Origin of the sequence: Gluconobacter sp. P5E10, from assembly GCF_018812145.1 — a bacterium.
GTDB classification, from domain to species: domain Bacteria; phylum Pseudomonadota; class Alphaproteobacteria; order Acetobacterales; family Acetobacteraceae; genus Gluconobacter; species Gluconobacter cerinus.
Genome location: NZ_JACRVZ010000009.1, coordinates 1 through 56,435 on the forward strand (window position 1 = coordinate 1; position 56,435 = coordinate 56,435).

54 protein-coding genes, 2 tRNA genes and 1 other RNA gene (1 of these 57 running past the window's edge) are annotated in these 56,435 nt (G+C 57.2%); 33 read left to right on the forward strand and 24 right to left on the reverse strand.

All coding sequences use genetic code 11. The features are described from left to right. Positions 1-100 precede the first annotated feature (100 nt). The 11 genes from KP707_RS14645 (at position 101) to KP707_RS14695 (ending at position 9,265) form a co-directional block, all read left to right on the forward strand. The gene (locus KP707_RS14645) at positions 101-379 is read left to right on the forward strand and encodes a hypothetical protein (protein WP_046900788.1); all 279 of its coding nucleotides are present in this window, start codon (positions 101-103) and stop codon (positions 377-379) included. A gap of 82 nt (positions 380-461) precedes the next feature. After that, a complete protein-coding gene (locus tag KP707_RS14650; protein ID WP_046900789.1) occupies positions 462-896 on the forward strand; it encodes a hypothetical protein in 435 nt (144 codons plus the stop codon). A gap of 171 nt (positions 897-1,067) precedes the next feature. Then, on the forward strand, positions 1,068-1,262 hold the full coding sequence (locus KP707_RS14655) for a DUF1656 domain-containing protein (protein WP_007284708.1): 195 nt from the start codon (positions 1,068-1,070) through the stop codon (positions 1,260-1,262). Between the two features lie 12 nt (positions 1,263-1,274). Continuing rightward, entirely contained in the window at positions 1,275-2,186 is a 912-nt protein-coding gene (locus KP707_RS14660) for an HlyD family secretion protein (protein ID WP_046900790.1), read from the forward strand. Position 2,187: 1 nt separating this feature from the next. Further along, positions 2,188-3,693: an efflux transporter outer membrane subunit gene (locus KP707_RS14665; protein ID WP_211498695.1), complete on the forward strand. Its 1,506-nt coding sequence runs from the start codon at positions 2,188-2,190 to the stop codon at positions 3,691-3,693. A 50-nt stretch (positions 3,694-3,743) separates the two neighbouring features. Continuing rightward, complete coding sequence (locus KP707_RS14670) at positions 3,744-4,712, forward strand: alpha/beta hydrolase (RefSeq protein WP_249210193.1); 969 nt, start codon at positions 3,744-3,746, stop codon at positions 4,710-4,712. Positions 4,713-4,761: 49 nt separating this feature from the next. Next, positions 4,762-4,920 (forward strand): hypothetical protein, encoded by a 159-nt coding sequence (locus KP707_RS14675; protein WP_167386127.1) that lies wholly within the window; start codon positions 4,762-4,764, stop codon positions 4,918-4,920. Continuing rightward, entirely contained in the window at positions 4,917-5,828 is a 912-nt protein-coding gene (locus KP707_RS14680) for a DnaJ C-terminal domain-containing protein (RefSeq protein ID WP_099211842.1), read from the forward strand. Before KP707_RS14675 ends, KP707_RS14680 begins: the two co-directional genes overlap by 4 nt. A 2-nt stretch (positions 5,829-5,830) precedes the next feature. Further along, positions 5,831-5,980 (forward strand): hypothetical protein, encoded by a 150-nt coding sequence (locus KP707_RS14685; RefSeq protein ID WP_167386128.1) that lies wholly within the window; start codon positions 5,831-5,833, stop codon positions 5,978-5,980. Between the two features lie 34 nt (positions 5,981-6,014). Beyond that, a complete protein-coding gene (locus tag KP707_RS14690; RefSeq protein ID WP_211503580.1) occupies positions 6,015-7,523 on the forward strand; it encodes a peptide MFS transporter in 1,509 nt (502 codons plus the stop codon). A gap of 194 nt (positions 7,524-7,717) precedes the next feature. Then, positions 7,718-9,265: a carbohydrate porin gene (locus KP707_RS14695; protein ID WP_211503579.1), complete on the forward strand. Its 1,548-nt coding sequence runs from the start codon at positions 7,718-7,720 to the stop codon at positions 9,263-9,265. Positions 9,266-9,349: 84 nt separating this feature from the next. Here the strand turns inward: KP707_RS14695 and KP707_RS14700 are convergent, their stop codons facing one another. Both KP707_RS14700 and KP707_RS14705 read right to left on the reverse strand, forming a co-directional pair. Beyond that, entirely contained in the window at positions 9,350-11,599 is a 2,250-nt protein-coding gene (locus KP707_RS14700; protein WP_211503578.1) for a TonB-dependent siderophore receptor, read from the reverse strand. Positions 11,600-11,769: 170 nt separating this feature from the next. Further along, positions 11,770-13,338 carry a carbohydrate porin gene (locus KP707_RS14705; RefSeq protein WP_086633364.1) on the reverse strand — a complete coding sequence of 523 codons (1,569 nt, stop codon included), beginning with the start codon at positions 13,336-13,338 and terminating at the stop codon, positions 11,770-11,772. Positions 13,339-13,638: 300 nt separating this feature from the next. Between KP707_RS14705 and KP707_RS14710 the strand changes: the two genes are divergently transcribed. Then, positions 13,639-14,295: a POTRA domain-containing protein gene (locus KP707_RS14710; RefSeq protein WP_211503577.1), complete on the forward strand. Its 657-nt coding sequence runs from the start codon at positions 13,639-13,641 to the stop codon at positions 14,293-14,295. A gap of 13 nt (positions 14,296-14,308) precedes the next feature. Here KP707_RS14710 and KP707_RS14715 read toward each other — a convergent pair whose 3' ends face one another. From KP707_RS14715 to KP707_RS14725, 3 genes are read right to left on the reverse strand one after another with little or no spacing between them, the layout of a single operon-like run. Then, the gene (locus KP707_RS14715; protein WP_215751641.1) at positions 14,309-14,917 is read right to left on the reverse strand and encodes a DUF1643 domain-containing protein; all 609 of its coding nucleotides are present in this window, start codon (positions 14,915-14,917) and stop codon (positions 14,309-14,311) included. Positions 14,918-14,943: 26 nt separating this feature from the next. Beyond that, a complete protein-coding gene (locus KP707_RS14720) occupies positions 14,944-15,489 on the reverse strand; it encodes a peroxiredoxin (protein ID WP_099211852.1) in 546 nt (181 codons plus the stop codon). 31 nt (positions 15,490-15,520) lie between these two features. Next, positions 15,521-16,906, reverse strand: a complete 1,386-nt coding sequence (locus KP707_RS14725) for a lytic transglycosylase domain-containing protein (protein ID WP_215751642.1) — start codon at positions 16,904-16,906, stop codon at positions 15,521-15,523. A gap of 209 nt (positions 16,907-17,115) precedes the next feature. Between KP707_RS14725 and KP707_RS14730 the strand changes: the two genes are divergently transcribed. The 3 genes from KP707_RS14730 to KP707_RS14740 all read left to right on the forward strand — a co-directional run bounded on the left by KP707_RS14730 (position 17,116) and on the right by KP707_RS14740 (position 19,078). Beyond that, on the forward strand, positions 17,116-17,997 hold the full coding sequence (locus KP707_RS14730) for an ABC transporter permease (RefSeq protein WP_046900800.1): 882 nt from the start codon (positions 17,116-17,118) through the stop codon (positions 17,995-17,997). Position 17,998: 1 nt separating this feature from the next. Then, positions 17,999-18,781 (forward strand): ABC transporter ATP-binding protein, encoded by a 783-nt coding sequence (locus tag KP707_RS14735; protein WP_046900801.1) that lies wholly within the window; start codon positions 17,999-18,001, stop codon positions 18,779-18,781. A 78-nt stretch (positions 18,782-18,859) separates the two neighbouring features. Continuing rightward, the gene (locus KP707_RS14740) at positions 18,860-19,078 is read left to right on the forward strand and encodes a hypothetical protein (RefSeq protein WP_046900802.1); all 219 of its coding nucleotides are present in this window, start codon (positions 18,860-18,862) and stop codon (positions 19,076-19,078) included. A gap of 34 nt (positions 19,079-19,112) precedes the next feature. Here KP707_RS14740 and KP707_RS14745 read toward each other — a convergent pair whose 3' ends face one another. The 3 genes from KP707_RS14745 to ssrA form a co-directional block, all read right to left on the reverse strand. Next, complete coding sequence (locus tag KP707_RS14745) at positions 19,113-19,505, reverse strand: VOC family protein (protein ID WP_046900803.1); 393 nt, start codon at positions 19,503-19,505, stop codon at positions 19,113-19,115. A 100-nt stretch (positions 19,506-19,605) separates the two neighbouring features. Then, positions 19,606-20,178: an SspB family protein gene (locus KP707_RS14750; protein ID WP_046900804.1), complete on the reverse strand. Its 573-nt coding sequence runs from the start codon at positions 20,176-20,178 to the stop codon at positions 19,606-19,608. An 89-nt stretch (positions 20,179-20,267) separates the two neighbouring features. Beyond that, positions 20,268-20,594: a transfer-messenger RNA gene (gene ssrA, locus KP707_RS14755) on the reverse strand. Positions 20,595-20,677: 83 nt separating this feature from the next. Between ssrA and thyX the strand changes: the two genes are divergently transcribed. Continuing rightward, positions 20,678-21,589 (forward strand): FAD-dependent thymidylate synthase, encoded by a 912-nt coding sequence (gene thyX / locus KP707_RS14760; RefSeq protein WP_046900805.1) that lies wholly within the window; start codon positions 20,678-20,680, stop codon positions 21,587-21,589. A gap of 479 nt (positions 21,590-22,068) precedes the next feature. On the opposite strand, the gene KP707_RS14765 is transcribed toward thyX, so the two are convergent. The 3 genes from KP707_RS14765 to KP707_RS14775 form a co-directional block, all read right to left on the reverse strand. Continuing rightward, positions 22,069-22,143, reverse strand: a tRNA-Thr gene (locus tag KP707_RS14765). 68 nt (positions 22,144-22,211) lie between these two features. Further along, the gene (locus KP707_RS14770) at positions 22,212-22,370 is read right to left on the reverse strand and encodes a hypothetical protein (RefSeq protein WP_167386129.1); all 159 of its coding nucleotides are present in this window, start codon (positions 22,368-22,370) and stop codon (positions 22,212-22,214) included. Continuing rightward, positions 22,367-23,557: an Mrp/NBP35 family ATP-binding protein gene (locus KP707_RS14775; protein ID WP_211503574.1), complete on the reverse strand. Its 1,191-nt coding sequence runs from the start codon at positions 23,555-23,557 to the stop codon at positions 22,367-22,369. The genes KP707_RS14770 and KP707_RS14775 overlap by 4 nt, the downstream gene beginning before the upstream one ends. Before the next feature lie 117 nt (positions 23,558-23,674). Here KP707_RS14775 and KP707_RS14780 point away from each other — a divergent pair, with 117 nt between their 5' ends. The 4 genes from KP707_RS14780 to KP707_RS14795 all read left to right on the forward strand — a co-directional run bounded on the left by KP707_RS14780 (position 23,675) and on the right by KP707_RS14795 (position 28,690). Continuing rightward, positions 23,675-25,210, forward strand: coding sequence for a Do family serine endopeptidase (locus KP707_RS14780; protein ID WP_211503573.1), 1,536 nt, complete (start codon positions 23,675-23,677; stop codon positions 25,208-25,210). A gap of 30 nt (positions 25,211-25,240) precedes the next feature. Further along, a complete protein-coding gene (locus KP707_RS14785) occupies positions 25,241-25,993 on the forward strand; it encodes a glycosyltransferase family 25 protein (RefSeq protein WP_211503572.1) in 753 nt (250 codons plus the stop codon). Between the two features lie 45 nt (positions 25,994-26,038). Further along, the gene (locus KP707_RS14790; protein ID WP_249203053.1) at positions 26,039-27,109 is read left to right on the forward strand and encodes an FUSC family protein; all 1,071 of its coding nucleotides are present in this window, start codon (positions 26,039-26,041) and stop codon (positions 27,107-27,109) included. Between the two features lie 123 nt (positions 27,110-27,232). After that, positions 27,233-28,690: a mannitol dehydrogenase family protein gene (locus KP707_RS14795; protein ID WP_211503571.1), complete on the forward strand. Its 1,458-nt coding sequence runs from the start codon at positions 27,233-27,235 to the stop codon at positions 28,688-28,690. Positions 28,691-28,770: 80 nt separating this feature from the next. Here KP707_RS14795 and KP707_RS14800 read toward each other — a convergent pair whose 3' ends face one another. Further along, positions 28,771-29,655, reverse strand: a complete 885-nt coding sequence (locus KP707_RS14800; protein ID WP_211503570.1) for a LysR substrate-binding domain-containing protein — start codon at positions 29,653-29,655, stop codon at positions 28,771-28,773. A 107-nt stretch (positions 29,656-29,762) separates the two neighbouring features. Between KP707_RS14800 and KP707_RS14805 the strand changes: the two genes are divergently transcribed. Continuing rightward, positions 29,763-30,833 carry a YeiH family protein gene (locus tag KP707_RS14805; RefSeq protein WP_211503569.1) on the forward strand — a complete coding sequence of 357 codons (1,071 nt, stop codon included), beginning with the start codon at positions 29,763-29,765 and terminating at the stop codon, positions 30,831-30,833. Here KP707_RS14805 and KP707_RS14810 read toward each other — a convergent pair. Continuing rightward, on the reverse strand, positions 30,830-31,660 hold the full coding sequence (locus KP707_RS14810; protein WP_211503568.1) for a TerB family tellurite resistance protein: 831 nt from the start codon (positions 31,658-31,660) through the stop codon (positions 30,830-30,832). The two genes, KP707_RS14805 and KP707_RS14810, sit on opposite strands and share 4 nt — an antisense overlap. A gap of 107 nt (positions 31,661-31,767) precedes the next feature. On the opposite strand from KP707_RS14810, the gene KP707_RS14815 reads away from it, so the two are divergent. Further along, on the forward strand, positions 31,768-32,136 hold the full coding sequence (locus tag KP707_RS14815; protein WP_373687809.1) for a hypothetical protein: 369 nt from the start codon (positions 31,768-31,770) through the stop codon (positions 32,134-32,136). A 5-nt stretch (positions 32,137-32,141) separates the two neighbouring features. On the opposite strand, the gene KP707_RS14820 is transcribed toward KP707_RS14815, so the two are convergent. Both KP707_RS14820 and queG read right to left on the reverse strand, forming a co-directional pair. Next, positions 32,142-32,366, reverse strand: coding sequence for a ribbon-helix-helix domain-containing protein (locus KP707_RS14820; protein WP_086633354.1), 225 nt, complete (start codon positions 32,364-32,366; stop codon positions 32,142-32,144). Further along, positions 32,363-33,427: a tRNA epoxyqueuosine(34) reductase QueG gene (gene queG / locus KP707_RS14825; protein WP_211503567.1), complete on the reverse strand. Its 1,065-nt coding sequence runs from the start codon at positions 33,425-33,427 to the stop codon at positions 32,363-32,365. Before queG ends, KP707_RS14820 begins: the two co-directional genes overlap by 4 nt. Positions 33,428-33,536: 109 nt before the next feature. Here queG and KP707_RS14830 point away from each other — a divergent pair, with 109 nt between their 5' ends. The 4 genes from KP707_RS14830 to KP707_RS14845 all read left to right on the forward strand — a co-directional run bounded on the left by KP707_RS14830 (position 33,537) and on the right by KP707_RS14845 (position 37,888). Continuing rightward, positions 33,537-34,445: a PhzF family phenazine biosynthesis protein gene (locus KP707_RS14830; RefSeq protein WP_046901009.1), complete on the forward strand. Its 909-nt coding sequence runs from the start codon at positions 33,537-33,539 to the stop codon at positions 34,443-34,445. Positions 34,446-34,520: 75 nt separating this feature from the next. Then, positions 34,521-36,065 (forward strand): adenosine deaminase, encoded by a 1,545-nt coding sequence (locus tag KP707_RS14835; protein ID WP_211503566.1) that lies wholly within the window; start codon positions 34,521-34,523, stop codon positions 36,063-36,065. Further along, the gene (locus KP707_RS14840) at positions 36,062-37,153 is read left to right on the forward strand and encodes a purine nucleoside permease (protein WP_046900816.1); all 1,092 of its coding nucleotides are present in this window, start codon (positions 36,062-36,064) and stop codon (positions 37,151-37,153) included. Before KP707_RS14835 ends, KP707_RS14840 begins: the two co-directional genes overlap by 4 nt. A 126-nt stretch (positions 37,154-37,279) precedes the next feature. Continuing rightward, the gene (locus tag KP707_RS14845) at positions 37,280-37,888 is read left to right on the forward strand and encodes a nitroreductase family protein (protein WP_211503565.1); all 609 of its coding nucleotides are present in this window, start codon (positions 37,280-37,282) and stop codon (positions 37,886-37,888) included. A gap of 50 nt (positions 37,889-37,938) precedes the next feature. On the opposite strand, the gene KP707_RS14850 is transcribed toward KP707_RS14845, so the two are convergent. The 7 genes from KP707_RS14850 to mazG form a co-directional block, all read right to left on the reverse strand. Then, positions 37,939-38,997 carry a purine nucleoside permease gene (locus tag KP707_RS14850; RefSeq protein WP_211503564.1) on the reverse strand — a complete coding sequence of 353 codons (1,059 nt, stop codon included), beginning with the start codon at positions 38,995-38,997 and terminating at the stop codon, positions 37,939-37,941. A gap of 67 nt (positions 38,998-39,064) precedes the next feature. Continuing rightward, a complete protein-coding gene (tgt, locus tag KP707_RS14855; protein WP_211503563.1) occupies positions 39,065-40,231 on the reverse strand; it encodes a tRNA guanosine(34) transglycosylase Tgt in 1,167 nt (388 codons plus the stop codon). Beyond that, entirely contained in the window at positions 40,228-41,271 is a 1,044-nt protein-coding gene (gene queA, locus KP707_RS14860; RefSeq protein ID WP_211503562.1) for a tRNA preQ1(34) S-adenosylmethionine ribosyltransferase-isomerase QueA, read from the reverse strand. Before queA ends, tgt begins: the two co-directional genes overlap by 4 nt. A 114-nt stretch (positions 41,272-41,385) precedes the next feature. Further along, positions 41,386-41,874 (reverse strand): OsmC family protein, encoded by a 489-nt coding sequence (locus KP707_RS14865; RefSeq protein WP_211503561.1) that lies wholly within the window; start codon positions 41,872-41,874, stop codon positions 41,386-41,388. 54 nt (positions 41,875-41,928) lie between these two features. Then, positions 41,929-44,358 (reverse strand): membrane-bound PQQ-dependent dehydrogenase, glucose/quinate/shikimate family, encoded by a 2,430-nt coding sequence (locus tag KP707_RS14870; RefSeq protein WP_211503560.1) that lies wholly within the window; start codon positions 44,356-44,358, stop codon positions 41,929-41,931. A 97-nt stretch (positions 44,359-44,455) separates the two neighbouring features. Then, positions 44,456-45,244, reverse strand: coding sequence for an SDR family oxidoreductase (locus KP707_RS14875; protein ID WP_211503559.1), 789 nt, complete (start codon positions 45,242-45,244; stop codon positions 44,456-44,458). A gap of 53 nt (positions 45,245-45,297) precedes the next feature. Next, the gene (gene mazG, locus KP707_RS14880; RefSeq protein WP_046900823.1) at positions 45,298-46,083 is read right to left on the reverse strand and encodes a nucleoside triphosphate pyrophosphohydrolase; all 786 of its coding nucleotides are present in this window, start codon (positions 46,081-46,083) and stop codon (positions 45,298-45,300) included. A 186-nt stretch (positions 46,084-46,269) separates the two neighbouring features. Between mazG and argC the strand changes: the two genes are divergently transcribed. From argC to KP707_RS14915, 7 genes are all read left to right on the forward strand, one after another. After that, entirely contained in the window at positions 46,270-47,175 is a 906-nt protein-coding gene (gene argC, locus KP707_RS14885; protein WP_211503558.1) for an N-acetyl-gamma-glutamyl-phosphate reductase, read from the forward strand. Between the two features lie 75 nt (positions 47,176-47,250). Further along, a tRNA-Leu gene (locus KP707_RS14890) sits at positions 47,251-47,334 on the forward strand. Between the two features lie 55 nt (positions 47,335-47,389). Next, positions 47,390-48,547, forward strand: a complete 1,158-nt coding sequence (locus KP707_RS14895; RefSeq protein WP_211503557.1) for a phosphoserine transaminase — start codon at positions 47,390-47,392, stop codon at positions 48,545-48,547. Then, entirely contained in the window at positions 48,544-49,683 is a 1,140-nt protein-coding gene (locus tag KP707_RS14900) for an ATP phosphoribosyltransferase regulatory subunit (RefSeq protein WP_211503556.1), read from the forward strand. The genes KP707_RS14895 and KP707_RS14900 overlap by 4 nt, the downstream gene beginning before the upstream one ends. 53 nt (positions 49,684-49,736) lie before the next feature. Beyond that, positions 49,737-51,026 (forward strand): adenylosuccinate synthase, encoded by a 1,290-nt coding sequence (locus KP707_RS14905; protein ID WP_211503555.1) that lies wholly within the window; start codon positions 49,737-49,739, stop codon positions 51,024-51,026. A 90-nt stretch (positions 51,027-51,116) separates the two neighbouring features. Further along, a complete protein-coding gene (locus tag KP707_RS14910) occupies positions 51,117-53,087 on the forward strand; it encodes a protein kinase domain-containing protein (RefSeq protein ID WP_211503554.1) in 1,971 nt (656 codons plus the stop codon). Continuing rightward, complete coding sequence (locus KP707_RS14915) at positions 53,084-53,545, forward strand: hypothetical protein (RefSeq protein ID WP_211503553.1); 462 nt, start codon at positions 53,084-53,086, stop codon at positions 53,543-53,545. The genes KP707_RS14910 and KP707_RS14915 overlap by 4 nt, the downstream gene beginning before the upstream one ends. Before the next feature lie 14 nt (positions 53,546-53,559). Here KP707_RS14915 and ftsY read toward each other — a convergent pair whose 3' ends face one another. After that, positions 53,560-54,525 carry a signal recognition particle-docking protein FtsY gene (gene ftsY, locus KP707_RS14920; RefSeq protein ID WP_211503552.1) on the reverse strand — a complete coding sequence of 322 codons (966 nt, stop codon included), beginning with the start codon at positions 54,523-54,525 and terminating at the stop codon, positions 53,560-53,562. A gap of 819 nt (positions 54,526-55,344) precedes the next feature. Beyond that, positions 55,345-56,435, reverse strand: partial view of a MiaB/RimO family radical SAM methylthiotransferase gene (locus KP707_RS14925; RefSeq protein ID WP_211506657.1) — the 3' portion only. 115 nt of this gene lie beyond the right edge of the window; the window shows 1,091 of its 1,206 coding nt (coding positions 116-1,206); its start codon lies beyond the right edge, outside the window; the stop codon is at positions 55,345-55,347.

The following is a 56,435-nucleotide window of genomic DNA, read 5'->3' on the forward strand; positions in this document are numbered from 1 at the left end:
GGTGGGCGGGACATGCAACCTCTGATAATGCTTTTGCGTTTGAAGCCAGATACCGGGCCTGATTCCCAGGTCCCTATTTGATTGCAATGAGGGTTTGAACATGAGCCGCGATACCGTCAAGAAGAACATCGAAGCTGCAGCCGAGACAACGCAGGACCAGATCGAGACGCTGCGCAAGCAGGTTGAGCAGATCCTGAACGACTATGTTAACCCGGCTCTGCTTCAGGCAGCGGACCGTACAGAGCATGCCGTTGCAAATGCCCGCAAAATCACAGATCATGAAATTGAAAATGTATCGACGCGTGTGCAGTCGCGGCCCATCGCCGCTATTCTGATTTCCGCTGTGGTCGGTTTCCTGGCGGGCCGTTTCTCCAAGTAATCGGCACGTGACCTTTCAGGCGGGAGGCAGGCCATTCACAGACCTGCGCCCGTCCTGTTAGAAATAAAGGCAACGATCCTCCATGAAGCCCATCGAACTCGGTCAGGAAGTCCTTTCCGCCCAAGGCCAGATTCTCTCCCGCTCCGCCATGCGAATCGGTCGGAGAGTTGCGTGCGCGCTTGTTGCCGTTGTCTTCCTGCTGTTCGCAGCCATTTCTTTTCACGGCTTTCTGTGGGCGTTCTTCATCAGCGTTGCAGGTCTGAGCTACGTCAAAGCCAGTCTGTGCGTTATCGGCGTTGATCTGTTCTTCGTGCTGATTTTTGCAGTTCTTGCTGCATGGTCGATCCCGGACGTTGTTGAGATCGAGGCGCGTATTCGTCGCGACCGCAAGTTGGTCGAACTGAAGCAGTCTGTTGCCATTACAGCCGTTACTGGTCTTCTGCTGGGGCCAATTGGCCGTTTTACGGGCAAAAGCTTCCTGTCCATTCTGAAGAGTTTCTTCAGTCATTCCAAATAAGACATTTTATGACTGATTTTTGTCAAAGCCATCTGGCCAGTTGTAGGTTAATGGCGTAAGCACTTCGCCTGTGCCGTGATTACGCCCTTGGGGGAGTCGTCACGGCCTTGCGAGGAGTCCCGTGGAAAGTTCGTCGAACAGTCCGTTAGTTGGCACCAAGGTCACAGCCTGATGCTTACGGAAGTCAATCTCTTCGGCGTCTTTGTCGCACCCCTCTCAATTTACGCCGTTGCAGCAGTGTTCGTAACACTTCTGTTGAGAAGCATTCTGTGGCGAACCGGTGCTCTGAGCTGGTTCTGGCACGTCGCCCTCTTTGAAATAGCGCTCTATGTCTGTGTTCTCTGTCTACTCATCCTTTACGTCTAGGAGGGGTCGGCTATGAACTGGACCCGCAGTGTGATCCGCGTTCTGCTGACTCTGATTGTCCTGGCGATGGCCATTGGCCTCGGTCGGACCATGTGGGACATTTACGTTCTGGCACCATGGACGCGCGATGGTCGTGTTCGTGTTTACGTCGTAGATGCAGCCCCTGAAGTTTCCGGAACAGTTGTTTCTGTTCCCGTCGTGGACAACCAGTTTGTCCATCGCGGCGATCCGCTTTTCGTTCTCGATCCCGTTCGCTTCCGCCTTGATATTGACGCCGCCCGTGCCCGCCTTGCCGGTGCGGACGAAGACCTCAAGCTGAGATCTTCTGATGCCAAGCGTCGTATGGGCCTCGGTGGCATTGTGTCTGCCGAAGAGCAGGAAGACTTCAACTCGAACGTTGAAACCCAACGCGCCAAAGTAAATGCTGCAAAAGCCGAACTGAATACGGCGCTGCTGAATCTTCAGCGTTCCACGGTCTATTCGCCTGTTGACGGGTACATCACCAACCTGAACCTTCGCGTCGGTGATTATGCCCATGCTGGTCAGCCTGGTCTCGCCGTGATTGATGCCCACAGTTACTGGATCAACGGATACTTCGAAGAAACCAAGATGCATGGTGTGCATGTTGGTGACGCCGCCCGTGTCAAACTCATGGGTTACAAGCAGATCCTGCCTGCCCACGTAGTCAGCATTGGTCGTGGTATTAATGACCGTAACGGCGTGTCAGACCGTCTTGGTCTGCCAGACGTGAACCCGATTTTCACATGGGTCCGTCTTGCACAGCGTATTCCGGTTCGTCTGGAACTGGATAACGTTCCGCCGGAAATCACTCTCGCGGCCGGTATGACCGCAACCGTCACGATTGGGCGCGAAACGCCGGGCGCCCGTGGCAAGTTGACCACCTGGCTGCAGAACCATCTCTGACATGTCACGCAAGCTTCTGACCCTCGCTCTCAGCACCTGTCTGTCACTTACGGCCTGCACCGTCGGGCCGAATTTCAAGCCAGACAAGATCAAGGTGCCCGACACTTTTGTCGAGCAGCCACAATCGGTAACGGCAGCCGAGATCGCGCGGACCGAAGCAGACATGAAGGACTGGTGGGCCCAGTTCCATGACCCGATGCTGAACGAGCTGATCGAGGCCGCAGTTAAGGGTAACTATGATCTGCAGATTGCATCGCAGCATATCATTTCGGAACGGGCTGTCCGGCGGCAGGCTCAGGCAGCGTGGTATCCGCAGCTTGATGCAGCTATGGGCGGTGGCGATGACCGGTATTCCATCAATGTCGATAACTGGCCGCTCCGCCCTGGGAATCCGGCAAACCGGCCCCAAGCTTCGGTTCTGACCTATGGTGCTCGCGCCAGTTGGGAAATCGATCTGTTCGGGCATATTTCCCGGCAGGTCGAGGAGCGTAAGCGGCTGGTTGAGGAATCTCTGGAAAACCGTCGCGCCATTCTGTTGTCGCTGCTGTCCGAAGTCGCATCAGACTACGTGACGTTGCGCGGTATTCAGGAACGGCTTGCAGTCACGGAACACAGCATCGATGTGGCGCAGCGTTCCCGCGAACTGACTGAAAAGCTTTATACGCACGGCCTGGGTAATACGCTGGCTGTAGCGCAGGCACAGACGGAAGAGCATCTCGAGCGCTCACGTCTTGCTCCACTGCACTCGCAGGAAGAGCGCCTGATTCACGCCATTTCAATTCTGCTGGGTGAGATGCCCGGCAAGCTGGAGGAAGAGCTGGACGTACGGCGCCCTCTGCCGTCTGTTCCCGCGTTCCCAGCGTCCTTGCCGTCCATCGTCTTGGCAAATCGCCCGGATATTCGGGCGACGGAAGCGCATTATGCAGCTGACATGGCTCAGGTCGGTGTGGCGGTTGCCAACCTCTATCCGAAGTTCATGATCCCGCTGACGTTTAATCCGAACGCTTCTGCCGCCTATCAGGCGTTTCAGATGGGCGGCATGGCCTGGAGCTTTATGATGATGGCTTCGCTGCCCATCATTCATGGCGGCCGCTATACAGCTGAAATTGCTCAGGCTCGTGCAGAAGCCGAGGCGAGCCGTCTGGTGTATCGTAAAACCGTGCTGAAGGCCTTCGCTGAAGTTGAAGATTCAATGGGTGACTGGCGCCATGACAATGAGCTTGTCACGCAGCTTGAAGAGGCCGCGACGGATTCCGGTCTTGCCCGTGACCGAGCGCAGAAGCTGTTTAGCGCTGGTCTGACCGGGTATCTGAATGTTCTGACAACCGAGCAGACCGCACTTTCTGCTCAAGATCAGGCGGTTGTGGGACGGATGGCTCGTCTGCGTGATGCCATCTCGCTTTATACGGCGATGGGTGCTGGTTGGCAGGGCCGTCAGCTCACCGATACGCGTCTGCCGATTGAAGTTGGAAAGCAAAACGCGCTGGTACGGGCCTTTACGCGCTAGGACAGGATTGGCTCGCAACAGGGCAAGAACAGTTTGAACGGAGTCCTGCCATGATGCCTGTCTTTCTGCGATCATTTGCTCTGCTGGCTGCTGTTATGTTGGGAACTGGTCTTTCCGAGGCAGCAACCGAGCGTGATCTTGAAGCGCCCGGCCCCCTGGGACCGTTATCTGGCACTTATCTTGACGCGGGGAAAACATCGCCCGTTCTTCTGCTCGTCCCTGGCTCTGGCCCCACAGACAGAAACGGGGATTCAGCGTCTGGCCTCAAGCCCGGAACTTTGAAGCTGTTGGCTGAGGGCCTGGCTGGGCGGGGTATTTCAACGGTTCGCGTTGATAAGCGTGGTATGTTTGGAAGTGCACGAGCGGTCGCGAACGGGAACCACGTTACCATTCAGGACTACGTGACGGACGTTCAGAACTGGATCTCTGTCATTCGCAAAGAAACGGGGACACGTTGCGTCTGGCTTGGTGGACATAGCGAAGGCGCACTGGTCGTACTTGCTGCATCTCAGCATAGCCAGGGTGTCTGTGGTTTGATCCTGTTGTCAGGGCAGGGGCGACCAATGGGTGAACTCATCCGAGCGCAGCTTCACGCCAATCCGCGCGCGCAGACGGTTCTTCCACAAATTGATAGCACCATTGATGCTCTTGAAGCAGGCCACCGTGTTAACCCGCTAACATTACATCCCGGTTTACAGGCTTTGTTCAACGCGGACGTGCAGGGATACCTGATTGATGTCATGCGTTATGATCCCGCTGCGCTTCTGAGGGCGTATCATGGCTCCGTTCTGCTGGTGCAGGGTGGAAAGGATCATCAGATCAGCCCGACAGAAGATCTGCCTTTGCTGCAGGCTGCTGACCCTCGCGCGACGACTGTTTATCTGCCCTCTGCAAGTCACTTTCTGACGGACATGCCGGGTGTTGTTTCCAAAACCATGACCGGAGCTGGCCTTCCTTCTTTCGGCCCTCTTGATCCAGATCTGGTGCCGCATGTCGCGGAGTTTGTCCTCGGTCATTGACCCGAAGCGATCAACGTCACACATCTGAAAGTAATGGAGGAATAAACCAATGGCACAGGATGGTCACCCGGCTGAGGATTACCTCAGACCAAAGCTGGACAGTCTGATTGAAGAAGGTGTGAGCGCGGGATTTTCGCGTGATGTCGTACTTGCCGTACTGATTGATCTTCTGGATGACGGCGCAGCAGATGATGCGGAGTTGAGATGAAAGACCCTTATTCAGTTCTTGGGGTTTCCAAGACGGCCACGGACAAGGAAATCCGCAGCGCATACAGGAAGCTGGCCAAGCAATACCATCCGGACCACAACCCCGACAGCAAGGACGCGGAAGAGCGGTTCAAGGCTGTAGGTCAGGCGTATAACATCGTCGGAGACAAGGAAAAGCGTGCGCGCTTTGACCGTGGCGAGATTGATGCTGAAGGGCAGGAGCGTGGCCCGTTTGGCGGCGGTGGCTTCGGCGGTGGCGGTCCGGGAGCCGGGGCACATGGCTTCCAGGGAAATTTCAATCAGGAAGATCTGGGAGCTTTCTTTTCCGACATGTTTGGTGGCGGTGGGTTCAGTGGGGACTTTCAGCCCGGTGGTGCGGCAGGACGTCGGGCCACGAAGGGCTCTGACCGCCGCTTTTCCGTGACCATCACCTTTGAACAGTCCGTTCTTGGGACGTCTCTGGATCTGGCTTTGGGCGAAGGCGGTCATACGGAAGTTCGTATTCCGCCGGGCGTGGAAGAAGGGCAAACCCTGCGTGTACGGGGTAAGGGCGCGCCAGGTCGTCCGGGTATGGATGGTCAGCCCGGTGTTCCAGGTGATGCGCTGCTGACGATCTCTGTCACGCCAGACAAGCGTTACGTCCGTGATGGTCGTAATCTGCGCATGACCCAGAATGTCGATCTCAAGACAGCTGTTCTGGGCGGGAAAGTGACCGTGGCGACACCGAAGGGCGACGTCGCGGTGAAGGTGCCCAAACATTCCGACAGCGGGAAAGTTCTCCGTCTTGCCGGTCGTGGTATTGGCGCTGACAAAAAGAACCCCGCAGGTGACCTGTTCGTGACGTTGCAGGTGCATATCGGGACGGTTTCTCCTGAACTGGAAGCCTTCTTCGCTGAGCAGGAGGCCTGATCATGGGAATGATCCGTCGCGCAAAAGCACGTATTCCAGACTGGCCATGGCGTCAGATTATTGGTGGCATTTTCGCCATCATCTTTGTGGTTGTGCTGAGCGTGATCGGATCCCATGCCCTCATCCTCGCCGGGGAGTGGCATTTGCCCTAAGATAAAGCCCGTCTTTGTTTCTGACGGGTTTTTCATGACCTCTTATTCTACACCTGCCTCCGGGCAACCGCTGGCGACGACACGTCGTCGCGCCTTTACCGTTGTGCTGGCAATCGAGCTGTGGGAACGGTTCGGTTATTACGGCATGCAGGCAGTTCTGACGCTGTTCATGGTCCAGCAGCTTCGAATGGCCGATACCACGGCCAATCTGATGCTGGGGGCCTTCTCCGCCCTGACCTACATCACCCCTGTTCTGGGTGGCGTGCTGGGAGATCGTTTTCTCGGCACGCGGCGCACTATGGTTATGGGAGCTATTTCCCTTGCCATCGGCTACGCCTGCCTTGCCGCTTCTCTGACATCACCGACATTGCTCCTGCTGGCCATGGCGCTGATTTCTACAGGAAATGGCCTCTTTAAGCCGAATGCGGGTAATCTGGTTCGCCGGATTTATGAGGGGGATAATGCCGCCCTCGATGCGGCGTTCACCCTCTATTACATGTCCGTCAACGTTGGCTCCACGGTGTCGATGCTGCTGACACCATGGCTACAGGTTCACTATGGCGCACCTGTTGCTTTCGCGACCTGTTCGGTCGGGTTGGTGATTGGATTGCTCTATTATGTGTGGCGTTCGGGATGGCTTGCCCAGACAGCCAGCCCTCTGGAAAAAGAGCGCGTGCCTGCCAGCCGTTTTGCTCTTGTGGGGCTCGGCCTTCTTGCGCTGACCGTTTTCAACGCCTGGATCATGAGCAGCGACGGCCTTGCCCGGATCTGTATTTTTGCTGCCGCTGTGTTGCTGTTTCTGTCCTGGGTTGTCCTGTACGTCCGTGCACCGAGAGAAGAGCGACCGGGTTTGCGGCTCACATACATGCTGTGCTTGCAGGGAACGATTTATCTCGTCTTTTATCAGCAGATGATCACGTCCTTGACGTTGTTCGCACTGCGAGATGTCTCGGGCGACTTCAGCATCGGCGGCGTAACGCTTTTCCATATGTCGGCCGGCCAGTTTCAGGCGCTCAATCCGATCTGGATCATGGCGATCAGCCCACTATTGGCGATTTTGTACAATCGGCTGGGCGCACAGGGACGAGACCTATCGCTGGCTCGAAAAATGCTGATTGGCTACGTGATGGTGGCTATGGCTTTCGCGGTTTGGTGGCTCTCTGCCGTCGGAACGACAGGTTTGGTTTCCCCTTGGATTATGGTCGCGGGCTACGGACTTCTGTCTTTCGCCGAGTTGCTGACAAATGGTTTGGGTCTGGCGATTGTGGCCCGCTATACGCCTGCGCGTCTGAGCGGCTTCATGATGGGCGCACTTTATCTGCTCTGGGGCATTGCGATGTATGTGGGCAGTGTCATCGCCAATCGGGCGGCCATGCCCGCTGATATGGCAGCTTCCGCAGGGAATGCCTTGTATGCCAGTTTGTTCCGGACCTTGTGTGAAGTGGCGATTGTTGTTGTGGTGATTCTGGTCTGCCTGGAGCCTTTGACACGCCGCTGGGACCGAGAACACATAACTGTGAACAGGAAACTTTCGCCGAATTGAACCATGTGAAGGTTTTGTAATTCGGGAGAAAACCTAGGAAAAAGATTAGACATGATCTGAAGTGATGCGGCGGAAGTGTCGCATTACGAAAACAACCGTCTTCCTCTCTCTATTCCGGACCGGCATCGGCCTGTATGGGAAAGTCATTCATGATTTCCGGTTGCAGGCGACGTGAGAAGGAGACGCGGGAAAAGATGCAGAGGTTTAAAAGCGGTTTGACGAAGGCTCTGGGGGCGGCCTGTCTTTTGAGCACGACGCTCTCCACACCCCAGATTGCATACGCCGAGACGGTTTCTGCATCTGATCAGGGAAAACCTGGTCAGCCTCGCGCCCATAACAGTGCAGGGCACCCGGTTCTTCGCACCCGGTCCATCCAGCCGACCCCTCTGCTGGTCAAACCCGCTCCGACCCCGTCGCACCTTGCGGACGTGCAGCCTTCAGACACAACAGAAAACCGCTTCTTCCCGGCCAGTTTCCATGACTGGCTGACGCAGAGCACCATGACCGGTGACTGGGGCGGATATCGCACCTGGCTTACGGAAAAAGGGATCAACATCGGTGGCCACTTCCTGCAGGACAGCGCAGGAAATCCGATGGGTGGTAAGGCCAAGACCGTTCGTTATGCGGATGAATTCGGTCTTAACATCGATCTCGATCTGAAGCGTCTGACCGGCTGGAACCTTGGCCTGTTCCATTTCCTTAGTACTGCGCGTCAGGGGCTGGGTATTGGTGCCAAGCTTCCGGCGCTGGATAGCCCGCAGCAGATCTTTGGCTCTGGTGAGACCGTGCGTCTGACCCGCCTTTCGTGGGAGATGCCGTGGAACCGTTATGTCTCGACCGAAGTCGGCGAAATCAACACTGAGAACGATTTCGAGCAGTCGTCCATGTACTGGGGCATGAGCCAGTACTGCCAGTTCGAGTCCAACGCGATCTGCGGTATGCCGCAGTCTGTCGCAATGAACTCGGGCTACGGATATTACCCGACGGCGCATCCGGGTGCCTGGGTGAAGTTCTACCCTGCCGGAAACAATCATTACCTGATCCAGTTCGGTGCGTACTCGGTCGATCCGACGATTGCCAACACGCATAATGGCTGGAAAATGAACCTTCATGGTGCAACGGGGACGTATGTTCCGTTCCAGCTTGGATGGCATCAGGGCGGTAAGGACGATTACAGCGGCCCGCTTCAGACCAATATCAAGATTGGTGGCTACTGGGATTCTTCTCAGGTCAAGAACGTCTATGGCCAGCTTGGCACATTCGGTGTTCCGACAGAGTATCTGATTTCAGCGCCGACCCAGCAGGTTCGTGGCCGTTTTGGTGGCTGGTTCCAGTTCGACCGTATGTTGGAACGTGACAAGGCTGATCCGAACCGTGGAACATCGTTCTTCGGATCTTTCACCTGGGGTGATCCCCGCACCGCGATTGCACCTTACTTTATTACGTGGGGCATCACGCGTAAGGGGACCTTCCCGAGCCGACCCAATGATACGATCAGCCTTGGCATGAAGATGCTGTGGGTGAACCCGAAGCTGACGATCTGGGCGCGACAGATGCAGGCTGCCGGGGCAACAAACCTGTTCAAGCCCTCTGAAGAGCATGCCATTGAATTGAACTATGGCTGGCGCCCGACCCCGTGGCTCGTGATTCGTCCGGGTGCGCAGTATCTTATGCATCCCGGGGGTACCAATCGCTACAAGAATGCTCTGCTGCTTGATTTTGAGACGGGCATTACCTTCTGATTTCTCTGGCAAAAGCCAGACATGAAAAACGCGCCACCCGATCAAGGTGGCGCGTTTTTTTTGTGCCAGTCGTCTGACGTGAAATCAGAGGTCAGTCGTGAAGGAAAACTTGAATGTCCGGGGCAGGCCTTCAAGCAGATAGCCGTTGAAGGACGAAGACCAGTAGCGCGTGTTGGCAATGTTATCGACGCCAAAGCGCAGAGTGACAGGCTTGTGGTATGTCGTGAACGTATAGCGTGCTGCCAGATCAAAGCGCGTCCAGACTGGCAGATGCAGGGTATTGGCTGTGTTAACCCACTGCTTGCCTGTATTGACGACGCGCCCGACGACCGTGGCCCCCTTCAGGAACGGGAGATCGTATTCCAGATTGCCGTTGATCGTATAATTTGGAATGCCGATCGCTGAGTTACCATTCTGCAGGCCGCCAGCCGTGTGGCGCAGGTCCGCATCAATCAGCGTGCCGCCGCCATTGAATCTCAATCCCGGCAGGATTTCTCCATTCACGGTGAGTTCGATGCCACGGTTCCGTTGCAGGCCGTCCTGTTTATAAACGGAATATCCCGTGCCTTCGATCGGCACATTATAAGAATTGGGGCGTGAAATCTGATAAAAAGCCAGAGCAGCGCTAAAGCGACCAATGTCGTACTTGGCGCCGATTTCATACTGGGCAGACTTATAGGGTGGGAAAATCTGCCCGACGTTCTGGGCACTGGCAGGGGCTGTATCACCCTGAGACATGCCCTCAATCCGGTTGAAGTAAATGGACGTCTGACGCGTCGGGTGAATGACAAGCCCGACAACAGGCGTAATGGCATCCTGATTATACGGAGTGCTTAACGAGCCTCGGCCGGTTGTGCTGTAGTTATATCCGTTGATCATCATGTTCTGGTAGCGGAAGCCCCCGGTGAGAGCGACGCGACCATTCAGGAAAGACATCGTGTCAGAGAAAAACAGGCTATACAGGCGTGTCCAGTTTGTCGTCTGCGGGTCGTTTAAAACACCCCCAACGAAAGTCTGAGCCGGGGAGGCAAAATGCGGTGTCTTGTAAATGTTTGTGGTCGGAGAGGTCAGGGCCATCGCGTAGGCCGCAGCTGAATCTTCCCAGAGCGCGGAGCCACCGGCATTGACTTCGTGTTTGATGAAGCCCGTTCGGAAGTGCGCACGAACGCCGGCGCGGGTGCTCTCATTCGTCTGATTGTAAGGCACATACATGCTGCCCACAGTTGCAGCGCCGGTGGCTGCATCCGTTAGGGTCGGGCTGGAATAGTTGCCCTTCTCATTCGCGTTCAGGGCACCAAAGGCCCCATACAGGGTCACATTTTTGGAGAGATCATGCTCAATGTTCAGCATGCCAAAAATGTAGTTCAGGTCATTATACGCCCATTTCTGACCGAAATTGTGAGACGGGGCGACTGGGCGCGGAACGCTGGTGACAGATGAACTCAGCATTAGACCTGGGCGGCCACCATTAACGCCCTGATTCTGATAGTTCATGTCCATCGAAATGCGTGTGCTGTTATCGCGACTGTGCCAGTCAAAATCAGCCCCCAGAGCGGTGGAGTGCCGGTATTCATTATTGATGGAATCTTCGCCTGACTGACCGGCCACGTTCAGGCGAACACCAAACTGCTTCTCCGTTCCAAAACGGCGGCCCACGTCAATGCTGCCGCCTCCCATGGCGCTGCTCGTGTAGTCTCCCGTCAGGCGGGTGATTGGGGCATCCGTCGCATGTTTGAACATCAGGTTGATGTTGCCGCCAATAGCAGACCCACTCGGTGCAGCGCCGTTCAGGAACGCGCTGGCGCCGTTGAGAACCTGAACACTGTCGTAGAGCTGGGGTGAAACAAGCTGTCGGGGCGTGATGCCGTAAAGACCATTGATGGCCACGTCATCACCGTTGACGGCGAAACCGCGGATGACAAACATTTCCGAGAAGTTGCCGTATCCATACGTCGTGCGAACGGATGGATCATTTTCCAGAACCTGTCCCAGTGTCTGGGACTGCTGGTTCAGGATCATGCTGGAAGAATAACTGCGAATGTTGAAGGGTACGTCCAGGCCCTTCTTGTTTCCCAGTGCACCCAGCTGTCCGCCACTCGTGACTTCCATCTGGTTCCGGCGCTTGGCCTTTACGATGATTTCTTCATCGTTCGGTGCGGACGATTTGGCTGCGCTGGGAACTGCCGCAGCCTTGGTGGACGCGACCTGGGTCTGATTCGGCAAGGGGCTTGCTGCGTAGGCGAAAGCGGGAAGGGTTGTTCCGGCCAGAAGCAGGCAGGCCAGGTGCCTGCGATGGCGAGCAGGTCTGGGGCGGGAAAGCAGATATGCGCGCACGGAAAGAAGCCTCGATTGGAGGGGAAGATGTGCGCTACATACGGTAATGAGAATTAATCTCAAATAAATCAATGTAACTTAATATGACTGCGTCTGTGTGCGGGATGCGGGTACAAAAAAAGCGAAGCCTGTTTCGGGCTTCGCTTTGTCGTGGTTGGTTCGTCGCTAATTCAGAGCACGACGGTGAACTGAACACCCAGCACAGCGGCATCACGAAATGTCGTCGTCGCGCTGGGGCGTTGGATGTACTGGAAGTCGGGCTGGATCGCCATCGCACGGGCCACATGCGCGCTATAAAACAGTTCGTACACGTTCTCATGGCTCTGCGGGCCATAGACTGTGCCCCACTGGTTATCCTGATAGGGCAGGTTGAGCTGCTTGGAGGATTCCTGCTGCAAGGCTGCCGTGGTGCTCATGTCGAAGTGCTGCCACATGGCGCCGACAGTATCGAGCGGACGGCCCCACGCTTTGCCTGTATCAATCATGCCGACCCATGTGTGGTCTCGCATGGCGACGGTCTTGCCGTCACTGTACATGGCGCCCGCCATAAGGATCAGACCGTTGGTATCACCCGGACCGTTGCGCATCAGCATCTGATCCATGATCAGCCACGCACTGTTTCGCCCGGCTTCATAGCGGCGAGGTAGGCCGGTCTGCTGCCACGAGTTCCCGTGAATGTCTTCGTACAGGTTCAGATAGCGTGAATTGTCGTAGGAATATCCAAGCTCGTAATGACCAACGAGATGGTTTTTCCCAAACCGGGGAATCCAGCCGATTTCGACAGGCGTAGAAAACTTCCCCAGCCCCGATTGCGCCCAGGACCAACCGGAAATGCCGCCGTTGTAAGCGTGTGGGCTTACCGCGAAGAGGCCACCCATAATATACGTGTTGGCCGTTGGCATGACGCGGGCGATGGCGGCAAGGTTACCGGACGGCCAGTCGCGGTTGCCTTCCGTGTACTTATTTGGCGCTGGATTTCCGCAGACGGCGACGTTCATGAAGTCGCAGAAAAGTGGCGAGGCAGCAAAGAAAGAACCGACCGGGATCCAGCCAGCGCTGATGTCGATACGGTTATGGTAGAAGGATGCCTCTCCATACATCGACACGAGATGCGCTACGACGTTGCCGCGTGCACCATAGATTTCCTGCACAGGCGCAATGGAATCTCCGAACATCCGGGACACGTTCTGGCCATGTCCGTTGACGATCAGCGTATGCGTCCAGAAGTTTTTGATACCGGCCATCTTGTCCCAGTCGATATCCACTTCGACGCCGACCTGCCCCGTATCCGAATAGGCTCGGTCTTTACCGCCCGTCACGTTGCCGGCGAATTCTTCGTTAACTGCGGCTAGGAGATGAATGCCGTGATTGACAAGCCACGGCTGGATGCCGCCCCAGTCTCCGAAGAAATGCTGGGATCCCATTGGGGCTGCGAAAAACGCCCCCGGATCTTCAACTTCGTCAGGAGTGCCAGCGCTGCGTACGCCGCGCATGTTGTTTTGCAGGATGGGAACGCGTCGCCCTGTATCCATAGGGTGTGACGTCAGTTCGGATTTGCTGTTGCCTGCCGAGGGTTCCGCCGACGGGCCTGCCGTCGGGGTTGAACCTGAAGGCGAGGCTGACTGACCCCAGGCTTGGCCTGGCGCAAAAGCCAGTGTCGAGGCGGACAGGAGTCCCAGAAAAACGGTCCGCAGATGTCCGGAACGAAAAAGGCGAGCGTGATCAGTCAGCACGACCATAAGGCAGCGAATCTCTCTTCTGTCTGATGATGGCGAACAGGAAGACGGTCTTCTTCGAAGACTTTCCCACAGGGTGGGGCGAAGAAAATGAATTCCAATTTATGGAGTGAGAGGTGGTGTGTCGCAGACCGTCCGACCCGCTGTCAATGCGTGCAAGGGAACTAAAGTGGTTTGGTCTTTGACCATGAGAAGTGTGACATTGTGTGGATGGAGACCATCATGGTCCAGATAAAGGGCAACTCCCGGAGCATTATGGCGTAAGACAATCTCTTGATTTTTTGTTTTTTTACAGGAGGCAGCATGAGGTTCTCTCGTTCCATGCTGACACGTGCAGGAGTGGGTCTTGCCGTGGGAGCGATTTTAACGACCGGTTCGGTTCTGGCGGAGCCCGTTACAGGTCCAGTCGCTCCCCCACCTGTTCCCGCTCTCGATTCCCCTCTTCAACTGGGCTCGGTGTCTGTGGAGGGAAACAAGCGTGTTCCATCTGCGGATATTCTCGCAGCATTCGGTTATCACGACGGCCAAAACGTCACACGCGCGAAGCTGGCAGACGCACAGAAACAGGTCGCGACGTTGTATCAGTCACGCGGTGTTGGGGCGGACCTTGGTGAGCAGTTGCATATCTCCGCCAACAAGGTGGATGTGAAGCTGCTGATGAGGGAGCACGATCAACGGACTGCCGAGGCTGGCACTGCTGGACTGATCGTGGACAAGGTTGCTTTCGAGGGTAACCGAAAAGTACCAACGCCTGCTCTGGCAGCAGCAACTACCCTTCAGGATGGCGCAGCGATCTCGGATCAGGCTTTGGCTGCGGACGAAGTGGCGATCGAGAAAGTCTATCGGGAAAACAAGCTCGGCGCTCAGATCCAGCCACAGGTGGTTTATCCGAACCATGACAATCATCTGGTTCTGGTCTGGCAGATCCGTGAGCAGAGCCCGCGCTCAGACGGGGAATAACCCGCCTGAAAAATTAGGTCAGGGTCTCCGGATCCAATGACTGGGGGGTCAGGACACCCGGAAGATAAAGTGGGTGTTCTGGCCGTCCTGTCTTGCTCAATCTTAATGCCGTCACCTTCACGCCATGGTGCGCCAGCATTCGGGCTACAGCAGTGCCGCGAGGTCTAAGTGCCTTGGCCTGAGGGGCGCCGTAAGCCAGCACGACAAGATCAGCTGCCTTCGCCATTTCAAGAAGATGCCTGTCGTTGTCGGGGCCAATGGGATCATCGACTTCCAAAAGGCGTTTCTGATCCGTGCAGCGGTAGGCAAAACTGTTGCCGACGAAAATTCCACCGTAACCCCATGCACGCGCATAGCGCTGGCATTTGGCGACCGTTCGGTCGTCCCCGAGTTCTGTGGCCACTGACGGGTTCATCATCAGCCACATGACCATGGGTTTCGTCTCGTCCCATACGCGCTTCAAGGTGTAACGGTAACAGTCGCCCGGGCCGTCGTAGAGGGCTGTACTGATGACGTCTTCCGACAGCCGAAGCGGGCGTGAATCACCAACATGATGCTGCCCAAAAAGGTCAGCAGGCTCCCCTCCGCTCTGAAACGGTGTGGAGCGGGAAGGGCGCGGCATAGAAGACATTCCGGTGTGTGGTAAACTTAGTGGGCAGCCTGAAGCGCCTTGACGGCAGCCAGTGTGCGCTCGACATGGCCATCCGGGGACATGGACGCATAGGAGAGGGCAACATGCCCATCCGGCGCAATCACGTAAGAGGTGCGGCTGGCCATATGCAGAAGAGGCATCTTGGCCTTGTAGGAATTGGTGATGGTCCCGTCAGGATCTGCGGCAACAGGAAATGCGCTCCGGCATTCACTGACAGAGAAACGGGTCAACTTGTCGATCGGGTCCATGGAGATCCCGATAACCGTTGCGCCCATCGCCTTGAATTCGGGAACAGCCTCGGCGAATTCATGCGCCTCGATGGTGCAGCCTTTGGTGAAGGCGGCAGGGTAAAAATAAAGGACGACCGGACCCGTTTTTAAGGCCTCGGCCAGATGGTAGCTGAACTCATGTCCTGCCATGCTCGCCTTGGCAGTGAAGTCTGGAGCATGGGCTCCTGTTTCCAGAGCAGCGTGAGCTGGAGAAGGGAGGGTGCCAATCATGGCAAGGGCACAGAAAGCAGAAATTGGCAGAAAGCGACGCATAGGATGTGCTCTGTTCCCTGAAGGTAACGGTTTAGAATGCGCCGGGCGGAACCACGACACATGGTGAACCGTGCGGCAGACGGTGACAGGCCGCAAGAGCATTTTCATGTGTCAGGCCGGTCAGGCGGGCACGATAGAGGTGTCCTTTGCCTGTTTTGACGCTGGCAACCTGTGTTCTCGCAGACGCGACAACTGCTCCGCCCTGACTATGAGCCTGAGACGCGGCTGAAGTGGCCTGTCCGGAATTGGCAAATGCGCCGACCTGAATGGCCCATGTTTTGGGGCCACTCGTTTCTTGTGGTGCGGCGATGGTGGCGTGATGCATTGTCGGTGCAGGGGAAGACAGTCGGTACTGCTGTCGTGAAGCAGGCATGACGGCCATGATCGGCTGGGGCTGCAAATGGTGCCCCATCGGAATTTCCTGCGCCGTGACCTGGCTGTCGGCCAGTTCGGTATCCATGCTGTTTGCGACTGGTGGGTGATAGGCCACTTTCTGCACAGTGGGAGCTGGTGATGTGATACCCCGCGCTGCCCACGCCGCGCTGACACTGTTTGGTTCTACCGGTGCGGCAGAGGCTACAACCACAGGCGCTGCGGGAGCGGCTGGTGTTTCGGCCACGGCCTCATCCGAAGACGGACTGTCGTCAGACGAACTGTCTGCTGATGAATCCTTGTGAGACCAGGCTGCCCGGATCGACTGACTGGCAGGCGTGGTGGGGGCAGTGTTTTCTGCGACCTGAATCTGGGCGTTGGGATCATGCTGGGAGACCAGAAGGTCTGCGGCCGACCGGTTATGAGGCGTTACGCCTGCGATGCGTGGGCCGATTGCTGCCACATAGCGGCGTGTCTCGCGCGGCAACGGACGTCCGCGGCGCAGGTAGCTGTCTAGACTTCCAGGCCCATCGTTGTAGGCAGCGAGAAATCCTGGAGAACCATAGATTTCGTACATCTGTCGTAGATACGCCGTGCCTGCGAGAATGTTATCATGCGGATCAAACGGGTCGTCGCCGAGGCCGTATTGTTGGCGCATATCATCATAAGTTGGCGGCATAAGCTGTAACAGGCCCATGGCACCCGGCGTCGAAGTGATGAAATTGCCATTATGGTCGTAAAGGTGGCCGCCGGATTCCTGCTGTATGACCGCCCGGATCCACGCTTCTGGAATATCAAACCGAGCAGAAGCTTCCTGAATGTATGGCCCCCACGGATCGCTGGGTGGGCCCGGCGGAGCGTAATAGGATTTCGCATGAGCGCGATATTTTGCGGCTTCCTGAGAGACCGGAACCTGAGAGGTAGAACTCATGTCGGGTGTACCGGCGCAGGCCGCGAGAAGGCCGATCAGACCAAGTGCCAGACCGGAACGGAGAGCGGTCAACGGGCGAAGAGTGGTCTGGAACGGCACGGCGGGTCTGGGCATCGGGGCAGGGTACCTGACAAGGGAAGAACTGTCGCAACCCCCAGACAATACACAGGGATTACGGCAAAACTAGGAAAAATGACGAAAGGTTTACGTTTGTCGCCTACTTTTTCGCTTCGAAGCTGTTCGATGACAGATGGTGAAAGGGTGCTTCTTCATCAAGGGGAAGACTGCTTGCGGGAACAGAGTCTATCGGCTAGGCGAACCAGATGAACTCATCTTCCCCGGCCCCCAAAGAGCCAGAGATGCAACGGCTACCGAAGCATGATCTGAGCCCGCTGAAGTTCGACCAGCGTCGTGGGAGCCCCGCTGCCCGGGCCTGGGATGATTTTCGCGGAGCCTGCAAGCTCTGGCGTCTGGGCGTTATGCTGGGATGGTTGGACATCAAGCTTCGCTATCGCGGATCAGCGTTGGGTCCATTCTGGCTGACCATTACATCCGCCATCATGGTTGCATCCATGGGCGTTCTGTACAGTCGCCTCTTTCATCAGGATATGAAGGTTTACCTGCCGTTTTTGGCTCTCTCCCTGACGCTTTGGCAAACGGGGTTATCGAGCCTTCTTCAGGAATCCTGCACCAGTTTTCTGGATGCAGAAAGCATCATACGCTCCAGTCGTCTTCCTTTGCTGCTTCAGGCCATTCGGGTTGTGGTCCGTAATGCGATCGTCTTTGCTCACAACATCATAGTGCCTGTGGGTGTTTTCGCGATCTACCATGTCTGGCCGGGGTCTACGGCGTTGTTGGCGCTTCCCTCACTCCTGCTATGGGGACTGGACGGATTTGCGGCTTGTATGCTGCTGGGCTCGCTCTGTGCGAGGTTTCGGGATGTGCCACCGATTATCGGGGCGCTCCTTCAGATCGTGTTCTACGTGACGCCTGTCATCTGGCAGCCGCAGCAGCTGGCGGGGAAAGCGCGGTATCTTCTGTACAATCCGTTTTATGCTCTGCTGGAAGTCGTTCGTGCTCCGCTGTTAGGGCACATTCCTTCGATCGGCGTCTGGCTTGTGGCTCTGCTGACGAGTGCTGTCTTCTGGGTTATCGCGATATGGGCTTTCGTCCGTGTGCGCTCACGGCTGGTATTCTGGATCTGACATGACGCATATCCGCCTTGAGAATCTCTCCCTGTCATTCCCGGTTCTGCACGGGGCTTCTCGCTCTCTGAAGAAAACCCTGCTGGCGCGCGCCAAGGCCACCGTCACGAAGCCCGCATCTGTTGGCGGAAGAATGCGTCTCGGTGCAGTCGCCTCGGACGCCGTGCTCGTGCAGGCGCTGTCAGGGCTGACATTTCAGATCAATGGAGGTGAGCGCATTGGCCTGATCGGCCATAACGGCGCTGGCAAAACAACGCTCCTGCGTGTGCTGGCCGGGATCTATGAAACAGATGATGGCTATCTGGATATCGAGGGCGACAGTCATGCGCTCATTGATCCGCAGTCTGGCATGAACCCGGAGTTAAGTGGGCGCGAAAACCTCAATCTCTTTGCATGTCGCATTGGTTTGCCCAAAGGGCAGCTTCCAGCTTTGGAAGCCGACGTCGAAGCCTTTGCGGAGTTGGGGCCGTTTTTTGACCTGCCCGTTCGACTCTACTCGTCCGGGATGAGCATTCGGCTTGGATTTGCTCTGGCTACGGTTCCCCGTCCGCGCATTCTGCTGATGGACGAATGGTTCATGGCAGGGGACCAGCGCTTTCAGGAAAAGGCGAAAGAACGGATGGCAGGCATGGTTGATGCCGCTGAAATTCTTGTCGTGACATCGCATTCCCTGCCTGTGCTCAAGCAGTGGTGTACGCGCATCCTCTGGATGGAAGAGGGGCAGATCCGCATGGATGGTCCGACGGACACTGTGCTTGAGGCATATGAGGCCTCACTGGCCTGAGGTCAGCTGTTATTTGGTCTGGTCTCAAGGGTGCGGTAGGATCAACTTCGAGTTTGACCATCACCATGGAGACTAATCATGTCTTATGCCGCTATTGATGCAGCCCGCGTTGCCAAAGCTGCAAAGTCTGCCCTTCAGACACTTGCCACCGTCAAGGAGCAGTCAGAAGCTCATCAGCGTAAGACGCTCATGATCGAGCGTATCGAAGCCCTCGCCACGGCTGCGGCTGAAACCAAAGACTGCAATGCGATTACCCTGACATCCGAAGAATTCTGGATGATCTCCAAAAATTGGTAAAAGCCAGCAGGGCAGGCGGGTCAACCCCCGCCTGTTAGCCTTGGTAAGAGGCAATTTCCACAAGGTTGCCGTCCGGGTCCCGGCAATAGACCGAGGTGATCGGTCCCAGCGCGCCCAGGCGCGAAACCGGACCTTCCACAACGACAACACCGCATTTTTCGAGATGCCGCACAACATCGTCGCTTGAGATAGCTGTTGTGAAGCAAAGGTCGGATGTGCCGGGCTGCGCGCCCTCGGCCGTTTCCCAACCCTCCGATCCTTCAGGGCGAAGATTGATCTTCTGGCCGCCGAAGCAGAGAGCAACACGGTTATTACGGCCGTATTCCTCAATATCCATGCCCAGAACCCGCTGGTACCAGGATGCCGAAACAGTTCTGTCCCGTACGGTCAGAACGATATGGTCAAGGCGATCAACGGTAAAGCGCATGATGGTCCCTCAAGAAAACGGCGCCCGATGGTCCTGATATTATCATCAGGACGCAGAAACCGTCAGGCCTCGGTGCCCTGTTCGGGCGGGAAAGAATATCTCAGGTCGGTGGACGCTTGCGGAATGCCGCCAGGCTGACGACCTCGGCATCTTTCTTCTCTTCCTGGGGAGGCTCTTCGATCGTCACCTCGGGGTGGTGCGCCGGATCGATATCATCTGGCTCTACCGCACCTTCAGGGATCTCGATGTCTTCGTCGTCATCGACCATGCTGCTGACGAAGCGCAGCGCCATCCGGATATGTGGATCTGCAAAGGCCGTAATGGCGGCAACCGGGATGACAAGGATGCTGCCAACGCCCCCGAACGACAGACCAACGGAAATGACATTCTTTTCGCGATCCAGCGCCAAATCCCAGAACTGGTGCTGAAGAACGATCGTCATTTCTTCCGGATACTGGGCGCGGAGACGGGACGGGATGATCACGTCCGGACGATTGGTGCGGAAGGTCAGATAGAAATGGTGAGCACCGGGAAGTCCCTCAGCCGCAACGTGCTCAATAGCGCGCAGCATGACTTCACGATAGGCGTCTTCCACCCAGTCGTCATAGGGAAGAAGGCTTTCGGGCAGGTCGTGCTCAAGGCCGTCCTGGCCGGTGTGATCGTCGTCGCTCATGGTCGCAGGCCTGATGTTTCAGTCAATCAGGTCAGGGATGCGACAGACCAGCCAGAATGGCAAGACGTTTTGCACAAAAGGAAAAATGAGGTGGGAGGGCTTCTGTTGCCCGGTGCCCTCCCGAACCGCGCTTATCGCTTATGCAGCGACAGCGAGCACCTCAGAGTTATCATTGGCACTTGTAAGTTTAGCCCGATGACGGTGGTACAATACCGGGCAAAAGATAAGTCTTTACCATGCGCGTCGAGCCTGTTTCGTCCCCACAGATCCCTCTTGCGAGAGATTTTTCTTGGTGGAGACGCCGGGCACTGCCCCCGGGTCCACAACACTTATTTCACTTACCGTTTATCGCCATAGCCGGGGACGAACCCCTTGCACTGCTGAACATAGGAGTGCTGTTGCCGTCCTGCAAGGGGAAAAGACGAAGCGCATGATGATGCCGCCCGGACTCGTCTCTTGCGGTGGCGGGAGATGTTTCGTCATGCTAGAGCCGCGGCCTATGGCACTGACATCCGAACAGCGCGCTGAGATCGAAGCTCAGCGCAACGAGCCCCAGCTGACCTCCCGCCCGACCGTTCCGGCGATGGAGAAACTTCTTTTCACGCCCATCGAGGTGCTGGATCATGGTTTCCTGCGCGTCGTCGATTATATGGGCGATGATGGAGCCGTCGTTCAGGCTGCCCGGGTGTCTTATGGGCGTGGCACCAAAAAGGTGTCTGAAGATGCCGGACTGATCCGCTATCTGATGCGTCATCGGCATTCGACGCCGTTCGAGATGTGCGAGATCAAGTTCCACGTTAAGCTTCCGGTTTTCGTGGCACGGCAGTGGATTCGTCATCGCATGGCGAGCGTGAATGAATATTCCGCGCGCTATTCGATTCTCGACCGTGAGTTCTATCTGCCAGCTCTGGATCAGGTTGCATCGCAGAGCGCCTCGAACCGTCAGGGACGCAGCGAAGCTCTTGATCCGGAAACGGCGGAGCGCGTGCTTGAGATTCTGCGTCGTGATGCCAGCCAGTGCTACGATGATTATGAATCGATGCTGGACCCGGAGGGCACCGGCCTGGCCCGTGAACTGGCGCGCATGAACCTGACGCTGAACACCTATACCCAGTGGTACTGGAAGATCGATCTGCACAATCTGATGCACTTCCTCGCCCTGCGCGCAGATCCGCATGCGCAGTACGAGATTCGTGTTTATGCAGAAAAGATGATTGAGCTCCTGCATGCTTGGGTGCCGGCAACGGCTGCTGCGTTCGAAGAATATCGTCGCGGAGCCTTCACGTTCTCAGCGGGGATGCTGAACGTGGTGCGCCGCCGTCTGGCGGGAGAGGCCGTGACACAGGAAACGTCCGGGCTTTCCAAGCGCGAATGGATCGAGATGAACGACATTCTCGAGCCAGAAGCCTGAGATAACCGAAAATCGTGAACGATTTTGACAAGCTCCTGCGAGAAGCTCCTTCCGTGCAAAGTGAAACTTCGGCTGAAATAGAGCCGCAGTTGCCGCGGATCTGGCCTTGGGCGATTCTCGCAGGGCTGCTCATTCTTGCGTCCGTGTGCATCCACATTTTCTGGCCTGCACCGGCACACAAGCATATGGCCCTTTGTAAAAAGGGCCTGACTGAACACTGCTATAAAATTGACCCTACCGCCGAAAATTAAGTTCGTATTTCGGTGAGTAAAATGGTCGGTGGATTTCCTGTTTTCCGGAATCGCTGTTTCTGAACGGATTCTACGGAGAACGAATGTGGAATCACGTCGGACTCACATTTCGTAGATCTTAATCAACAAACTTATCCACAGGGTTTGATCCCCCAAAGAGGGGGTCGACGGCGTGCACGATTCTTTTTTGAGAATCGCGTAGAACGCTTGATTTTCTGGGAAAAATCGTGGTGCCGGGTGAGGGATTTGAACCCCCGACCTTCGGTTTACAAAACCGCTGCACTACCACTGTGCTAACCCGGCATCCACAGCCCGGCTTTTTCCACGCCGAGACCCCTTTGGTCAAGCTCCTGAGTGTCGATTCTGTAATTTTATCGTGTCGCAGGGGTCATGAGGCTCGGTGGCGGCGGAAGATGGGAGGAGTTATTCGTGAAGCCGTAGCCGTCTGAAGAAAGCCCATGATGGACTACAGGCGGCTTAGCACAAGCCGACAGAAGTAGTGCTGTTCCCAGCAGGAGAAGACGGGTCATGAGGAAGCCTTTTCATCAGATTGGCTGAGGGCCTCGGCAATAGTCGTGGCGAGGGCCGTGTAGGCACGGGCAGCTTCGCTGTCAGGTGCCGAGAGGATAATGGGCGTGCCTTGATCGCCGCTGGCCCGGATGTCAGCCAGCAGAGGAATTTCGCCGAGGAAAGGCACACCAAGACGTTCGGCCTCTTCTCTGGCGCCACCGTGGCCAAAAAGCTCAGTGCGGTGATTACAATTGGGGCAGCAGAAATAGGACATGTTTTCCACAACGCCGAGGATGGGGGTTTCCATCCGTTCGAACATGGAAACGCCACGTCTTGCATCCAGCAGCGCAATGTCCTGAGGCGTGGAGACAATAACAGCCCCACCCTTGGCCATTTTGGCTCCAAGCTTCTGGGCCAGTGTCAGTTGGGCATCACCGGTTCCGGGCGGCATGTCTATGACAAGGACGTCCAGATCTCCCCAGTCCACTTCTCCAAGGAACTGGGTGAGGGCGCCCATGACCATGGGGCCACGCCAGATCATGGCCTGATGCTCGTCCACCAGATAGCCGATGGACATACTTTTCAGCCCCCAGGCTTCAATGGGGATGATCCGGCCTTCAATAACTTCGGGGCGTGTGTTGCGGCCGAGCATCCGCGGCAGGGACGGGCCGTAGATGTCTGCATCCAGCAGGCCGGTCCGGACACCTAATTTAGCCAGTCCGGCTGCAAGGTTCACAGCGGTTGTGGATTTGCCAACGCCTCCCTTGCCGGACGCAACAGCGACGACGGCTTTTACGCCCGGTAGAAGCGTCTCTGGAGCATGACGGCTGGACGCATTCTGCCGTTTGCCGCCCAGATTGAACGGTCGATGACCGCCCCCGGCTGCGGGAGCTGGTGCGTTGGCCGGTGGTGGCGTGGTAGCGCGATGGGCTGTCAGGGAAATTGTTGCTCCCGTCAGACCTGGAATGCGCGCGATCTCTGCTTCAACCTGAGGTCTGATTGGCTCCATGCGCGACACGTTGTCCCGCGAGGTGGCAAGGGTCACGTGCGCATGTCCATCGCGAACTGAAACACCTTCCAGCGACGCAAAGGACAATACGTTCGATCCAAGACCACTTTGTTCGTTGTTCAGAATCTCGGAAATGCGTTTCTCGGCATTGGCATGTGATTCGTCAGAAGAACTGGTCGGGGGGAGATGATCGGTCATGCCAAGACTCTTTTTTCTGGGGGAACGGCCTGTCAGGAAGGAGAAACAGCGTAGCATACGCCCCTCCTGAACTACAGGATGGTGACGAAGGACTGTCTTCTGCGTTAGCGTGTCACCATGAGCAGATTGACCGCCAGCCTTGCCCTGTCCTGCGCCGTTTCCCTGGCGCTGTCCGTCACGACGGTACAGGCCCAGACAGCCCCGCAGCCCTCTCCGGCACCCGTTCCAGCCCCGCGCTCCGTTCCGTCCAGCTTTGCGGATCTGGCAAATCGCCTTCTTCCGTCCGTGGTGAATGTTTCCACGTCTGCTGTGCTCAAGCCCGGTAAGGATGAAGACAAGGGACCGGACTCCAGTGGTCCGGATGGTCCGCAGGTGCCGCAGTTCCCGCAGGGCTCTCCGCTGGAAAAATTCTTTCACGACTACATGACGCATAAGCCGGCACCGAACCGGCCGCCGCGGCGGATGCAGGCTCTGGGATCAGGCTTTATTGTCGATCCGGCAGGCATCATCGTGACGAACAATCACGTCATTGAAGGCGCAGATCAGGTCTCCGTGACACTTCAGGATGGTACCGAACTGCCGGCTAAGATTGTTGGGCGTGACAGTCAGGTTGATCTGGCCGTTCTGGAAGTCAAACCGAAACATCCGCTGCCAGCTGTTCCGTTAGGACACAGCGATGCCGCCAGGATCGGAGACTGGGTGGTGGCCATTGGCAATCCGTTCGGCCTGAACGGCACAGTCACGGCAGGTATCATCTCGTCCCGCGGACGGAATGTCGAACACGGCCTGTATGATGACTATATCCAGACGGATGCAGCCATTAACCGGGGAAATTCTGGCGGCCCACTCTTTAATCTCTCGGGCGAAGTCATTGGCATCAACACCTTGATCTATGGTGGGGCCGGGGGTGATTCTATCGGGATCGGCTTTGCCATCCCGGCGGATGACGCGCGTGGCATCATCGATCAGCTTCGCAAGACAGGTCATGTGTCACGCGGGTGGATGGGACTGAAGTTCCAGAATGTCTCCTACGACATTGCTGAGGATCTTGATTTTCACCAGGCGGACGGCACGGTCGGCAAGGGCGCTCTGGTATCTGAAGTGGGGCCGAAAAGTCCGGCAGCGCAGGCTGGCCTTCAGGTTGGCGATATCATCACTCGTGTGGGCAGTCAGGATGTGACGGGTCAGACCATGCCGCGCATCATTGCGTCCATCTTGCCTGGAACCAAGACAGAGCTGACCGTCTGGCATAAGGGCAGCATCAAGATGCTTCCGATCACGCTGGCACAGTCGCCAAACGCGCCAGATATGCCACCGTCCGACACGCATCAGCCAACGCATACGAAAGCAGCTTTTGGCGAGTTGGGTCTGGCAGTGCGTTCCATCGATGCGGAAATGCGCACCCAATATGCTCTGACGGACGATCAGCGCGGCGTGCTGGTGGATCGGGTTGAACCGTCCAGCCCGGCCACCTCTCGCGGGATTGCCGTTGGGAATGTGATTACGCAGGTCGGGCAGGATCAGATCGACACGCCGGATGCGTTTGCCAAAGCTGTGAGCCGCGCGCTGGAACAGAAGAAGAAAGAAGTTCTGCTGTTGGTGCAGGATGATGACGGGCTACGCTGGGTGCCAGTTCCTTTTCTGGGGAACTGATCCGCTCAGCTTCTTAGGGTGTGAGGGGCGATGAAGAATTACGTCATCAGTCTTGCTTCCAGGCCAGACCGGCTTGCGCAGTTCAATGCCATAAATGCGCCGTTCCTCGCCCAGATTACCATTTTCCCTGCGACAGATAAAAATGATGTCAGCAAGCAGGCGTGTATTGATGCCGGTATCGTTTTAAATGACGCCGATTATGACGATACGGCGCTTGCCGTCGCGATGTCGCATCTGAGGCTATGGCAGCTGTGCCGGGACATCGGGGAGCCCATTATGGTCATGGAGGATGACGTTCATTTGTCTCCAGATTTCTGGAAAGACCGAGAGCAGGCGCTGACCACCAATCCTGATTATGATTTTCTGGCTCTCGGGTTCAACACGGATTGGCCGTTGGAGGTGGCGTTTGTTCCGGGCTCCATGAAGGCGACAATCATTTTTGATGAAGAGCAGCCAAAGTTCTTAAAAGGGCGTGCGTTCTGTTACCCGCAACTCAGCGCCTTCGCAGGTTGTTGCTGCTACGTCATCACGCCTGCCTGCGCAAAATTCTTTATGGAAAATATCTTTCCGATAAAGGACGGGTATTACGCTCTGCGGTATTTTACATCTCCCGTTTGCCGGGAATTTACCCGCATACGATGGACGAACGTTGGCATTGATGTTGCCATCAGCATGGTTCTGCAAGACGTCAGGTCCTACGTGTGTCTCCCACCAATCGCCATTCCGGGGAATGACTGGTCCAGTTCTTCGTTTGAAAGAGGCGGGCATCTGATCTCGCTCTGAAACGGGTGGACGGAAGAACCGGGAAGCTCTTAAAGCGCTCATGACATGATGAGTGCTCTAAAAAAAATCACACAGACCTGGCTGATGGTCCCGCCGAAGGGAAGCAGTTGGCGAGAGGTTCTGCGACCCGCCACGCGCCAGACCATTCGCGTTCTGGTTTCGATTGTCACAGCCTGGGTTGTGGGCATGACGCTCCATCTTCAGGAAACAATCTGGGCACTCGTGACCGCGCTGATTGTTACGCAGTCCAGCATAACGCAGACAATGGCAACGGCCCGCGATCAGATTACCGGCACGCTGCTAGGCGCTGTCGCGGGGATCGTGGCGGTCTTGCTGGAAATGTGGACGGGTCTGCGGTGGCTGCCTTTCTGGATCGTTCTCGCGCCATTGGCCTTTCTCGCAGCCGTTCAGACCAATCTGCGGTTTGCCTGTATCACCCTGATTATTGTGTATTTGTTTCCCAGCGAAGGCAGCCCGTTCCTGCCAATGGTGACGCGGTTGACGGCTATCGTGATTGGTGTGGTCGTCTCTCTGGTGGTGTCTTTCGTGGTATTGCATAGCAGTGCCCGAAAGCAGGCTTTCCACACATCCAGCCGTATTCTGCGACGTCTGGACGGATTGCTGGAAGGCGCACTGGATCAGAAAACAGGCTGGCGAGAAATTGAAACCCGGAACGAAGCCTGTGTGGCCCTTCTGATCGAACTTGAAGGCGCAGTGGAAGAGGCCAGACGCGAGCGTTTCAGTGACCTGGAGAAGCGCGATCCTGTGCTTGCGGCACTTCCAAGGTTGATGCGGCGGCTCCTGAACGATACGATGCTGGTGGCTCGAGCAATCGCGACAGGCCGTGCAGCAGGGAATACAGGCCTTGTTCCACTCTACAAAAGCCTCAGCCACACGCTGAGAGCATTGGCTCATAGCTGTGAACAAAGATTTGTTCGCAAGCAGGACCGTCATCCGCATCAGCCGGAAGACAAGGACATTCTCGAACTTCTTCCACGGCTGGAAGAACAGACGCGGCCTGAAATGCGCTTCGTCATGTCTCTGTTCAAGGATGATCTGGAGCGCGCCGTAGGCGTTCTCATGCGGGACGATGCCAGTGCTGCCAAAGGGCTCTAGGCGCCAGTTGATGGCGTTTTTTCGAAACCCGGTCGTGATCTCCCGCGTTTTCTGGAGAGCTCGGTGCATCTGCCCGGAAAACCGGCCCCCGTCAGAGGCTGGTCATTAGGAACGGAGAAATCCATGATTACGCACGAAACCCTCAAGTCTCTTCCCGCCGGTGTGCAGGCTCCGCCCTACGACATCAACGGGATAAAGCCAGGGATCGTGCATTTTGGAGTGGGCAATTTCTTTCGTGCCCACGAGGCATTTTATGTTGAGCAAATTCTCAAGGATGATCCTAACTGGGGCATCATAGGCGTCGGTCTGACGGGCGGTGACCGTTCAAAGAAAAAAGCTGAAGAATTCAAAAAGCAGGATTGCCTCTTCTCCCTGACGGAAACGGCACCGTCTGGCAAAAGCACTGTCCGCGTCATGGGCGCATTGCGGGACTATCTGCTGGCTCCGGCAGATCCTGAAGCCGTACTGAAGCACCTCTCAGACCCTGCTATCCGGATTGTTTCCATGACGATCACGGAAGGTGGCTACAACATCAATGAATCGACGGGTGCGTTCGATCTTGAGAATGCGGCTGTTCAGCAGGATTTGAAGACGCCGGAAGCGCCGTCCACGATCTTCGGATATGTTGTGGAAGGACTGCGCCGTCGCCGGGATGCCGGGGGTAAGGCCTTTACGATCATGTCCTGCGATAATCTGCGGCACAATGGGAACGTCGCCCGCAAGGCGTTCTTGGGTTATGCAAAGGCGCGTGATCCGGAACTGGCTAAGTGGATTGAAGAAAACGCCACATTCCCCAATGGAATGGTGGATCGCATCACACCGACCGTGTCTTCAGAAATTGCCAAGCGCCTGAATGAGGCCAGTGGTTTGAGCGATGACCTTCCGCTCGTTGCTGAGGATTTCCATCAATGGGTGCTGGAAGACAGCTTCGCTGACGGACGCCCGGCACTGGAGAAGGCCGGCGTCCAGTTCGTCGATGATGTGACGGACTACGAACATGTAAAGATCCGCATGCTGAATGCTGGCCACATCATGCTCTGCTTCCCTGCCGTTCTGGTCGGGTATGAGAATGTTGATGAAGCTGTTCGTGACGCCGATCTGCGGGGCAATCTGGAGAACTTCCTCAACAAGGACGTCATCCCGACCCTGGAAGCCCCGCCAGGCATGACGCTGGAAGGATATCGTGACAGCGTGATCAGCCGCTTCTCCAATCCGGCGATGGCTGACCAGACCCTGCGAATTTCAGGGGATGGGTCCTCGAAAATTCAGGTCTTCTGGACGGAAACGGTCCGTCAGGCTCTTGAAGGCAAGCGGGATCTATCCCGAATTGCGTTTGGCATGGCAGCCTACCTTGAGATGCTGCGTGGGAAGAGCGAGAAGGGTGGAACGTATGAGCCGTTCGAGCCAACCTTCGGTGATCAGCAGAAGGCACTCGCGAAAGCAGACGACTTTGAGAGCGCTCTGAAACTTCCCGCTTTTGACGCCTGGCGTGATCTGGATAATGCGACGCTTGATGAGAAGGTTATCGCGCTGCGCAAGATCATTCGCGAAAAGGGCGTCAAGGCTGCACTGCCAGCCTGAAACCGGGCAGCCTGACAGGCTTTTTGACCGCTTCTCTTCAGGGAGAAGCGGTTTTTTTATGGGCTGGCGCCCATCCGTTTCTAGGTGCCGTTTTTCCGCGCCGAGATGATCTGCAAAAGAGCATCAGCGGCTTTGCTGCGATAGCGTTCTTTGTGTCGCAAACCGAAGAAGGTGCGGGGCCCAAGATCAAACGGAGCAGCATGAAGTTTTCCGCCGGCGAGGGATGGGGCAACTACAAGGGAAGAGAGAGCTGCCAGTCCGGCGCCTTCCTCAACAGCTGTTCTTACGCTTTCGTTTGATGGCAGAACCAGACCTTCCTTCAGGGCCTCAGGTTTTACGCCGACAGCCCGCAAACTGGCATCAAGCGATGAGCGTGTGCCCGAGCCACGCTCCCGCATGATCCAGGTCGCATTTTGCAGCCAGCCAGCATCCACAGTTTGCGTTCCGAAAGGTTCGGCCTGTACGAGTTGCAGGCGATCTTCCGCAAGTGGCCACTGCGCGAGTGCTGGGTCATCCACGTTACCTTCGACAATTCCAAGATCCGATTGTCCCTCTCGCACATGCGCTGCGGCCTGCGTCGTATTGCCGATTTCAAGCGCAATGGTGATGTTGGGAAAGGTGGTGCGAAAAGCGACCAGTAATGGTGGCAGCCAGTAGGCTGCGATGGTCTGGCTGGCGACAACCCGAAGACTGCCGCGGTTGAGTCCGCTGAGTTCATCAAGTGTGTTTTGCGCCGAAGCTGCGCTTGCAAGAACATTGCGGGCTTCTTCCAGAAAAATCTGGCCAGCATCCGTTAAAGCGATGCCTCGCCCCACGCGGTGAAACAGCTTGATGCCGTGCCGTTCTTCAAGAGCAGAAATTGCGGCTGAAGCAGTGGACTGCGTGACGTTCAGCGCTCGTGCAGCGGCCGTCATATGTTCGCGTTCGGCGACGCCAACGAAAATGCGTAACTGCTCTAGCGTCATGATCGTCCTCGATAGCAATCAATCGTTTTTAACGAACGAAATAACTTAATCAATTTGTTTTATTGATGATTTATGATTGGATATCTGAAGGGCAGGAGAAAACGATCATGCCCCGATGTCTCGCTGTTCCGAAATTTCAGCCCGCTTATCGCACCCTGCCGGGAATAGGATTATGTCTTGCGGTGAGTGCTGCTGCATCGTTGCTAGAAGCCGGTGAGCAGCTTCTTTTCGGCAAGGCATGGCTGGAAGCGCTCGTACTGGCGATTTTGACCGGAATGGCATTGCGCAGCCTCTGGTCGCCAGGGGACAGATACCAAGCCGGCATTGCTTTCACTGCCCGCTATTTTCTGGAAATATCTGTTGTTCTGCTCGGAGCGTCAGTAAGTGCGGCAAACCTGCTGGCCGTTGGGCCTGTCCTGATTATTGGCATTATGGTGCTCGTAGCGACATCACTCATCATGAGCTTCGGGATTGGGCGGTTTATGGGGCTTCCACCCCGCATGGCGCTGCTTATTGCCTGCGGCAACTCGATCTGTGGAAACTCCGCAATTGCAGCTGTCGCGCCGGTTATTCGAGCAGACGGAAAAGACGTTGCCGCGGCGATTGCTTTCACCGCAGTGTTCGGCGTTCTCACCGTATTGGGACTGCCATGTCTTGGCTTATTCTCGGGTATGAGTGGCAGCATGTTCGGCGCATTCGCTGGACTGACGGTCTATGCCGTCCCGCAGGTCGTCGCTGCCACGGCCCCGCTCGGTACCATTGCTGTGCAGACAGGCATGATCGTCAAACTGGTGCGTGTTCTGATGCTTGGGCCCGTGTGTTTCGGGCTTGGACTGGCCTCTCCCCTTTTCTTTTCCGACCGTAAAAATGAGACGTCAGAAAATATAAACGCAGGAATCAGGAAAGGCGGGATTTTCCAGTTTGTGCCGTGGTTTATTCTGGGTTTTCTCGCGTTGATAGCCGGCCGCTCACTCGGGCTAATTCCGTCGTCACTTGGCGGCCCGATCAGTCACATCACAACAATTCTGACGATAACATCCATGGCGGCTCTGGGCCTCGGTGTTGATGCCCGCAGCGTTGTGAACGCTGGCCTGAGGGTGACAGGAGCCGTCATCCTTTCACTGCTGGGACTGGGGGCCATCAGCTACGGTATGCTGGTATGGCTTCACTTCGGTTAAAGTTGACGGTCCCGCTTGATGCGGTCCCATGCAGCATTGATCCGGGCCACGCGTTCCTGCGCACGTTTGCGCTCCATATCCGTCATGGGTTTCTGGGCAATAACATCCGGATGGTACTCGCGGATAAGCGTTCGCCATCGAACGCGGACTTCCTTGTCAGACGCTGTACGCGTGATGCCGAGAACGCGATAGGCATCCGGCTCGCCAGTGCTGGCAGCACGGCTGTCGCCACTTTCTGCGCGTGTCCATGCTCCAGACGACAGACCAAACGCACGATGGACACGCTGAAGAAAATCAATTTCTTTTGGATGGAGCTCCTTGGATGCTCCGGCATCCGCACGAGCAATCCGGAAAAGGGCCACCATCAGGTTTTCCAGCGGTGCCTTGTCGTCTCCGTAAGCTGAGCCCATCTCGCGGGCGTACATTTCAAAATCGTCCGTTCGCTCCCGTGCGCGGTCGAACAACATGCCAACTTCACGCGTATTGTCGGGTGGAAACTGGAAGCAGGTTTTGAAAGCATTGATTTCGGAGCGATTGACCGGCCCGTCAACCTTCGCCAGCTTTGCGCACAGCGCCACAAGGCCAATGGCGTAAAGCTGATCTTTTTTGCCCATGGCAGCCGCAATTTTTGCAGCTCCAAAAAACGCTGCACTGTTCGGGTCAGGACGACCCCGTGCAGGAAAGCGTTCGCTCCACCCCCCGGTGGAAGGATTAAGCAGAGAGCCACTGTCGGCGGCATGCCCAAGGGCTGCTCCCATCAGTGCCCCGAACGGGCCGCCGACTGCGAAGCCAGCAACACCACCGAACATTTTGCCCCAGATAGCCATATCGACAATCTAGCATGGTCCCGGAAACCGGCAAATGACAGATCGGACATGTACCTTCCACAGAAAGAACTGGATCTCCCGAAGGCTTCGGGTGTTGAAGGAGCATCATGAAAAACAAGGTCACCCCAGTTATGTCCGATCAGACGCAGCATCTCCCCGTCGCTCAGCCTTCGCCGGCGGACGACTATGAGGAGAAGATGCAGGCTCTGATTCGCAAACTCCCTGAATGGATGCAGAAGACGCTGAGCTGGCTACGGGAGCCAGAGCGTAAATGGATTCGGATTCCGGCCGGTATTCTGTTTATGCTCGGAGGCTGCATGGCGTTCCTACCCGTTCTGGGTGTGTGGATGATTCCTGTAGGTATCCTGCTGCTTTCCGAAGATATTCCGTTCTTCCGTCGTTTGATGGAGAAAGCTCTGAACTGGATCCAGAGAAAGCACCCTGACTGGATGGATCTTCCTCCGAACGCGAAGTGACCCGATCAGTCTTCGGCCGTTTTTCGCGCATCCATAAGGGCTGCAACACGGAGTGCTGAGGCCAGTGGGCGGTCTGGTGTGCGTTTGGCGTCAATCGACGCAACGAGGGCCGCAAAGCTCAAGGCCCGCTCCGTAGCCATCTGATCCAGGACTGCCCAGAATTCTGGTTCAAGCGCGACGGACGTCCGATGTCCTGAGAGCGAAAGGCTGCGTTTGACGAGGTCACTCATGTCAGGCGTTCCAGCGCCCAGCGGGCCGTTTCGGCAATATCGGGATCAGGGTCAGACTGGAGAGCCTGCGCTGAGGGTACGAGGGCAGGATCGTTCGAGTTGCCGATCGCGATCAGAACATTCCGGACAAACCGGTTGCGACCTATGCGCTTGACCGGCGAGCCCGAAAAAAGCGTGCGGAAAGCCGCATCATCGAGGGCCGCAAGGTCTGCAAGTTTTGGCTCGATCAATTCCGGTCGGGCCTGAAGCTTGATGTGGCGGGAGGTCTCGGCAAAGCGGTTCCACGGGCAGGCGGAAATGCAGTCGTCGCAGCCATAGATGTGGTTGCCCATTTTTTCCCGCAGGTCAGGCGGAATCGGTCCCTTGTGTTCGATTGTCAGATACGAAATGCAGCGCCGGGCATCCATACGATAGGGACCAATGAATGCGTCCGTCGGGCAGGCTGTCAGGCAACTGGTACAGGTGCCGCAGTTTCCGCCTTTTGGCTCGGACGGGCTTAAATCCAGCGTCGTGTAGATTTCTCCCAGCAAAAGCCATGAACCATGGGTGCGGGAGACCAGACAGGTATGCTTTCCCTGCCAGCCCAGATGCGCCTTTTCCGCCAAAGCGCGTTCCGAAACCGGGGCGGTATCGACGAAGACCTTCACTTGCGTGGTCTCATCGCCCAGCTTCACGACGAACTGCGCCAGATGTTTCAGCATCCCCTTGATGACGTCATGGTAGTCCCGATTACGGGCATAGACGGAGATATTGCCCCGATCTGGCTGACGCAGTGTTGCGTCCGGGTCTTCGGCGGGTGCGTAACAGACGGCAAGGGAAATGACGCTGCGGGCTTCAGGCCAGAGGGTCTGCGGATGGCTGCGCTGTTCGATGCGCGTCTCCATCCATTCCATCGTCCCATGATGGCCCTGTGCAACAAAAGCGCGCAGGCCAGCTTCCACATCCGGGCCAAGCTCCGCGGCGCAGAAGCCCACGGCATCGAACCCCAGATGCCGGGCGTGGTCCTCGATCCGCTCCTCAAGGGAACGTCCGGGGCGGGAAGGGGACGGGCGTGATGTCATGCGCTCAGCAGATGGATGGAAAGCAGAAACAGCAGTTTACGCCATCTTTCCCCCAACGGGCCAATCAGACATGATGGGATGTCTTCATTCTCCGATGAGAGAACCGGTTATGCGTCGTTCCTATGTCACCCTGGATGTTTTCACGGACCAGCTTTTCGGGGGCAATCCTCTGGCTGTCGTGCTGGATGCGGCGGGGCTTTCCACCGAACAGATGCAGAAGATTGCCATTGAATTCGGCTATTCCGAGACAACCTTCGTGCTCCCTGCGGTAGAGGCGCATCATACGGCGCATGTCCGTATCTTCACGCCAGCCGGAGAGCTGCCATTCGCTGGTCATCCGAATATCGGCACCGCTTTTGCCTTGGCGCGACAGGCCGAAGCGCAGGGGCGGGAGCTGCCGGAAACGCTTTTGTTTGAAGAAAAGGCCGGCCTGGTTCCTGTGCGGCTGGAGCGTGAGAACGGACGGGTCGTTCGGGCGGAGCTTATGGCGCCGGAAGCCATGACACGCCGGAGCCGGATGATTCCTGAAAATGCGGCTGCGTGTCTGGGGCTCGAACCCGCAGACATTCGTACGGATCATCACGCGCCACAGGTTGTTTCGGTCGGGCTGCCGTTCCTGATTGTCGAGCTTGCGTCCCGCGATGCTCTGCGTCGCGCTCACGGAGAGCTTGCCGCGCATCGCAGGCTTCTCGCCTCCAACGGGATCAGTTCCGTGTATGCCTACACGCGCAATGCCGGGGAAAGCGCCTTTGAAAAAGGCAGCGACATTCAGGGGCGCATGTTCTCGCCGCTGGATGGCATTGCCGAGGATCCCGCGACGGGGAGCGCCACAGTGGCCGCCGTCGCGTTCCTGTCTGCACTGGAGAATGGCGCCGATCTGTCCCTGACCTTCACGCAGGGCGTGGACATGGGACGGCCAAGCCTTTTGGACGCCAGAACAGAAGCGGGCAAGGCTTATGTCGCCGGTTCCTGTATCCCTGTCATGGATGGATTTTTCACTTTGGAAAGCGAAGTCTGAGAACGGTCTGTTGCAGAGTTTATAACGGTCTGAAAATGTCTTGTCAGGGGCGTGGGCAGTCGGCATCGTGCCACCATGCGATGCACCCTCCCTTCCGTTCTTGTAGCGGCTGCCCTCTCCCTGACGGCCCTGTCTCCTTTGGCAAGGGCCGAAGCTCCGTCTGCTGTTGAGCAGACTTACAACACCCTTCAAAATGATCCGGTTCGGCTTGGTCTGTTTCTGCGGGCCTTTCCCAAAGGCGCAGATCTGCACAACCATCTCGTAGGAGCGATCTACGCAGAGAACATGCTGAACTGGGCGGCCCAGGATGGCTTGTGCGTCTCTCTCAAAAGCCTTGAGATCCTCAGTCATGCATGTCCGCATCCAAAAGAGGGTGAGATGCCGGCAACGGCTCTGGCTGGAAATCCGGATGCTGAAAGTCGCCTGATTGATGCCATGTCCATGCGGGATTTTACGCCGTCTCCGGCTGACCGCTCAGGGCACGACCACTTCTTCGCAGCTTTCAGGCACTTTGGGTCGATCGATGCGGCCCATCAGGGCGATATGTTGGCAGAGGCCATGGATCGTGCCGCCCACGATCATATCACCTATATCGAGCCCATGATTTCACCGGCTCTTCCCACGATGATCCGTGCTGGCTTCAAACATCCGATGAATGGTGACGATTTCGCCGCTGCTCATAAAGCGCTGGAGCCGGAGATTTCTGCTCTTGTGACGCAGGCCCGTCAGGAAACGGATGCCATGGACAAGCAGGCACAAACGGTTCTGAAATGCGGCACGCCCGAGGCTCATCCGGGTTGTAGCGTGAGTGTTCATTACCTTTTCCAGGTTCTTCGTACGCTACCGCCCCAGGCAGTCTATGCCCAGCTTGATGCCGGATATGCGGTCGTTAAGGCCGATCCCCGATTTGTCGGCCTCAATATTGTTGCACCGGAAGATGATGCCATCGCCATGCGGGATTACACCCTGCATATGCGGATGTTCCAGTTCCTGTCGCAGGTCTATCCGGGTGTGAACCTCAGCCTTCATGCCGGTGAACTCACTGGCAAGTTGGTTCCGCCTGAAGGCCTGAAGCATCACATTCGGGAAGCCATCGAAATCGCTGGTGCCAAGCGCATCGGCCATGGCGTCGATATCGCATCGGAAGATGATGTTACCGGGCTGCTGGCCGAGATGGCTAAGAAGCACGTCATGGTGGAAATCAACCTGACGAGTAATGACGAGATCCTGAACGTGAAGGGCGCTGAACACCCGCTGCCGCTCTACCGCCGGGCCGGGGTTCCCGTTGCGCTCTCAACGGATGACGAAGGCGTCTCCCGTGGTGATCTGACGCAGGAATATGTTCGTGCCGCTCAAACCTACAACCTGAGCTATGCGGACCTGAAACAGATGTCCCGGACGGGTCTGGAATATGCGTTTATTCCGGGACAGAGCCTTTGGGACAACCGTCAGGTCGGCAAGCCTGTTTCCGCCTGTCAGACCGCGTCTTCATCTCAGCCTGAGAGTGGCCCTTGCGCTGATCTGTTGAAAACCAGCGAGAAAGCCCGCCTTCAGTGGCAGCTTGAATCGCGGTTTGCCGCTTTTGAAACCTCTGCTCCACACGAAAGCCTCTATCAATGAACCGCCTGAAAACCCTTCTTGGGGCGACTGCCCTGTCCGTCCTTGCAGTTTCAGGCAGCGTCTCCAGCGCATCTGCTAAAACGCGGCCTATTCCTGTGCGCGTGGTTGTGGTGACGACCTTCGAACTTGGCAAGGACACGGGCGATACGCCGGGCGAGTACCAGAACTGGGTTGAGAAGCTCCCGCTCTCGCAGGAAATTCCTGCGCCCGGTACGGACCATGATGTCATGCACTACAACCCGGAACTGCATGTTCTGGGTATTGCGTCCGGGGAAGGGCCGGAGCACATGGCATCGGCCATTACGGCGCTCGTCCTTGATCCGCGGTTTGACCTGAAACACGCCTATTTCGTGTTGGCCGGAATTGGTGGCGTTGATCCGAAGTTTGGCACGGTCGGCTCTGCCATTTGGGCACCGCGCGTGATTAATGGCGGTCTATCGCATCTGATTGATCCGCGGGAAATTCCGAAATCCTGGCCGGATGGGTTTACGCCGGTTCAGGGCAGTCTCCCGGATGAGAAGCCGCGTCCGCCTTTGCATTCTGTCAGCGGGGACATGGTTTACACGTTTAACCCGCAGTTCGTGCAGTGGGCCTATAGCCTGACGAAGAATATGACCCTGCCCGACACGCCGGGTCTTCAGGCGTCCCGCGCGCGTTACAAGGGTTATCCGGAAGCCCTGAAGGCTCCGTCTGTCATGGTCGGCGATACCATTTCCGGTGAGACCTTCTGGGTTGGCGAGAAGATGAATGCCTGGGCCGAGCGCTGGGTGCGTTACTGGACCGACAATCAGGGAACATTGGCCACGACAGCGGAAGAGGATGTTGCGTTCTGTCAGGCGCTTGCCGCACAGGCTAAGGCTGGTCGAGTAGATCCCCAGCGTGCTCTGATCCTGCGGACGACAAGCAATTTTGACATGCAGTATCCGGGCCAGACAGCGGCTGAATTGCTGGCCGAAGAAGCGCACGAAGGCAGCTATTCAGCGTTTATTCCATCTGTTGAGGCAGCCTACACGGTTGGCAGTGTCGTTGTGCGCGAGTTGGCCACGCATTGGGACAAGTACGAGAAAACCATGCCGGGTGCAGAATAACGACCTGCTCCTGTGTTGAAAGGAAAATGCTCGCCAGATTGAACTGGCGGGCATTTTTTGCGTGTATGCGCTTAAGACATAGTTTGTCGTGAACAGAACGCTTTAGCTTCGATTGATTGGATTCCCATGACTCTCGACGTTTCTTCCGCCATTCTTCAGCGCCGTGCGACCAAGCATTTCGATGCCGCGCACATCATGCCGGAGAAAGACCTCGAAACTATTCTCGGTCTGGCGCGCCGGATGCCGACGGCATTCAATATCCAGAACTGGCGCTTTGTGGCCCTTAAGGACCCGGAGTTGCGCAAGCGGGTGCGTGCCGTCTCGTGGGATCAGCCGCAGGTGACAGATGCCTCTGTCTTGATCGTCCTGTGTGCGGACATCAAGGCATGGGAAAAGTCGCCGGAGCGATACTGGGAAAACGCCCCGGATGCTGTTCGGGAGTACATGGTTGGCGCCATCGACCAGTATTACCGGGGTCGCGAGCAGGTACAGCGGGATGAAGGCATGCGGTCCTGTGGCATGGCTGCGGCTGCCATCATGCTGGTGGCCGAGAGCATGGGGTATGGAACCTGCCCGATGGATGGTTTTGACTTCGATGCCGTCGGCAAGCTTATCAATCTGCCAGAGGACCATGAGATCGTTATGTTCGTAGCTATCGGGAAGGCCGCGTCCGCTCCGAAGCCATCGGGCGGTGCGGTGCCGGTTTCCGAAATCATGATCGAAAACCGGTTCTGATAAAAATCGGCTCTGGACGGTGCTGCTGCATTGTCCAGAGCCTGATGGTTTTAGTCCTGTCCAGGAATATGCGTCCGGTACGTTGCCCAATGCGCGATCAGTTCATGGACAACCGGCTCACCGGCACGCTCGTTATTATCGAACGCGAGCTTCTGGCCGGGCGCTTCGTCCCCGATGCTCTCGGTGATCGGCACGCCCGGGGGCGGCATATCAAAATTGCTCCCTGAGCGCAGAACCATGACGCGGTTCAGATCGACATATCCCAGACGGGCGAGTGTCCGCATATCGATCTGATAGGTCTGGCTTTCCTCATTGGTCATGACGAACTGACCCTGATCTTTTGTCCACAGCTTGACCCATTTTTCCGCCCACTCGTTGCGGGAGGGGCCATGCCAGTAACGAAGCGCCCCAAGCGTCTCACCCATAATGAGCATGGGCGGCTTCTGGGCATTGGGGAAACCTTTCCAGGCCTTCCGGCGCTCGGCAATGGCGGGATCGTCTGCCATTGGAGTGTTTTTGCTCAGGTTGAAGGCCCAGTTCGCCAGACCCTGATTGAGTGGATACGCCTTGCTGAGTTCCGCCACATCCGTGACAGAGCCATAATGGTTTGCGTTGGCTGGCAGCGTGTCCGGCTCGTCCGCCCCGATGGCGTACAGACCATACGGCCAGCCTTTTGGAACGGTGCGGTCATCGATTTCCCGCAATGCGTCTCCATCCACAACCCAGCGTGCCCAGGCCACACTCCCAACAGACGCGACATTCGGGTTCACGCCAGAAATGCCGGTGAAAATCCAGTAGGTGTGCGTCAGATCGTAATGCGGATCGAGGGCAAGAGCGTGCAGGTCAATGCTGCCGCTTTTCAGGGCGATGCCATAAACGCCATCCGCATTGCGGCGGAGCTTTTCCTGTACGCCACGAATGGGGCGCTCTTCGTCAAGATGAAGACGCTCCACCCAGTCCTGATATTCGCCAGGCTCATCGCCCTTGTCCGCGCCGACTTCCCAGTTGGCGACAACAAGGACCTTGATTTCTTCCTTATGGGGCGCAGCCAGAGCACTGCCCGCACAGAGAAGCCCGGCAAGAGCCAGGCCTGCATTAAAGCGTTTCAAATCCGTATTCCCCAAAGCCGAAGGTCGTTGGGGAAACACATTATTGGAACAGGATCAGAATGAAAACTTACAAAGCGAGAGAGGGCATGGGCCATTCATCTTCGGTCCAGTCTCCCTTGGACCAATCCTCGCGTAGTTTGATGGCCAGTTCGTTCAAAGTACCGTCCACGATAGCGGCACGGATCTGCCGCATCAGGCGCTGGTAGTAGGCCAGATTGTGCCATGTCAGCAGCATTGGGCCGAGCATCTCACCAGCACGGAACAGGTGATGCAGATAGGCGCGGGTATAACGGCCAGCCATCGGGCTGTCGTCATGCGGTGTCAGCGGGCGCGTGTCTTCGGCAAAGCGGGCGTTGCGCAAGTTGATGTAGCCGCGCTCCGTATAAGCTCGCGCCGTGCGGCCAGCACGCGAGGGCATCACGCAGTCGAACATGTCCACACCACGCATGACCGACCCCAGCAGATCGTCTGGCGTACCAACGCCCATCAGATAGCGCGCCTTGTCCTGCGGAAGCATTGGCGTTGTGAAATCAAGGGTCGAGAACATGAGTTCCTGACCTTCACCCACAGCCAGACCACCAATCGCATAACCTTCAAAGCCGATCTCCGTCAGCGCCTTGATGGAATATTCGCGCAAGTCTCGCTCGGTGCCGCCTTGCACGATGCCGAACTGGCCATAGCCCTCACGTGCCACGAATGCCTCACGTGAGCGTGCCGCCCAGCGCATGGAGAGTTCCATGGATTTGCGGAGTGCTTCCGGCGTGGCGGGGAGGGCCGGGCACTCATCGAACGCCATGCTGATCGTGGCGTCCAGCTTGTACTGGATCTCCGTTGAGATCTCAGGAGACAGGCGATGCTTGCTGCCATCAATATGGGACTGGAACGTCACGCCGTCCTGATCGAGCTTGCGGAGCGCACCGAGAGACATGACCTGAAACCCGCCGGAATCTGTCAGGATCGGGCCGGTCCAGTCCATCATCTTGTGCAAACCCCCCAGCTTTTGCACGCGGTCCGCCGTGGGGCGCAGCATCAGATGGTAGGTGTTACCCAAAACAATGCCTGCGCCCGTGGAGCGAACGGCATCCATGGTCATGCCCTTCACGGTGCCAACTGTACCAACCGGCATGAAGGTCGGGGTCGGGACGGTGCCGTGACGGGTATGCAGATGGCCGGCGCGGGCCTGCCCGCAGGTTGCTTCCGGAACCCACGTCATCTTTGTGGCCTGTTCGGTCATGGTGCTCGCTCCAGAAGGCAGGCATCGCCGTAGGAATAGAACCTCAGTCCGTTGGCGATGGCGTAGGCATAGGCCTCACGCATGGTGTCGGTGCCGCTGAACGCGCAGACCAGCATGAAGAGCGTCGAGCGCGGCAGATGGAAATTGGTCATGAGCAGGTCCACCGCCTTGAAGCGATAACCAGGCTTGATGAAAATGGACGTCTCCCCCCGCCAGGGCTGAACCGTACCGTCTTCCTGCGCTGCACTTTCCAGCAGGCGGAGAGATGTGGTGCCGACAGCAACAACGCGGCCACCGCGGGCGTGTGTTTCATTGATGGCCTGCGCCGTCTCTGCGTCGATCTCGCCCCATTCCGCATGCATGCGATGCTCGGCAATGGAGGATCGAACGGGCAGGAACGTGCCAGCGCCAACATGAAGCGTTAGCGTCCGGCGCTGGATACCTTTTGCGTCGAGCGCGGCCAGAAGACCCGGCGTGAAATGCAGACCAGCAGTGGGGGCCGCTACAGCCCCGCGATGTTCGGAAAAAATCGTTCGGTAATCGCTGTCATCCTGCGCGGTCGGCCCGAAAGGACGGTCGATATAGGGCGGCAGGGCCAATGCTCCGACACGCTCGAGGAACGTATCGAACGCATCCCCTTCGACGGAAAAGCGGATGCTGACGGCACCATCGCCTTCGTTTTCCACAACGGATGCCGTGACCGGATCATCGCCAAAGTTCAGCGTATCGTTCGGCTTCAGCTTGCGAGAGTTACGGGCGAGCGCATGCCAGCTTCCGTCAGCCAGAATCCGGTCCAGTGTAATTCCGATTTTTGCCTCGCCGCGCGTGGCGGAGAGCTGGGCACGGATGACGGCTGTATTATTGGCAATCAGCAGATCGCCTTCCCGCAGCAGGCCAGGCAGATCGCGTATGATCCGAAGATCAGGCGCTTCTCCCGAACGCACATGCAGCAGCTTTGCGCTGTCACGCGGTCTGGCGGGTTCGGTCGCAATATGGTCGCGGGGCAGTTCGAAATCGAACGTGGCGAGTTCATCCGTCATGGGATGCTCTCTAGCAGGTTCAGCCAACATGAAAACGCCGGACCAGCCAGCCCGGCGCATCTTTTCGGTCAAAAGGCGATTTTTTTGGCTCCGACCCGTCGAGGATGATGCCTTTCAGGCGCCCTGTTCGCCTTCATGAACGATAACAGGCTCGTTCATGACCGGAAAATTGACCGATCGTGCGATGAAGCACATGTCGTGCGCCTTGTGATGCAGGTCCAGTGCTTTCTCGGCGTCTGACGTGGCAGACAGGATGACGCGGGGATGAAGCGTTACGGACGTGAACTGCCCAGCGCCGGTGCGTTCTTCTTCCATTTCGCCGGTAGCCTGGTCTTCGTATGCCGTGACAACGATGCCTGCTTGCGCACAGAGCCCCAGAAACCAGAGTTTGTGACAGGCTGACAGGGATGCCAGAAGCAGATCTTCAGGATTCCATCGGGCAGGGTCTCCGCGAAAAGAAGGGTCGGATGATCCTTCAATCGTGGGCTTGCCGGGCGCCGTAATATCGTAATCGCGCGTGTAACTGCGAGCAGAGGATGTGCCGGTTCCTGTATTGCCGGTCCAGACAACCTTCACGGAATAAGTATGCTGTTTACCGGCCATGGTTAATCCTGCCTCCTGCTGTCTTCCTGCCCTAACGGCAGGAAGACAGTATGCTCATGGGGCTTTGGGTAATGCAAAGGCCACGACTTCATCGCTGTTGCGTGTTTTCAGCCCGCCATGGCCACCCACAGCCAGCACGACATATTGTCGGCCGTCTTCGCCCATATAGGTCAGCGGCGTGGCATTGCCGCCGGCATCCAGTTCCGTCTTGAAGAGGGTATGGCCGTCATGCCCATCAAGAACATGGAAGCTCTGATCGGCCAGAGCGCCCATGAACACCAGACCATTTGGCGTGGTCACGCTGCCGCCCATGGAGAAGACGCTGGTAGGGAGGCCAACGGGCATCCGCAGCATGTTCGTCGGGCCAACATTCTTCGTTGTGCCTAAAGCCCGCTCCCAGATGATCCGACGGTGAACAAGATCAATGGCCTGCATTTTGCCCCAGGGCGGTGCGAGGCAAGGGGCACCAAACGGGCCAAGCCAAGGCTTCACGACGGCCGCGAAGGGCAGGCCATGTTGGGGATTGTTCGTGAAAACAGGTTCTGGATAAGGCTGTGCCCAGTCATGCCAGGATTTGTAGAGCCCTTTGGCAAGAGCTTTTTCCTGCGGCACCAGCGTCATCAGGAACGGAATGAACGTGGTGTTGATATACATGACACCGTGCGTCGGATCGATGGTGCCCCCATACCAGTCTGCCACGCCATCAAACGCTGGAAAGCCCACGGTTCCCTGCTGGCTAGGCGGTGTGAAAAGGCCCTTGTCCCGCAAGGAGCGGAAGGCAATGCGGCAGAACATCTGATCGTATGGGGTCGCGCCCCACATGTCGTCTTCTGTCAGATTAGGGCGGCGCAGATTGGGCATGTCGACGGACAGTGGCTGCGTCGGCGAATAGTGCTCGCCCGGTGTGTCCCCGGCAGGTACGGGTGTTTCCTGAACGCGATAGAATGGAGCACCGGTACGCCGGTCCAGCACGAAGAGTTCGCCCTGCTTGGTTGTTTGTACCAGTGCGGGCGTCAGGGTGCCGTGGGCATCTGGCAGATCCACGAGAGAGGGGCCGACCGGGAGGTCAAAATCCCACAGATCATGATGCACGGTCTGGAAATGCCAGCGCTCTTCACCCGTCGTGATATCCAACGCGACAAGGGAGCTGTCATACTTCTCGTCAAAGCTCCGGCGCTTGCCACCGAAATAGTCAGGCGTGGCAATCCCGAGCGGGACGTAAACCATGTTCAGCCCGGCATCGGCCGTATAGACGCCCCAGCCATTGGCGGTGCCGCGGGTAAAGACTTCGCCCGGATCCAGAGGTTTGTTGGTCGGTGTGCGGCCCATGTCCCAGGCCCAGGCCAGTTGGCCCGTAATGGCATCAAAGCCACGAATAACCCCGGAAGGTTCGCCAACCGTCTGATCATCATAAACCCAGCCACTCGTCATGATGCGGTTATGCAGCACCATGGGTGGGGAGGTAATGAAGTGAAAGCCGGGTGGAATAGCTCCCATCCCACCCCGGAGATCCACAATGCCATGATCGCCAAAACTTTCGCAGAGTTTTCCCGTGTCGGCATCGACTTCAAACAGGGTTGGAGGGGAGCTGGAATTTGTTGAGACGATGCGATGGGCGCAATCCGTTCCCGGCGCATTGACGTAGGACACGCCACGGCAGGCCTGATAGATATTCTTGCCGAATTCCCCACCTGGCGAATATCGCCAGATTTCCTTTCCGGATGTTGCATCTAGCGCCACGACATCTCGGTGTGGCGTGCAGAAAAACAGCCGGTTGCCGATCTTGATGGGGGTTGCTTCAAAGCTGAATTCCCGCCCGCGGGAGTTCTCGCCCGCGCGTGGCAGATCCTTGCTGTGATAGACCCACGCCACTTTCAAGTCGTGTGCGTTGGCGGCATTGATCTGGGTGGGCATGGCAAAGCGGTCTCCTGCCGGAGAGCCGCCATAGAACTGCCAGTCATTGGCAGCCTGCTGGTCCGCGCCCGGAAGGGTCGCACCGGTCTCACCGGGGAACGGATTGAACTGGTGGTCGCGCGAGGCAGTAATGTGCCAGCCGCAGGCGAACACAAAGACAAAGAGTGCCGCGCAGAAGGCCATGCCGCCTGCCGCAACGGGTTTGCCGAAGGAGCGACGCTCCGTGCCCTGGAGCAGTCGTCCCGCAATCCATGGACTGAACACCCACAGGCCCATCCCCGCTGGCAGGGCGAGAGGCGGAAGAAGGCGCCAGCCGTCAAGGCCTACGCGTCCCAATGCCCAGACAAGCGTATAAAGCAGGAGAGCGGCATAAACTGCGGAAGCACCGGGGTGAAGCCGGATCATCAGAATGCCGGACGCCACCATGAGGACGCCTGCGACGGCGTAGTAGAAAGAGCCTCCCAGCCCAATCAGCCAGAAACCGGGCAAGGCCAGACCCAGGCCGAGCAGAACGAGTAAGATGCCAGTCACAAGGGGCAGGAACGAACTGCGTCGAGGCGTGGGCGGCATGGATTTTTCCTTTGGGGTAACCGAAAGGATTAATCCCGCATGGGGGAGTGCAGTTTCCTAAAAAAGAAAATAGGGCGTTCTTTTGCGCCCGACTGCTTCAGATCGACTTCAGTGCGCCACCATCAATACGGATCATGCTGCCGGTTATATAGGCAGCACCCGTACTGGCGAGAAAAGCTGCAGTCGCACCGAACTCTTCGACAGTGCCGTAACGTCCAACGGGAATATTGCGGGCCTTTTCTTCCTGAACGGCCTCCGGTGTTTTACCCGTCTTGCGGGCTTCGGCCTCTGCCAGGAAATGGGTTCGATCCGTTGTGATATGGCCAGGCAGAAGCATGTTGACCGTCACGGCATAGGGGGCCACTTCCGTCGCAAGTGTTTTGGACCAGCCCGCGAGTGCTGAGCGTAATGTGACGGAGACGCCAAGCCTGATATTCGGCTCAACCACAACAGCCGATGCGATAGTAAGGATGCGCCCCCACCGGCGCTCCTTCATACCGGGCAGTACCGCATCCGCAATTCTGAACAGGCTCAGAACCATGGTCTCAAACTGCTGTTTCCATGTGTCTATGGAAATGCCCTCAACACCTGATGGGGAGGGGCCGCCGGTATTGTTTACCAGAATGGAAATATCCGGATGCTGCGTGCGGATGGCCTGAACAAATTCCTCAACGGAGGCGCTATTCGACAGATCAACCGGCAGTGTAGCCGTCTGAACGCCGTGCTGACTGGCAATGGCCATGGCAGCCTCTGTCAGTCTGTCACTGGCGCGTGCAGCCAGAACGATATGGACCCCTTCTGCCGCCAGCGCCTCCGCAACGCCGCGGCCCAGGCCGGAGGAGGCGCCAAGAACAAGAGCTTTGCGGCCGGAAATCTGGAGGTCCATATCAAAGTATCCTTAGGGGCGAGATAGAATTGAGAAAGATGATCGGGTAACGATCAGCGCATCCCCGGCTGTTTCTTGACCGTCTGCCAAAGCGTTTCCAGCGTTTCCAGATTTTGCTCCCCCATTGTTTTACCCTCAGAGGCCAGGCTTGCTTCCATGGCTTCGAAACGGCGCGTGAACTTCCGGTTGCTGCGGCGCAATGCGGCTTCCGGGTCAATGCCCAGCTTGCGTGCCAGACTGGCGACAGTGAACAGGACATCCCCCAGTTCGTCTTCGATCCGGTCGCGGTCTCCGTCCAGTTCGGCTTTAAGTTCGCCGATCTCCTCCTGGACCTTTTCCAACACGCCTGACGCATCATCCCAGTCGAACCCGACGCGCGCCGCTCGGCGGCACAGCTTGGCGGCTCTGACCAGGGCAGGCAGATGTTGGGCCACACCAGCGAGTGCGCCATATTCTGCTTTGGCGTGGCGCTCGGTTTCTTTCGTGCGTTCCCACAGGTCTTCGTCGTGTTCTACATCGCTGAAGATGTTGGGATGACGGCGGACCATCTTGTCAGCGATCTTTCCAGCAACGGTTTCGAAGTCAAATTGGCCCTTTTCTTCAGCCATTTGAGCTTGGAACACGACTTGTAGCAGCAGATCCCCGAGTTCATCCGGCAAGGAATCACTGTCATCCCGGGCGATGGCATCCATCACCTCATACGCTTCTTCTATGGCGAAGGGCGCAATGGTTTCGGGTGTCTGTGCCACGTCCCACGGGCAACCGCTCTGCGGGTCGCGCAGGCGCTTCATGATGTCCAGAAGGCGGTCAATCTGACGGACGGGGTGGGTCTGGGTCATAACAGCTCCTGGGTAATGATCTGGCGTCTGGCCTGACCCAAAGCATACTCTTTCGTTGCACAGACAGAAAGCACAGAGCGCACGAACCGCTCTCACGGGATGACAGCACCAAGGGTAACGCGATAAGAAGGCCAGCCCGGCTGCTTGGACAGGCCGGACATTTTTTGCAGACCGGATTTTAAATACATGGCCAGGATCTTTATCGACGGAGAAGCAGGAACCACGGGGCTTGGCATACGCCAGCGTATCGAGGTCCTGCCGGAAAGTTACGGTTTCGAACTGCTATCGATTGATCCGGCTCTGCGAAAAGATGCTGAGGCACGGCGTGCCCTGCTGGCGCAGGCGGATATTGCCATTCTCTGTCTGCCAGACGATGCCGCGCGTGAAACTGTTGCTCTGGCAGAGGGTCTGAACGTCCGTATTCTGGATGCCAGTACGGCGCACCGGATTGCCGATGGCTGGGTTTATGGTCTGCCGGAACTGGATGAAGATCAGGGCACCCTGATACGCGGTGCGACCCATGTTGCGAATCCTGGCTGTTATCCAACGGGTGCAATTGCGCTTTTGCGGCCGCTGGTTCGCGCTGGACTTGTCCCAGCCGACCACTCCATCTCCATCAATGCCGTATCGGGTTACAGTGGGGCAGGGCGCTCCGCGATCGAGGCGCATGAACGGGATGGCGGCCCGGCATTCTTTCTTTATGGGCTGACGCTGGAGCACAAGCATCTTCCAGAAATCCAGCACTATTCCGGCCTGACGCGCCAGCCGGTGTTCGTGCCGTCTGTAGGGCACTTTCCGCAGGGCATGATTGTGTCCATCCCGCTTCACCTTGCGGATCTGCCCGGCCATCCGACGCCGCGCGATCTGGAAGCAACGCTTGAAAAAGCTTATCGTGGGTGTGACCATGTGCGGGTTCTGCCGTCTGAACCCAAACTCCTGGCAGATGCGCTGGCCAATACGGACAATATGGAGCTCCGTGTGCACGGTAATGCGCAGGGAGAAAAAGTAGTTCTGACCGCGCGTCTCGACAATCTGGGTAAAGGAGCCTCTGGCGCTGCGATCCAGAATCTGCTTTTGATGCTGGGTCTCTGATTTTCCACGGTTTGGGATTTTTTTTTCACGGTCTGGTCCTTTGCTCAGGAATGCACTAGGGTCTGGGCCGTTCGCGCGAGAGTGGCGGAACGGTAGACGCAGTCGGCTCAAAATCGACCGCCGAAAGGCATGGGGGTTCGAATCCCCCCTCTCGCACCACAAACCGGGCGCACCAGTCTGGCTGCACCCGAGGACCGTTTAGCCCGGAACGAGCATGTCCAAGCCGACTGTCAGACCTTCCCGCCCGTTCTTTTCCTCTGGTCCGTGCGCAAAACGCCCTGGCTGGTCCCTCTCGGCTCTGGATCAGGCCCTGCTGGGACGGTCACATCGTGCCCCTGAAGGCCGTGCGCGCCTGAAGGAAGTCATCACCCGCTCAAAAAATATCCTAGGCATTCCCGCAGACTGGCGTCTGGCTGTTGTTCCGGCTTCGGACACCGGTGCGGTTGAGATGATTCTCTGGGCCATCGCCGGTGAGCGCGGCATGGATGTGCTATCTTTTGAAAGTTTTTCCGGAACATGGGCGCAGGATCTGCGGGACGTTCTGAAAATCGAAGATCTTCGCGTGCTGGACGCGCCTTATGGAGAGCTTCCGGATCTGGCGGCTGTAGACTGGTCCCGCGATGTCGTCCTGACCTGGAACGGTACAACGTCAGGCGTTCGCATTCCGAATGCAGAGGCTATTCCCGTCGAGCATGACGGTTTGATCATCTGTGATGCAACATCCGCTGCTTTCGCCATGGACCTTCCGTGGGATCGTCTGGATGTTGTCACCTGGTCCTGGCAGAAGGCCCTCGGCGGTGAAGCGGCTCATGGCATGGTGGCCATCAGCCCTCGTGCTGCCGCTCGTCTGACAGAGGCTGCCCCACGTCCGCTGCCCAAAATTTTCCGTCTGACGGGAAAGAAAGGGCTGCTGGAGGCTGTGTTCGAAGGGGATACCATCAATACGCCCTCCATGCTGTGCGTAGAAGATGCACTGGATGGTTTGCGGTGGGCAGAGTCTGCGGGTGGTCTCCCTGCTCTCAAGGCGCGCTCGCAAGCCAGTCTGGCCGTCGTAGCGGAATGGGTGGAAAAGACGGATTGGGTGTCCTTTCTTGCGTCTGATCCCGCAACGCGGTCCTGCACGTCAATCTGCCTCAAAATCGTAGCACCCTGGTTCGAGGCCCTGTCGCCTGAATCCCGGGCCAAGGCCGTCAAGCACCTGACCGGGCTGGTCGCACAGGAAGGTGCAGGCTATGACCTCGCGTCTTATCGAGACGCCCCTGCTGGTTTGCGGATCTGGGGAGGAGCCACCGTTGATGCAGCGGATATTCAGGCTCTCCTACCGTGGCTGGACTGGGCGTATGAGTGCACGCGCGAGGAGTTTGCTGCATGAGCCTGTATTCCGAGACCCCGAGCGCTGCCCTTCTGCCGTCTGGCTTCTCCGACCTTCTTCCGGGTGAAGCCGAAGCTGAGGCGCGGGGTATTGCCTGCGTCATGGAAGCCTTTTCCCGGCATGGTTATGAGCGTGTACGCCCGCCCATGCTGGAGTTTGAAACCTCTCTTCTGAACGGTTCAGGCGGTGCGCTCTCCACTCAGACGTTCCGTCTGATGGATCCAAGCTCTCATCGTATGATGGCCCTTCGGCCAGATATGACGACGCAGATTGCCCGTATCGCCAGTGTCCGCCTTCAAGATGCACCGCGCCCGCTGCGTCTCTCTTATTCCGGAAGCTGTATCGTCATCGGTACGCCGGGACGTGAAGCTGACCGTCAGGTTTCCCAGGCGGGTATCGAACTGATCGGCCCGGATTCTGCACAGGCTGATGCTGAAGTGGTGGCGCTGGGCGCCAGAGCACTTGAGGAACTGGGCATTAAGGGTGTGTCCTTCGATCTCTCGTTGCCAGCTCTGGCTCTGGGCCTGATTGAGACTGCTATCCCTGAAACCGACCGGGAAGATCTGATTCAGGCGCTGAACCGCAAGGATGCAGCATCTGTTGCTGAACTTGGCGGCTCAATCGCCGACACTCTGGCGGTTATGCTTCAGGCCGCAGGCCCTGCCAGTCGCGCGCTTGATCTGCTCGCCTCTCTCGACTTTCCGGCTTCCGTTCGTCCGCATTTCGAGCGTCTGGTTGCCTCCGTTGCCGCTATTCGCGAGCGCGCACCGGCCCTGCGTCTGACGGTAGATCCCGTGGATTTCCGGGGATGGCAGTATCATACCGGACTATGCATCACGGTCTTTTCCACCACCTCGCGTGAAGAACTGGGTCGTGGTGGACGGTATATTGCGGGTCAGGAGCCAGCCTGTGGTTTGACGTTGCGTCCGCAGGCGCTGTTGCGTGCGGCTCCTGTGCCGCCGTCCCGTCCGCGGTGCTATGTGCCCGTTCGGCTGGAGGATGAGGCCATGGCAGCCCTCCATGCTCAAGGTTTTGCGACGGTTTCTGCACTTGAAGTAGATGCAGAGCCTGATGCCGAAGCGCGCCATCTGCGCTGCACCCATGTCTGGCGGAATGGCGCAGCGCACGCGCTCTGACCCCCAGTTTTTTCTAATTTCTGCTCTGCATACCAAGTCGAGGAAGCCAGCTCATGTCCAACGTCACCGTGATCGGAACCCAGTGGGGGGACGAGGGTAAAGGCAAGATCGTAGACTGGCTTGCCAGCCGCGCTGATATCGTTGTCCGTTTCCAGGGTGGTCACAACGCCGGTCATACGCTGGTTGTCGGCGATCAGGTCTACAAGCTGTCACTGCTGCCATCAGGTCTCGTGCGTGGCCAGATTGGCGTAATCGGCAATGGCGTCGTTATTGATCCGAAGGCTCTGATGTCTGAAATCGACCGCGTAACGGCGCAGGGCCTGAAGGTCACGCCGGAAACGCTGTGGATTGCTGAGAATGCTCCGCTGATCCTGCCGGTACATGGTGCGCTGGATCGTGCGCGTGAAGCTGCTCGCGGTGATCGCAAGATCGGCACAACGGGTCGCGGTATTGGCCCGGCTTATGAAGACAAGGTTGCCCGTCGTGCCATTCGCGTCTGTGATCTGGCTGAGCCGGAGACGCTGGACTGGAAGCTGGACGAAGTACTTCTGCATCACAACACGCTGCTGGCGGGTCTGGGTGCTGATACTTTCACGAAGGAAGAACTCAAGGACTTCCTGACGGAATTCACACCGCGTCTGATGTCTTTCGCATGCCCGGTCTGGGACCGTCTGGACGAAGCGCGTCGTGCTGGCCGTCGTATCCTGTTTGAAGGTGCGCAGGCCGTCATGCTGGACGTCGATCACGGCACCTATCCGTTCGTGACCAGCTCCAACACGGTCGCTGCCGTTGCCGCATCCGGTAGTGGTGTCAGCCCGTCTTCCATCGGCTTCGTGCTAGGTATTGCCAAGGCGTACACAACCCGCGTGGGCGAAGGTCCGTTCCCGAGCGAACTGTTCGATGACGTTGGCCGTACGATCGGTGAGCGTGGTCATGAGTTCGGCACGGTCACTGGCCGTCCCCGTCGTTGTGGCTGGTTCGATGCCGTCATGCTGCGCCGTGCAGCCCGTGTTGGCGGCGTCACGGGCATCGCCCTGACAAAGCTGGACGTGCTGGATGGTCTGGAAGAAATCTCGATCTGTGTTGGCTATGAGCTGGACGGCAAGAAGATCGATACCTTCCCATCCGCTCCGGGTGCACAGGCCCGTGTGAAGCCAATTTATGAGACGATGCCAGGTTGGCAGGAAACCACAGCGGGCGCCCGTTCCTGGGGTGAACTGCCGGCACAGGCCATCAAGTATGTGCGTCGCATTGAAGAGCTGATTGAAGCTCCGGTGACGCTGCTGTCCACCAGCCCGGAGCGTGATGACACGATCCTGATGCGTGACCCGTTCGAAGACTGAGTTTTTCTGAACGTGAAACTGCCGGTCCGTTAACGAAGCCTCAATTCCTGTCCGGCATAGAGTGTCAGACAGGAATTTGATGGAACGGACATGGATTACACTCAGGGAGATGACAGCCCCGAACTGCTGATCGCAGACCGTTACCTGGTGAATACGAGCCAGAAACAACCTGACCTCAGCGGCTGTCCTGCCTGGGTGGCTCAGGATATTACGGCCACAGGTTCAACCTGGCTGGCTCTGGCACCGTCCATGCCATCTCCCCATTTCTCTGATCTTATGTTTTTCCGACATGAGAGTGTTATCGGCCTGCATGCCCATGAATATCATGCAGGCTCGCTCTGGGTGCTATGTCCGCACCCTCCCGGACCGTCCCTGAAAGACAATCTGGGTGTCTGGTCTGAAAGCCAGATTATTGATGGGGTTATACGCCCTATTGCCGATGCTCTTGAGAAGCTCTCCTCCATGGGGCTGACCTGTCGCGGGATCCGGCCAGATAATCTGTTTGTTGGGCAGGGGCTGCATCAGGTGGTCGTTGGCCCGCTTGGGGTTGCCTGTAACGCAGAAGCGCAGCCTGTCCTGTTCGAGCCTTTGTCTTCCGCAGTCTGTCATCCAACGGCGCGGGGAGGCGGGACAATTGCCTGTGACATCTTCTCATTGGGAGTACTGGTTCTTTCCCTTTGCATCGGGGAAGTGCCCCTGAGGGGCCTGTCAGATAACGAAATTCTGCAACGACGTTTTGAAGTGGGGTCTGCCGAGGCCTACATGCAGGGGCATAACGTTCCCGCAGGTCTGGTCTCCCTTCTAGAGGCCATGCTTTCAGACAGGCCCGAAAACAGACCCTCTCCCAATGACCTTATAACCATTGCGCCGAGCAAGCTGTTTTCAATCCGGCCCGATATTCCCGCGCGCTCGCCTCTGGTCATTGGCGGTGTGGAGGTCAGAACACCACAGGCACTGGCATGGTATGCCGGGACATATCCCAATGAGTTCCTGTCTTTGCTTCAGCGAAAAATTGTCAGCCAATGGTTACATCGAGAGCTGGAGCTGTCGGTCATGTCCAGCCTGATCGAACAGGCTGGAATTGCGTTTTTGCCATCCAGCGGAAACAAAGCCGTAGACCCGACGACAATGGTTGTGACACGGGCCATTGCCATTCTGGACTCTGCCGCTCCAATGTTCTGGGCCGGACACTGGTTCTGGCCATCCGCCATTCCTCATATGTTGGCGTGTGCCGAAGCCGGACGGTTCCCGCCTGAAGAGCAGCGCAATATTCGTGGGATAGCGGGCTTCCTGATGACGAGCCCAGAAGTGTTTGATGTTCCTTCGCTGCCCGCATTGCAGGCAAAGCAGATCAATGATCTCGCCACTGATGTGCGGCGAACAGGTGCAAAGGGAATGGAGCAGATCCGTCGTGTACCTTACGACGTGAATGTCTATCAGCCCTGCCTGTCTTCTCGTTGCCTGAAAGAACGGATCTCGTTGTCAGCGGGTCTGTTGCAATGGCTGGATAGGCACGTTTCGGAACAGGAGCTTTCTGCCGACGACCTGGGGCGTTCAGGCTTTCTGGACGATCAGATGCGGACTTTTCTGGAAAGTCATTGCGCGCGCCAGGGGATCATCCCACTTGCGCAGTCCCAGAAAGCGGGTCTTCCGTCCTGGCTTTCGGATCTGACATTGATGGCTGCGGCCCAGCGCCGTTTCGACAAGACGCCCCTCAGTGCTGTGGCAAAGCGGGCGCTTTTCTTGCTGGAAAACGAGCTTAAGCAATGGCGAAGCAAAACGACGAGAGCAAAGCGTCGTGCCCGGCTTTTTCAGCTGGCCGAAACGGGAAATCTTACGAAGTTTCTTGATAACGTCACTGACCCTGCCGGCTTGCAGCACGATCGCAAGCTGGCTCGGCAGGCTGAAGCAGAGATTGCCCATCTTGAGAAAGTTCTCGAGGAGGAGCCTGTCCGCAAAGCTGTCCATGAAAAACAGGCCCGCAATGCTGGAGAGTTCTTCTCACTCTTGATCGGGATTGCTGTCGCGATGACCAGTATCTGGCTGGAGTTTTGTGAATGACCCGCCAGTCAGTGCGTTTGCGCGTGACGGAGGCGAGTTTCAAATGGTGGCACGGCCTCATCCTTGGCCTGCTGTTGGCATATGTGCCGGGCAGTCTGCTTGTGGGCGGTGTTCTGCTGCTGCCTCTGATCGCGCTTCGATTCATCGATCCGGATGCTGACCGTCAGCGGATCATGATTGTTCTGTTTTATCTGGGGGGCGTCATGGTTCATCCCTTGAGAGAAGCATGGTTGTCACATGGGGATTGGGAGGCCTGTACCCAGCAAATTATGCAGCCAATGCTGCTTGTGATGGACTGGATGGCCGTTGGTGTGGCGTGGCTGGTCGCTGAAGCGTCTGCCATTGGTGCCAGACTTTGGTATGCGGATTATGTTCGCAGAGAGCGCAGGGCCATCGAAAAGAAGATCGACGCCCTGCGAGAGGAATGGCTGACTTCAGACAGTGAGAGGCAGGCCTGAAAAGGCCGGGTTCTTCAATCTTCCGGGGTTTCTTCTTCTGAGGGGCTCTCGACAAGCCGGGAGGCAAGATCTCCCGTAGCTCCACCCACAAGACCGCGTGCATAATCCTGAGCTGAGAACGGGCGCAGGTCTTCGGCCTGTTCGCCGACACCGACCATGTGCACGGGCAGTTTGAACTGTTCTGCAAGTGCGACCACAATTCCGCCGCGGGCAGAGCCGTCCAGTTTGGTCACGATCAGGCCTGTCACGTTCACCAGTTCACGGAATACCCGCACCTGCTCAATGGCGTTCTGACCGGTCGTTGCATCCAGCACCAGCAATACCGAATGCGGGGCGGTTGGGTCGAATTTCTGCATGACGCGGATGATCTTGGCCAGCTCTTCCATGAGCGCGCCCTTATTGTGCAGGCGGCCAGCCGTATCGATGAAGAGGAGGTCTTTTCCCTCTTCCGTTGCGCGTTTGATACCGTCATAGGCGAGGCCCGCAGCATCTGCTCCATGTTTTCCCGCGATAACGGGCACGTCTGAGCGTTGTCCCCAGACCTGAAGCTGTTCGACAGCCGCAGCACGGAAGGTATCTCCCGCCACGAGCATGACGGATTTGCCTTCGTCGCTGTAATGGCGGGCCATTTTGCCGATGGTTGTGGTCTTGCCTACACCGTTGACGCCCACCACGAGAACGACATGTGGCTTCTTCTTGGGATCAGGTTCAAACGGGATCGCAACGGGCTCCAGAACCCGCGCAATCTCTTCGGCCAGGGCGTCGCGAATTTCGTCACTTGTGACGTCCTTGCCAAAACGGGAGCTGCGAAAGCTCTCGATGACACGCTCGGCCACGACAGGCCCCAGATCTGCCGCAATCAGTTCGTCTTCGAGTTCTTCAAGAGCAGCATCGTCCAGCTTGCGATGCGTGAACACAGCTCCGAGACGTGAGCTCGAGCGTGAAAGACCCTGTTTGAGTCGTGAGAAAAATCCAGCCATTTACGGGAGTTCGGACAGGTCAGGCCTAACGTCAAGTCTGTAGCGTCGATTTCCTGAGAGTAAACGGGCTGTTGGGCGATTGTTTCACACATTTACAGTCCGAAAGCGTTCCAGTTTCTGTGGGGGCGTATGGTTCTTCACCCCGGTTTTATGGGGTGAAGCTAAGAGGGATGTCTGGTGTTTGGTCTTTGGAAGAAGACCAAACTCTACCTGAGTGACAGAAGAGGGTTTCCGTCCGACGATCTCCGCTCGCAATGTTAACAGTGAAGTGGGTATACGGATCACACCTACCCATTCATTTGAATGTTCAGGCGGCTGCCTTCATCACCGATTTTGCGTCCGAGTTTAGTTACGACGGTGATGCGGACGTAACGTCTTCCCGGCTTGCCAGTCGTCGGGAAGGGGTAGAGGTACAATCCCTTTGTCTGGCCTGAGCTCAACACGGATTTTTCCTTTGCGAGGGCGCATTATCGGGCGTTGATCGGGCAAGTTATGGAATTAATGGTGGCTAGGTGATGAACGCCCCGAGTTTCGTCTGTTCGTTTGGCATCCTTGTGCAGATCAAAGGCCTTGGTATGGCGGTTTGCAGGACTGCTGCTTGAAGAATACCCACTGGCCTGCGCTCCACAGGAACCCAGTTTGAATATTGGCTTCCGTTTCCCCAAAAACCTGAAACGTGGAGCGAACGTCTTCGATACGCATGCCTAGGCGGTACAATATGCGTATAACTATCGCCTGACAGGCGTCTGCTGTGCCGAGCGGCGTAACAGGGCATTAGCTGGCGCCAGTTTATGCCCGCTTCGCCCTGACCTCAGGTTTTTAGGCAGGGCTGCGTCCCAGAAGATGCCCTTCTGAGGCACTGTAGATCGACAAGGGAATGATGCTCCCTCTGACTGCGGAGGAGGCATCGGCTGCAAAGCGCACGGGCGCAAATTCCGGCGAGTGGCCTCGGTCAGGTGTCTCGATCAGGACGTTCACAGTCTGACCCACAAATTTTTCAAGAAACGTATCGCGGTTTGCCTCGCCAACAGCTCTCAGCTGGGCTGCTCTGGCCTGACGTTCTCCGTTCGGTACGGCGGGCATTCGGGCGGCGGGTGTGCCGGGGCGTTCGCTGTAGGGAAAGACATGCAGGAACGGGATAGCCTGCTCTTCGATGAAGGAGAGGGTTTCGTTGAAAAGCGTGTCTGTTTCTGTCGGGAAGCCCGCGATGAGATCTGCACCAACACCAATATTCGGGCGTAAGGCGCGAGCATGTTGGAGCATGGACGCGACCTGCGTGGTGGTGTGTCGGCGTTTCATGCGCTTGAGGATGAGGTCGGAACCAGCCTGAAGAGACAGATGCAGATGTGGCATCAGGCGGGGCTCGTTTTCCAGAAGCCACCAGAGGTCCCGATCTCCCGTTTCCGGATCAAGAATGACAGGGTCGATGGACGACAGGCGCAGACGTTCGATGGCGGGAACGTCCTGCAGGAGCGTCCGGCACATCCGGCCCAGACCTTCGCCATCTGTGCCTTGCCATGAAGCAATATCAACACCCGTGAGAACGATTTCACGATGTCCGGCCTCGGTCAGGGCGCGGGCTCTCGAAATAGCTTCCGCTGTGGGGGTGGAGCGGGAGTCTCCCCGGCCATAAGGGATGATGCAGAATGTGCACCGATGATCGCATCCCTGCTGGACCTGAAGCAGAGCACGGGCATGCCGTGATGGCGGAAGGCCGGGCTTGCTGTCTCCCCATGTGGTGGGCTTGAGCTTGTCAGCGTTGGGCACAACCCGCACCACGCCGGGCAACTCCATCCAGCGCTTGGCGTCAATTTCCGACGCGCAGCCTGTCACGACTATTTTTGCATCCGGGCGCTCGCGGTGAGCGCGGCGGATGGCCTGCCTCGCCTGTCGCTCGGCTGTGGTCGTAA

Bases quoted from the DNA above. Each gene is read 5' to 3' on its own strand.
- KP707_RS14645 (WP_046900788.1), top strand. From the start codon at position 101: ATGAGCCGCGATACCGTCAAGAAGAACATCGAAGCTGCAGCCGAGACA.
- KP707_RS14650 (WP_046900789.1), top strand. From the start codon at position 462: ATGAAGCCCATCGAACTCGGTCAGGAAGTCCTTTCCGCCCAAGGCCAG.
- KP707_RS14655 (WP_007284708.1), top strand. From the start codon at position 1,068: ATGCTTACGGAAGTCAATCTCTTCGGCGTCTTTGTCGCACCCCTCTCA.
- KP707_RS14660 (WP_046900790.1), top strand. From the start codon at position 1,275: ATGAACTGGACCCGCAGTGTGATCCGCGTTCTGCTGACTCTGATTGTC.
- KP707_RS14665 (WP_211498695.1), top strand. From the start codon at position 2,188: ATGTCACGCAAGCTTCTGACCCTCGCTCTCAGCACCTGTCTGTCACTT.
- KP707_RS14670 (WP_249210193.1), top strand. From the start codon at position 3,744: ATGATGCCTGTCTTTCTGCGATCATTTGCTCTGCTGGCTGCTGTTATG.
- KP707_RS14675 (WP_167386127.1), top strand. From the start codon at position 4,762: ATGGCACAGGATGGTCACCCGGCTGAGGATTACCTCAGACCAAAGCTG.
- KP707_RS14680 (WP_099211842.1), top strand. From the start codon at position 4,917: ATGAAAGACCCTTATTCAGTTCTTGGGGTTTCCAAGACGGCCACGGAC.
- KP707_RS14685 (WP_167386128.1), top strand. From the start codon at position 5,831: ATGGGAATGATCCGTCGCGCAAAAGCACGTATTCCAGACTGGCCATGG.
- KP707_RS14690 (WP_211503580.1), top strand. From the start codon at position 6,015: ATGACCTCTTATTCTACACCTGCCTCCGGGCAACCGCTGGCGACGACA.
- KP707_RS14695 (WP_211503579.1), top strand. From the start codon at position 7,718: ATGCAGAGGTTTAAAAGCGGTTTGACGAAGGCTCTGGGGGCGGCCTGT.
- KP707_RS14705 (WP_086633364.1), bottom strand. From the start codon at position 13,338: ATGGTCGTGCTGACTGATCACGCTCGCCTTTTTCGTTCCGGACATCTG.
- KP707_RS14710 (WP_211503577.1), top strand. From the start codon at position 13,639: ATGAGGTTCTCTCGTTCCATGCTGACACGTGCAGGAGTGGGTCTTGCC.
- KP707_RS14715 (WP_215751641.1), bottom strand. From the start codon at position 14,917: ATGCCGCGCCCTTCCCGCTCCACACCGTTTCAGAGCGGAGGGGAGCCT.
- KP707_RS14720 (WP_099211852.1), bottom strand. From the start codon at position 15,489: ATGCGTCGCTTTCTGCCAATTTCTGCTTTCTGTGCCCTTGCCATGATT.
- KP707_RS14725 (WP_215751642.1), bottom strand. From the start codon at position 16,906: ATGCCCAGACCCGCCGTGCCGTTCCAGACCACTCTTCGCCCGTTGACC.
- KP707_RS14730 (WP_046900800.1), top strand. From the start codon at position 17,116: ATGAACTCATCTTCCCCGGCCCCCAAAGAGCCAGAGATGCAACGGCTA.
- KP707_RS14735 (WP_046900801.1), top strand. From the start codon at position 17,999: ATGACGCATATCCGCCTTGAGAATCTCTCCCTGTCATTCCCGGTTCTG.
- KP707_RS14740 (WP_046900802.1), top strand. From the start codon at position 18,860: ATGTCTTATGCCGCTATTGATGCAGCCCGCGTTGCCAAAGCTGCAAAG.
- KP707_RS14745 (WP_046900803.1), bottom strand. From the start codon at position 19,505: ATGCGCTTTACCGTTGATCGCCTTGACCATATCGTTCTGACCGTACGG.
- KP707_RS14750 (WP_046900804.1), bottom strand. From the start codon at position 20,178: ATGAGCGACGACGATCACACCGGCCAGGACGGCCTTGAGCACGACCTG.
- thyX (WP_046900805.1), top strand. From the start codon at position 20,678: ATGGCACTGACATCCGAACAGCGCGCTGAGATCGAAGCTCAGCGCAAC.
- KP707_RS14770 (WP_167386129.1), bottom strand. From the start codon at position 22,370: ATGACCCGTCTTCTCCTGCTGGGAACAGCACTACTTCTGTCGGCTTGT.
- KP707_RS14775 (WP_211503574.1), bottom strand. From the start codon at position 23,557: ATGACCGATCATCTCCCCCCGACCAGTTCTTCTGACGAATCACATGCC.
- KP707_RS14780 (WP_211503573.1), top strand. From the start codon at position 23,675: ATGAGCAGATTGACCGCCAGCCTTGCCCTGTCCTGCGCCGTTTCCCTG.
- KP707_RS14785 (WP_211503572.1), top strand. From the start codon at position 25,241: ATGAAGAATTACGTCATCAGTCTTGCTTCCAGGCCAGACCGGCTTGCG.
- KP707_RS14790 (WP_249203053.1), top strand. From the start codon at position 26,039: ATGATGAGTGCTCTAAAAAAAATCACACAGACCTGGCTGATGGTCCCG.
- KP707_RS14795 (WP_211503571.1), top strand. From the start codon at position 27,233: ATGATTACGCACGAAACCCTCAAGTCTCTTCCCGCCGGTGTGCAGGCT.
- KP707_RS14800 (WP_211503570.1), bottom strand. From the start codon at position 29,655: ATGACGCTAGAGCAGTTACGCATTTTCGTTGGCGTCGCCGAACGCGAA.
- KP707_RS14805 (WP_211503569.1), top strand. From the start codon at position 29,763: ATGCCCCGATGTCTCGCTGTTCCGAAATTTCAGCCCGCTTATCGCACC.
- KP707_RS14810 (WP_211503568.1), bottom strand. From the start codon at position 31,660: ATGGCTATCTGGGGCAAAATGTTCGGTGGTGTTGCTGGCTTCGCAGTC.
- KP707_RS14815 (WP_373687809.1), top strand. From the start codon at position 31,768: ATGAAAAACAAGGTCACCCCAGTTATGTCCGATCAGACGCAGCATCTC.
- KP707_RS14820 (WP_086633354.1), bottom strand. From the start codon at position 32,366: ATGAGTGACCTCGTCAAACGCAGCCTTTCGCTCTCAGGACATCGGACG.
- queG (WP_211503567.1), bottom strand. From the start codon at position 33,427: ATGACATCACGCCCGTCCCCTTCCCGCCCCGGACGTTCCCTTGAGGAG.
- KP707_RS14830 (WP_046901009.1), top strand. From the start codon at position 33,537: ATGCGTCGTTCCTATGTCACCCTGGATGTTTTCACGGACCAGCTTTTC.
- KP707_RS14835 (WP_211503566.1), top strand. From the start codon at position 34,521: ATGCGATGCACCCTCCCTTCCGTTCTTGTAGCGGCTGCCCTCTCCCTG.
- KP707_RS14840 (WP_046900816.1), top strand. From the start codon at position 36,062: ATGAACCGCCTGAAAACCCTTCTTGGGGCGACTGCCCTGTCCGTCCTT.
- KP707_RS14845 (WP_211503565.1), top strand. From the start codon at position 37,280: ATGACTCTCGACGTTTCTTCCGCCATTCTTCAGCGCCGTGCGACCAAG.
- tgt (WP_211503563.1), bottom strand. From the start codon at position 40,231: ATGACCGAACAGGCCACAAAGATGACGTGGGTTCCGGAAGCAACCTGC.
- queA (WP_211503562.1), bottom strand. From the start codon at position 41,271: ATGACGGATGAACTCGCCACGTTCGATTTCGAACTGCCCCGCGACCAT.
- KP707_RS14865 (WP_211503561.1), bottom strand. From the start codon at position 41,874: ATGGCCGGTAAACAGCATACTTATTCCGTGAAGGTTGTCTGGACCGGC.
- KP707_RS14870 (WP_211503560.1), bottom strand. From the start codon at position 44,358: ATGCCGCCCACGCCTCGACGCAGTTCGTTCCTGCCCCTTGTGACTGGC.
- KP707_RS14875 (WP_211503559.1), bottom strand. From the start codon at position 45,244: ATGGACCTCCAGATTTCCGGCCGCAAAGCTCTTGTTCTTGGCGCCTCC.
- mazG (WP_046900823.1), bottom strand. From the start codon at position 46,083: ATGACCCAGACCCACCCCGTCCGTCAGATTGACCGCCTTCTGGACATC.
- argC (WP_211503558.1), top strand. From the start codon at position 46,270: ATGGCCAGGATCTTTATCGACGGAGAAGCAGGAACCACGGGGCTTGGC.
- KP707_RS14895 (WP_211503557.1), top strand. From the start codon at position 47,390: ATGTCCAAGCCGACTGTCAGACCTTCCCGCCCGTTCTTTTCCTCTGGT.
- KP707_RS14900 (WP_211503556.1), top strand. From the start codon at position 48,544: ATGAGCCTGTATTCCGAGACCCCGAGCGCTGCCCTTCTGCCGTCTGGC.
- KP707_RS14905 (WP_211503555.1), top strand. From the start codon at position 49,737: ATGTCCAACGTCACCGTGATCGGAACCCAGTGGGGGGACGAGGGTAAA.
- KP707_RS14910 (WP_211503554.1), top strand. From the start codon at position 51,117: ATGGATTACACTCAGGGAGATGACAGCCCCGAACTGCTGATCGCAGAC.
- KP707_RS14915 (WP_211503553.1), top strand. From the start codon at position 53,084: ATGACCCGCCAGTCAGTGCGTTTGCGCGTGACGGAGGCGAGTTTCAAA.
- ftsY (WP_211503552.1), bottom strand. From the start codon at position 54,525: ATGGCTGGATTTTTCTCACGACTCAAACAGGGTCTTTCACGCTCGAGC.